Origin of the sequence: Massilia sp. CCM 8734, from assembly GCF_011682155.1 — a bacterium.
In the GTDB taxonomy this organism is placed as follows: Bacteria; Pseudomonadota; Gammaproteobacteria; order Burkholderiales; family Burkholderiaceae_D; genus Telluria_A; species Telluria_A rubra.
Map to the genome: position 1 here is coordinate 1 of NZ_WHJI01000044.1, position 55803 is coordinate 55803.

53 protein-coding genes (1 of these 53 only partly in view) are annotated in these 55803 nt (G+C 64.1%); 23 read left to right on the top strand and 30 right to left on the bottom strand.

Annotated elements, in window-relative coordinates:
* Positions 1–196: 196 nt before the first annotated feature.
* The 3 genes from F2P46_RS29270 (at position 197) to F2P46_RS29280 (ending at position 6687) form a co-directional block, all read left to right on the top strand.
* Positions 197–1705: a dipeptidase gene (locus F2P46_RS29270; RefSeq protein ID WP_166896899.1), complete on the top strand. Its 1509-nt coding sequence runs from the start codon at positions 197–199 to the stop codon at positions 1703–1705.
* A 448-nt stretch (positions 1706–2153) separates the two neighbouring features.
* Positions 2154–3941: a glycoside hydrolase family 2 TIM barrel-domain containing protein gene (locus tag F2P46_RS29275; protein WP_166896901.1), complete on the top strand. Its 1788-nt coding sequence runs from the start codon at positions 2154–2156 to the stop codon at positions 3939–3941.
* Positions 3942–4035: 94 nt separating this feature from the next.
* On the top strand, positions 4036–6687 hold the full coding sequence (locus F2P46_RS29280) for an NAD(P)-binding protein (RefSeq protein ID WP_166896903.1): 2652 nt from the start codon (positions 4036–4038) through the stop codon (positions 6685–6687).
* Positions 6688–6894: 207 nt separating this feature from the next.
* Here the strand turns inward: F2P46_RS29280 and F2P46_RS29285 are convergent, their stop codons facing one another.
* The 9 genes from F2P46_RS29285 to F2P46_RS29325 all read right to left on the bottom strand — a co-directional run bounded on the left by F2P46_RS29285 (position 6895) and on the right by F2P46_RS29325 (position 13232).
* The gene (locus F2P46_RS29285) at positions 6895–7626 is read right to left on the bottom strand and encodes a hypothetical protein (protein ID WP_166896905.1); all 732 of its coding nucleotides are present in this window, start codon (positions 7624–7626) and stop codon (positions 6895–6897) included.
* A 436-nt stretch (positions 7627–8062) separates the two neighbouring features.
* Complete coding sequence (locus tag F2P46_RS29290) at positions 8063–8455, bottom strand: VanZ family protein (protein WP_166896907.1); 393 nt, start codon at positions 8453–8455, stop codon at positions 8063–8065.
* Positions 8456–8550: 95 nt separating this feature from the next.
* Complete coding sequence (locus F2P46_RS29295) at positions 8551–8877, bottom strand: hypothetical protein (RefSeq protein WP_166896909.1); 327 nt, start codon at positions 8875–8877, stop codon at positions 8551–8553.
* Between the two features lie 541 nt (positions 8878–9418).
* Positions 9419–9841, bottom strand: a complete 423-nt coding sequence (locus tag F2P46_RS29300) for an organic hydroperoxide resistance protein (protein WP_166896911.1) — start codon at positions 9839–9841, stop codon at positions 9419–9421.
* 132 nt (positions 9842–9973) lie between these two features.
* The gene (locus F2P46_RS29305; protein WP_166896913.1) at positions 9974–10450 is read right to left on the bottom strand and encodes a MarR family winged helix-turn-helix transcriptional regulator; all 477 of its coding nucleotides are present in this window, start codon (positions 10448–10450) and stop codon (positions 9974–9976) included.
* Entirely contained in the window at positions 10447–11211 is a 765-nt protein-coding gene (locus F2P46_RS29310; protein ID WP_166896915.1) for a 3-oxoacyl-ACP reductase family protein, read from the bottom strand. The genes F2P46_RS29305 and F2P46_RS29310 overlap by 4 nt, the downstream gene beginning before the upstream one ends.
* Positions 11212–11288: 77 nt before the next feature.
* Positions 11289–11816 (bottom strand): TPM domain-containing protein, encoded by a 528-nt coding sequence (locus F2P46_RS29315; RefSeq protein WP_166896917.1) that lies wholly within the window; start codon positions 11814–11816, stop codon positions 11289–11291.
* Complete coding sequence (locus F2P46_RS29320) at positions 11816–12616, bottom strand: TPM domain-containing protein (RefSeq protein WP_166896919.1); 801 nt, start codon at positions 12614–12616, stop codon at positions 11816–11818. Before F2P46_RS29320 ends, F2P46_RS29315 begins: the two co-directional genes overlap by 1 nt.
* A gap of 4 nt (positions 12617–12620) precedes the next feature.
* Positions 12621–13232, bottom strand: a complete 612-nt coding sequence (locus tag F2P46_RS29325) for a LemA family protein (protein WP_166896921.1) — start codon at positions 13230–13232, stop codon at positions 12621–12623.
* A gap of 149 nt (positions 13233–13381) precedes the next feature.
* Here F2P46_RS29325 and pyrF point away from each other — a divergent pair, with 149 nt between their 5' ends.
* Positions 13382–14200, top strand: a complete 819-nt coding sequence (gene pyrF / locus F2P46_RS29330) for an orotidine-5'-phosphate decarboxylase (RefSeq protein ID WP_166896923.1) — start codon at positions 13382–13384, stop codon at positions 14198–14200.
* Positions 14201–14298: 98 nt separating this feature from the next.
* Here the strand turns inward: pyrF and sbcB are convergent, their stop codons facing one another.
* The gene (gene sbcB, locus F2P46_RS29335) at positions 14299–15747 is read right to left on the bottom strand and encodes an exodeoxyribonuclease I (RefSeq protein ID WP_166896925.1); all 1449 of its coding nucleotides are present in this window, start codon (positions 15745–15747) and stop codon (positions 14299–14301) included.
* A 233-nt stretch (positions 15748–15980) separates the two neighbouring features.
* Positions 15981–16946: a GGDEF domain-containing protein gene (locus tag F2P46_RS29340; protein WP_166897022.1), complete on the bottom strand. Its 966-nt coding sequence runs from the start codon at positions 16944–16946 to the stop codon at positions 15981–15983.
* A gap of 96 nt (positions 16947–17042) precedes the next feature.
* Here F2P46_RS29340 and F2P46_RS29345 point away from each other — a divergent pair, with 96 nt between their 5' ends.
* Positions 17043–17849 carry a helical backbone metal receptor gene (locus F2P46_RS29345; protein WP_166896927.1) on the top strand — a complete coding sequence of 269 codons (807 nt, stop codon included), beginning with the start codon at positions 17043–17045 and terminating at the stop codon, positions 17847–17849.
* A 217-nt stretch (positions 17850–18066) separates the two neighbouring features.
* On the opposite strand, the gene F2P46_RS29350 is transcribed toward F2P46_RS29345, so the two are convergent.
* The 3 genes from F2P46_RS29350 to F2P46_RS29360 form a co-directional block, all read right to left on the bottom strand.
* Positions 18067–18432, bottom strand: a complete 366-nt coding sequence (locus tag F2P46_RS29350; RefSeq protein ID WP_166896929.1) for an HPF/RaiA family ribosome-associated protein — start codon at positions 18430–18432, stop codon at positions 18067–18069.
* Positions 18433–18593: 161 nt separating this feature from the next.
* The gene (locus tag F2P46_RS29355) at positions 18594–19085 is read right to left on the bottom strand and encodes a GNAT family N-acetyltransferase (protein ID WP_166896931.1); all 492 of its coding nucleotides are present in this window, start codon (positions 19083–19085) and stop codon (positions 18594–18596) included.
* Positions 19082–20362, bottom strand: coding sequence for an MFS transporter (locus tag F2P46_RS29360; protein WP_166896933.1), 1281 nt, complete (start codon positions 20360–20362; stop codon positions 19082–19084). Before F2P46_RS29360 ends, F2P46_RS29355 begins: the two co-directional genes overlap by 4 nt.
* Before the next feature lie 124 nt (positions 20363–20486).
* Between F2P46_RS29360 and F2P46_RS29365 the strand changes: the two genes are divergently transcribed.
* On the top strand, positions 20487–21098 hold the full coding sequence (locus tag F2P46_RS29365) for a lysophospholipid acyltransferase family protein (protein WP_166896935.1): 612 nt from the start codon (positions 20487–20489) through the stop codon (positions 21096–21098).
* Between the two features lie 127 nt (positions 21099–21225).
* Here F2P46_RS29365 and F2P46_RS29370 read toward each other — a convergent pair whose 3' ends face one another.
* Positions 21226–22248, bottom strand: a complete 1023-nt coding sequence (locus F2P46_RS29370; RefSeq protein ID WP_166896937.1) for a CDP-6-deoxy-delta-3,4-glucoseen reductase — start codon at positions 22246–22248, stop codon at positions 21226–21228.
* Between the two features lie 202 nt (positions 22249–22450).
* Here F2P46_RS29370 and F2P46_RS29375 point away from each other — a divergent pair, with 202 nt between their 5' ends.
* The 4 genes from F2P46_RS29375 (at position 22451) to F2P46_RS29390 (ending at position 24460) form a co-directional block, all read left to right on the top strand.
* Positions 22451–23338 carry an SDR family oxidoreductase gene (locus F2P46_RS29375; RefSeq protein ID WP_166896939.1) on the top strand — a complete coding sequence of 296 codons (888 nt, stop codon included), beginning with the start codon at positions 22451–22453 and terminating at the stop codon, positions 23336–23338.
* Positions 23339–23360: 22 nt separating this feature from the next.
* Positions 23361–23564, top strand: coding sequence for a hypothetical protein (locus tag F2P46_RS29380; protein ID WP_166896941.1), 204 nt, complete (start codon positions 23361–23363; stop codon positions 23562–23564).
* Between the two features lie 218 nt (positions 23565–23782).
* Positions 23783–24007, top strand: a complete 225-nt coding sequence (locus F2P46_RS29385) for a hypothetical protein (protein ID WP_166896943.1) — start codon at positions 23783–23785, stop codon at positions 24005–24007.
* A gap of 186 nt (positions 24008–24193) precedes the next feature.
* Positions 24194–24460, top strand: coding sequence for a hypothetical protein (locus F2P46_RS29390; protein ID WP_166896945.1), 267 nt, complete (start codon positions 24194–24196; stop codon positions 24458–24460).
* Positions 24461–24658: 198 nt separating this feature from the next.
* Here the strand turns inward: F2P46_RS29390 and F2P46_RS29395 are convergent, their stop codons facing one another.
* The 3 genes from F2P46_RS29395 to F2P46_RS29405 form a co-directional block, all read right to left on the bottom strand.
* Positions 24659–25813: a glycine-rich domain-containing protein-like gene (locus tag F2P46_RS29395; RefSeq protein WP_166896947.1), complete on the bottom strand. Its 1155-nt coding sequence runs from the start codon at positions 25811–25813 to the stop codon at positions 24659–24661.
* Between the two features lie 293 nt (positions 25814–26106).
* A complete protein-coding gene (locus F2P46_RS29400; protein WP_368737972.1) occupies positions 26107–27864 on the bottom strand; it encodes a CHASE domain-containing protein in 1758 nt (585 codons plus the stop codon).
* Between the two features lie 286 nt (positions 27865–28150).
* The gene (locus F2P46_RS29405; protein ID WP_166896951.1) at positions 28151–29908 is read right to left on the bottom strand and encodes a glutamine--tRNA ligase/YqeY domain fusion protein; all 1758 of its coding nucleotides are present in this window, start codon (positions 29906–29908) and stop codon (positions 28151–28153) included.
* A 373-nt stretch (positions 29909–30281) separates the two neighbouring features.
* Between F2P46_RS29405 and F2P46_RS29410 the strand changes: the two genes are divergently transcribed.
* The 4 genes from F2P46_RS29410 (at position 30282) to F2P46_RS29425 (ending at position 32849) form a co-directional block, all read left to right on the top strand.
* Positions 30282–30572, top strand: a complete 291-nt coding sequence (locus F2P46_RS29410; protein ID WP_166896953.1) for a J domain-containing protein — start codon at positions 30282–30284, stop codon at positions 30570–30572.
* A gap of 101 nt (positions 30573–30673) precedes the next feature.
* A complete protein-coding gene (locus tag F2P46_RS29415) occupies positions 30674–31177 on the top strand; it encodes a hypothetical protein (protein ID WP_166896955.1) in 504 nt (167 codons plus the stop codon).
* Positions 31178–31179: 2 nt separating this feature from the next.
* Positions 31180–31959 carry a hypothetical protein gene (locus tag F2P46_RS29420; RefSeq protein ID WP_166896957.1) on the top strand — a complete coding sequence of 260 codons (780 nt, stop codon included), beginning with the start codon at positions 31180–31182 and terminating at the stop codon, positions 31957–31959.
* Complete coding sequence (locus F2P46_RS29425; protein ID WP_166896959.1) at positions 31959–32849, top strand: hypothetical protein; 891 nt, start codon at positions 31959–31961, stop codon at positions 32847–32849. The genes F2P46_RS29420 and F2P46_RS29425 overlap by 1 nt, the downstream gene beginning before the upstream one ends.
* A 73-nt stretch (positions 32850–32922) precedes the next feature.
* Here the strand turns inward: F2P46_RS29425 and F2P46_RS29430 are convergent, their stop codons facing one another.
* Positions 32923–33813, bottom strand: coding sequence for a LysR family transcriptional regulator (locus F2P46_RS29430; protein ID WP_166896961.1), 891 nt, complete (start codon positions 33811–33813; stop codon positions 32923–32925).
* A gap of 105 nt (positions 33814–33918) precedes the next feature.
* On the opposite strand from F2P46_RS29430, the gene F2P46_RS29435 reads away from it, so the two are divergent.
* A complete protein-coding gene (locus tag F2P46_RS29435) occupies positions 33919–35133 on the top strand; it encodes an MFS transporter (RefSeq protein WP_166896963.1) in 1215 nt (404 codons plus the stop codon).
* 132 nt (positions 35134–35265) lie between these two features.
* Here the strand turns inward: F2P46_RS29435 and F2P46_RS29440 are convergent, their stop codons facing one another.
* A complete protein-coding gene (locus tag F2P46_RS29440) occupies positions 35266–36510 on the bottom strand; it encodes a CaiB/BaiF CoA-transferase family protein (RefSeq protein WP_229509508.1) in 1245 nt (414 codons plus the stop codon).
* A 249-nt stretch (positions 36511–36759) separates the two neighbouring features.
* On the opposite strand from F2P46_RS29440, the gene garD reads away from it, so the two are divergent.
* From garD to F2P46_RS29455, 3 genes are read left to right on the top strand one after another with little or no spacing between them, the layout of a single operon-like run.
* Complete coding sequence (gene garD, locus F2P46_RS29445) at positions 36760–38310, top strand: galactarate dehydratase (RefSeq protein ID WP_166896965.1); 1551 nt, start codon at positions 36760–36762, stop codon at positions 38308–38310.
* 2 nt (positions 38311–38312) lie between these two features.
* Positions 38313–39119, top strand: a complete 807-nt coding sequence (locus F2P46_RS29450) for an NAD(P)-dependent oxidoreductase (RefSeq protein WP_166896967.1) — start codon at positions 38313–38315, stop codon at positions 39117–39119.
* 13 nt (positions 39120–39132) lie between these two features.
* Complete coding sequence (locus F2P46_RS29455) at positions 39133–39996, top strand: aldose 1-epimerase (RefSeq protein ID WP_368737973.1); 864 nt, start codon at positions 39133–39135, stop codon at positions 39994–39996.
* On the opposite strand, the gene speD is transcribed toward F2P46_RS29455, so the two are convergent.
* The 5 genes from speD to F2P46_RS29480 are packed head-to-tail and all read right to left on the bottom strand — an operon-like array spanning position 39983 to position 43530.
* A complete protein-coding gene (gene speD / locus F2P46_RS29460; RefSeq protein WP_166896971.1) occupies positions 39983–40366 on the bottom strand; it encodes an adenosylmethionine decarboxylase in 384 nt (127 codons plus the stop codon). The genes F2P46_RS29455 and speD overlap by 14 nt on opposite strands.
* Positions 40363–40551 (bottom strand): hypothetical protein, encoded by a 189-nt coding sequence (locus F2P46_RS29465; RefSeq protein WP_166896973.1) that lies wholly within the window; start codon positions 40549–40551, stop codon positions 40363–40365. Before F2P46_RS29465 ends, speD begins: the two co-directional genes overlap by 4 nt.
* The gene (locus F2P46_RS29470; RefSeq protein ID WP_166896975.1) at positions 40548–42047 is read right to left on the bottom strand and encodes a DUF4178 domain-containing protein; all 1500 of its coding nucleotides are present in this window, start codon (positions 42045–42047) and stop codon (positions 40548–40550) included. The genes F2P46_RS29465 and F2P46_RS29470 overlap by 4 nt, the downstream gene beginning before the upstream one ends.
* Complete coding sequence (locus tag F2P46_RS29475) at positions 42048–43094, bottom strand: SPFH domain-containing protein (RefSeq protein WP_166896977.1); 1047 nt, start codon at positions 43092–43094, stop codon at positions 42048–42050.
* A 49-nt stretch (positions 43095–43143) separates the two neighbouring features.
* On the bottom strand, positions 43144–43530 hold the full coding sequence (locus F2P46_RS29480; RefSeq protein WP_166896979.1) for a DUF350 domain-containing protein: 387 nt from the start codon (positions 43528–43530) through the stop codon (positions 43144–43146).
* A 65-nt stretch (positions 43531–43595) separates the two neighbouring features.
* Between F2P46_RS29480 and F2P46_RS29485 the strand changes: the two genes are divergently transcribed.
* Positions 43596–45107 (top strand): polyamine aminopropyltransferase, encoded by a 1512-nt coding sequence (locus F2P46_RS29485; RefSeq protein WP_166896981.1) that lies wholly within the window; start codon positions 43596–43598, stop codon positions 45105–45107.
* Positions 45107–46714: an NAD(P)-binding protein gene (locus tag F2P46_RS29490; protein WP_166896983.1), complete on the top strand. Its 1608-nt coding sequence runs from the start codon at positions 45107–45109 to the stop codon at positions 46712–46714. The genes F2P46_RS29485 and F2P46_RS29490 overlap by 1 nt, the downstream gene beginning before the upstream one ends.
* A gap of 4 nt (positions 46715–46718) precedes the next feature.
* On the opposite strand, the gene F2P46_RS29495 is transcribed toward F2P46_RS29490, so the two are convergent.
* Together F2P46_RS29495 and F2P46_RS29500 are read right to left on the bottom strand one after the other, a co-directional pair.
* A complete protein-coding gene (locus F2P46_RS29495; RefSeq protein WP_166896986.1) occupies positions 46719–47459 on the bottom strand; it encodes an ABC transporter substrate-binding protein in 741 nt (246 codons plus the stop codon).
* The gene (locus tag F2P46_RS29500; protein WP_166896990.1) at positions 47456–49237 is read right to left on the bottom strand and encodes a cation:proton antiporter; all 1782 of its coding nucleotides are present in this window, start codon (positions 49235–49237) and stop codon (positions 47456–47458) included. The genes F2P46_RS29495 and F2P46_RS29500 overlap by 4 nt, the downstream gene beginning before the upstream one ends.
* Before the next feature lie 232 nt (positions 49238–49469).
* Here F2P46_RS29500 and F2P46_RS29505 point away from each other — a divergent pair, with 232 nt between their 5' ends.
* Positions 49470–49952 carry a T6SS effector amidase Tae4 family protein gene (locus F2P46_RS29505; RefSeq protein WP_166896992.1) on the top strand — a complete coding sequence of 161 codons (483 nt, stop codon included), beginning with the start codon at positions 49470–49472 and terminating at the stop codon, positions 49950–49952.
* Positions 49953–50084: 132 nt separating this feature from the next.
* Here the strand turns inward: F2P46_RS29505 and F2P46_RS29510 are convergent, their stop codons facing one another.
* Entirely contained in the window at positions 50085–52385 is a 2301-nt protein-coding gene (locus F2P46_RS29510; protein WP_166896995.1) for a family 1 glycosylhydrolase, read from the bottom strand.
* A 227-nt stretch (positions 52386–52612) separates the two neighbouring features.
* Here F2P46_RS29510 and F2P46_RS29515 point away from each other — a divergent pair, with 227 nt between their 5' ends.
* A complete protein-coding gene (locus F2P46_RS29515; protein WP_166897028.1) occupies positions 52613–53260 on the top strand; it encodes a DUF642 domain-containing protein in 648 nt (215 codons plus the stop codon).
* A 181-nt stretch (positions 53261–53441) separates the two neighbouring features.
* Positions 53442–55148 carry a 30S ribosomal protein S12 methylthiotransferase accessory factor YcaO gene (gene ycaO, locus F2P46_RS29520; protein ID WP_166896998.1) on the top strand — a complete coding sequence of 569 codons (1707 nt, stop codon included), beginning with the start codon at positions 53442–53444 and terminating at the stop codon, positions 55146–55148.
* 91 nt (positions 55149–55239) lie between these two features.
* On the opposite strand, the gene F2P46_RS29525 is transcribed toward ycaO, so the two are convergent.
* Together F2P46_RS29525 and F2P46_RS29530 are read right to left on the bottom strand one after the other, a co-directional pair.
* A complete protein-coding gene (locus F2P46_RS29525; protein ID WP_166897001.1) occupies positions 55240–55641 on the bottom strand; it encodes a DUF3597 domain-containing protein in 402 nt (133 codons plus the stop codon).
* 94 nt (positions 55642–55735) lie between these two features.
* A protein-coding gene (locus tag F2P46_RS29530; RefSeq protein WP_166897004.1) for a hypothetical protein crosses the window boundary here: on the bottom strand, positions 55736–55803 show its end. The gene runs 451 nt beyond the window's last position; 68 of the gene's 519 nt are visible here — the last part of the coding sequence; its start codon lies beyond the right edge, outside the window; its stop codon occupies positions 55736–55738.

A 55803-nucleotide genomic window follows, 5' to 3' on the forward strand; every position in this document is an offset into this window, starting at 1 on the left:
GCTCCATTCGATGTCCCGTTCAATCGGGTAGGGGGGCTATTGCCCGCGACATCGTGATCGTCACTGAGGAGCTCATGTATCGCCGAACCGGCACTGCGGTGGCAGTTTATGAAACATTCAGGCTAGGAGTCTGCGCGGCGCGGCTGGCGGTGATAGACTTTGACGTTCATCAAACACAAGGTCGGGAATTGTCATCATGCGCCATTCGTTCCTCATCGCCAGCCTGCTGTGCTGCCTGGGCGCGGCCGCCGGCGCCGCTCCCCCGCCACCGGGGGACGCGGCCTTGCGCGCGGCCGCCCATGCGGCGGCGACCTATCGCACCGAGCTGATCAAAAGCCTGGGCAAGATGGTCAGCTTCAATACCGTCGCCGACAAGGCGATTCCGTTCGAACGCAATGCGCAGCATCTCGGCTTCAAGCAGTACCTCAAGGACGAGGCCGAGCGGCTCGGGCTCGATTACACCGACCACGGCTATGTGATGGTCATCGGCCTGGGCAGCGGCAGCGAGCGGGTCGGCATCATCACGCACGGCGACATCCAGCCGGTCGATCCCTCCAAGTGGAAAAAGTCGCCGTTCGAGCTGGACAAGACCAGCGAGGCCGGACGCCTGATCGGGCGCGGCGCCGAGGATGACAAGGGACCGATCGCGACCGCCATGTACGCCATGAAGGCGATCAAGGACAGCAAGCTGGCGCTGTCGAAACGGCTGGAACTGTATGTCTACATGGCCGAGGAATCGGACTGGGGACCGCTGACCGAGTTTCTCAAGACGCACCAGGCGCCGCAGGTGAATATCACCCTCGACGCCGAGTATCCGGTGGTGACGGCCGAGAAGGGCTACGGCACCATCAGCGTGACGGTGCCGCCGCAGGCGCCGGCGGCGGCGCCGGGCACCCCATCGCTGTCCGCCTTCGGGGGCGGCTTTTTCGGCAGCCAGATTCCGGAAGACGCCAACGCCACCATCGACAACGCCACGCCGGAGCTGGAAGCGCGCATCCGCCAGCGCGCCACCGCCCAGGGCGGCATGCGCTATACTTTCACCCGCCAGGGGCCGCAGTTGCTGGTCAAGGCGCAGGGGCTCGCGGCGCACTCGTCCAAGCCGGAAGATGGCGTCAATGCGATCAGCATGCTGGCCGATGCGCTCAGCGTACAGGCGTGGCCGAACACCACGGCCGGCGCCATGGTCCATTTTCTCAACGACCTGATCGGGACCGGCATGTATGGCGACAAGTTCGGCGCCATGGCTTACCGCGATAAATTCATGGGCCCGCTGACCGTGGCGCCAACCGTCATCAAGCAGGGCGCGGCCGGCATCTCCCTGCATGTGAACCTGCGCCGCCCGCAAGGCAAGAGCACCGAACAGCTCACGCGCGAGGTGAACGCGGCGCTTGCGCAGTGGCAGGCGCAGCGCGTCGCGCTGGCCGACGTGAAGGTCGAGATCACGGAACCGTGGCTGCAGAAAAGCGCGCCCCAGGTGCCGACCTTGCTGTCCGTGTTTTCCTACTACACCGGAATCAAAAATCCGCGCCCGATCTCGATTGGCGGCGGCACCAATTCGCGCCTGTTCCCGAACGCGGTCAGCTTCGGTCCGGCCATGCCGGGCACGGTGTACTCGGGCCACTCCGAGCACGAATTCATCACCGTCAAGCAGCTGATGCTGAATCTGCAAATGTACACGGCCGTCATGGTCGAACTGGCAAAGTAGACGCGCGCGATGGCGCGCGGGGCGATGCGGCTGCGCACCCGGCCGCACCTCGCCGGCCGCACCTCGTCGGCCCCACACGTCCACGTGTCCGCTTCGATCGCACCCGTAAAAACACCGATCCGTGATGTAGGCACCAGCCTACTTTCTGTAACCAGTTGCGCCGCTCAGGGCAAGCCCGCGCCTTCTCTCCCCCTGGCCAATAACGGCGCCTTCGCACCGGTGAAATACAGCTAGTTACAAGCCATTTTTCCCTAGAAATCTTGCCTCATCCATGCGTGAAAATGCGCAAAATTGGCGTGCTAGCATCCATTCCCTGTCCGCGATCACCGGTTTTTTCGCGGCACGGAAGCTGGCCCACTTGCCGCGCCCACTGGCGGCATGGCGCGCCCGCGCAGCCTGAAAAAGACCAGCGGCCACGGCCGTTTCCGGCCCACCATGAGGAGCATCGATGAGTCAATTCGAATACCCGCGGCCCCAGCTCGTGCGCGAGCAATGGATCAGCCTGAACGGCCTGTGGAAATTCATGTTCGACGACGAGCGGCGCTGCCGCATGCCCGATGGCGCGACCGAATGGACGCACCAGATCGACGTGCCGTTCGCGCCAGAAGCGCGCGCCAGCGGCCTGGGCGACACCGGCTTTCATTCGGTGTGCTGGTACGAGCGCAGCTTCGAGCTGCGGCCGCACGCCGGCCGCACCATCCTGCATTTCGGCGCGGTCGACTACCGCGCCCGGGTCTGGGTCAACCAGCACCTGGTGGCCGAGCACGAGGGCGGGCACACGCCGTTTTCGGCCGACATCAGCGGCGTACTCAGGGAGGAGGGCGCGCAGGTCGTGACCGTGTACGTCGAAGACGACCCGCACGACCTGGCCAAGCCGCGCGGCAAGCAGGACTGGCTGCTCGAAGCGCACTCGATCTGGTATCCGCGCACCACCGGCATCTGGCAGACGGTATGGATCGAACGGGTGGCCTCGACCTACATCCAGAGCCTGCGCTGGACGCCGATTTTCGAGACCTACGAAATCGGCTGCGAAATCGTTGCCACCGGCGATATTTCCGAAGAACTGTTCGTCGAAGTCAAGATCTGGCATGGCGAGAACCTGCTGGCCGACGACCACTACAAGCTGCTCGGGCATGAGGCCAACCGCAAGATTTCCCTGTCCGACCCCGGCATCGACGATTCGCGCAACGAACTGCTGTGGAGCCCCGAGCGTCCCACCCTGCTCAATGCCGAAGTGACGCTGCACCATCGCGGCCAGGTGCTCGACGTGGTGCGTTCGTACACGGCGCTGCGTTCGGTGGCGATCAACCGCGACCGCTTCATGTTGAACGGGCGCGCCTACGCGCTGCGGCTGGTGCTCGACCAGGGTTACTGGCCCGAGTCGCTGATGACGGCGCCGTCCGACGCGGCCCTGAAACGCGACGTCGAGCTGGCCAAGGCGATGGGCTTTAACGGCGTGCGCAAGCACCAGAAGATCGAAGACCCGCGCTATTTGTACTGGGCCGACCGGCTCGGCCTGCTGGTGTGGGAAGAAATGCCCTCGGCCTACCGCTTCAGTCCCAAGGCCATCACGCGCATGGTGCGCGAATGGACCGAGGCGATCGAGCGCGACTACAGCCACCCGTGCATCATCGTCTGGGTCGCCTTCAATGAATCGTGGGGCGTGCCGAACCTGACCCTGACCCAGGCCCACCGCAACGCGGTCGAGGCCCTGTACCACCTGACCCGCACGCTCGACGCCACGCGCCCGGTGATCGGCAACGATGGCTGGGAGGCGTCGGCCACCGACATCCTCGGCATTCACGACTACGACTGCAATCCCGACCGGCTGGCGGCGCGCTACACCACCAGCGAGCCGACCCGCACCCTGTTCGACCAGCGCCGCCCGGGCGGACGCATCCTGACGCTGGACGGCTTTCCGCATCGCGGCCAGCCGATCGTGCTGACCGAGTTCGGCGGCGTCGCCTTCGACAAGCAGGGCGCCGCCGCGCACACCTGGGGCTATTCGCGCGCCCACACCGAAGACAGCTTCCTCGCCCTGTACCGGCGCCTGCTGGCGGTGGTCAACACCACCACCATGTTCAGCGGCTTTTGCTACACCCAGTTCAGCGACACCTTCCAGGAAGCGAACGGCCTGCTGTGCGCCGACCGCACGCCCAAGGTCCCGCTCGAACTGATCCGCGCCGCCACGCGCAACGACCACGAGAAGGAGGATTGCTATCCGGGAATTGCCTGAGCAGCCGCCCACCTCACCGGCGCGGGACCGCGCCGCCGGTCCGCAAGACACAACACCAACCAACATACGCCCGCGACGGGCGAAAGGAGATCACATGTCGACCATCATCGTTTTTTGCCACTTGCGCTGGGACTCTGTCTACCAGCGCCCGCAGCAGTTGTTATCGCGGCTGGCGCACCATTTCCGCATCCTCTTCGTGGAGGAGCCCGTTCACGATGATGGCGACAGCTTCATGGAACAATCGCGCCCTGTCCCGAACGTGACCGTGTTGCGGCCGCACACGCCGGTGCATGCGCCGGGTTTTCACGACGACCAGATCCGCCTGCTGCAACCGATGCTGGCCAGCCTGGCACCGCCCGGCGAGCGGCCCATCGTCTGGTTCTATACGCCGATGGCCCTGCCGCTGCTGCAGGAACTGCACGCCGGCCTGGTGGTGTACGACTGCATGGACGAACTGGCGGCGTTCAAAAACCCGCCGCGCCAGCTCCTGCAGCGCGAAACCGCCTTGCTGAACCTGGCCGACCTGGTGTTTGCCGGCGGGCCGAGCCTGTACCAGGCCAAGCGCGAACGCCATCCGAACGCGCATTGCTTTCCCAGCAGCGTGGACGTGCGCCATTTCGAGCGCGCGCTCGAACGCGACCGCAATCATCCGCTCCAGGCCGGCATCGACGCGCCGCGCCTGGGCTTTTATGGCGTGATTGACGAGCGCTTCGACGCACCCCTGATCGGCGCGCTGGCCGATGCGCATCCCGACTGGCAACTGGTCATGGTGGGGCCGGTCATGAAAATCGACCCGGCCAGCCTGCCGCGGCGCCCCAACATCCACTACCTGGGGCAGCAATCGTACGAGGCGCTGCCCGGGCTGCTGGCCGGCTGGGATGTGTGCCTGCTGCCGTTCTTCCTGAACGAGGCGACCCGTTTCATCAGCCCGACCAAGGTGCTCGAATACATGGCCGCCGAACTGCCGATCGTCAGCACCGCTATCGCCGACGTCGCCCGGCCGTATGGACATGTGGTGGCGATCGCGCACGACCCCGCCGACTTCAGGGCGGCGTGCGAAGCGGCCCTGTCGATGACGCCCGAACGGCGCGCCGCCATGTGCGCCACCATGCGCGATATCGTGGCCGGCACCTCGTGGGACGTCACCGTCGATGCGATGCGCCGCCTGCTGGCCGAGACCGCGCCGGGACGCAGCACGGCGCGCTTTGGCGGCGCCGGCTATGCGGGTGCCGGCAATGCGGGCGCCGGCGCCACCGGCAGCGGCAGCGGCGCCACGGTCAACCCGCTGCGCTCGCAGACTGGCGCGCAGAACGTGCAGACCGTCATCGTCGGCGCCGGCCCGACCGGCTTGTCTGCCGCCTACCATCTGGGCGAGGGAGCGGTGCTGCTCGACAAGAACAGCAGTGTCGGCGGCTGGTGCCGCTCGATCCACGACCAGGGTTTCACGTTCGACCATGCCGGGCACATCATGTTCTCGAACGATCCCTATGTGCTGTCGCTGTACGAGATGCTGCTCGGCCCCAACCTGCACTGGCAGGATCGTGAAGCCTGGGTTTACAGCAAGCAGGTGTACACGCGCTACCCCTTCCAGGGCGCGCTGTATGGCTTGCCGCCCAAAGTGATCACCGAATGCATCATCGGCGCGGTGGAAGCGCGCTTCGGCAGCATCGACGGGGCCGCAGCGGCGCCGGCGCCGTGCGCGGTCAAGCCGGTGGAAGACTGCTGCGCCGATGGGACGGTCGAGCTCGCTCACGGCACGGCCAGCATCGCGCCGCGCAAGCGCGAAAGCCAGAATTTCGAAGAATTCATCTACAAGGTCTGGGGCCGCGGCATCGCCAAGCACTTCGCCATTCCCTACAACAAAAAGCTGTGGACGGTGCCGCTCTCCGAGATGGAAACTTCCTGGCTCGGGGGCAGGGTGCCGTTGCCGGACCTGGAAGACATCATCGAAGGCGCGCTGGAACCGGTCGCCAGGCCGATGGGGCCGAATGCCCGCTTCGGCTATCCGCTCTCGGGCGGCTTCCAGGCGCTGATGTCCGGTTTCCTGCCGCATATCAAGGGCAAGATCGAGATGAACGCCGAAGCGGCCCAGCTGCTGCCGCGCGAACACGTGCTGGTGATGGCCGACGGCAGCCGCTACCGTTACGACCACCTGATCAGCACCATGCCCTTGCCCGAATTGATCAAGCTGACCGGCAGCGAAGCGCCGCCCGAGGTGCGGGCGGCGGCCGAGGGGTTGCGTCACCTGTCGGTCCGCTGCGTCAACCTCGGCGTGGCGCGCGAGAACATCACCGACAAGCACTGGGTCTACTATCCGGAAGACACGATTTTCCACCGCATTTTTGTGCAGGGGAACGCCAGCCCACACTGCAATCCGCCTGGTGGGTTCGGGCTGACCTGCGAGATTTCGTATTCCCCCTGGAAGCCGCTGCCGCTCGACGGCCAGGCGCTGATCGAGCGCTGCATCGAGGACTGCGTCAAGGTCACCATGCTCAGGCCCGATGATCGCATCATCACCGCCAACCTGGTCGACATGCCGTACGCGTATGTCGTGTACGACCACGCGCGTGCGGCCAATGTGGCGCTGGTCAAGGCATGGCTGGCGCGTTACGACATCGTGTTGGCGGGGCGTTACAGCGAATGGGAGTACTACAATTCCGACCATGCCTTCATCGCCGGCAAGAAGGCGGCGGAAGCGGTGCTGCGCCAGCGCGCCGATGCGGCGCAGAACGTCGGGTCGGAGTGAGCAAGCGTTGACATCGCGCGCCGTCGTGCCTGCCATCGGCAGACACGGCGGTTCTGACCGTGGTCGTGGTAGCGAGCTGTCCGTCCCTTTCGCGACAAGCTCCACGTGGGAACGCAAGCCGGTTCCGCCTCACGGCGGCGCGGCGTGCGCCTTGCAAGGCACCCGCTTCTGTTCGCCAGAAACCCACCGTCATTTCTGCATGCTTACTTAGCGCTGGATCGCACCCCCCGACATGCGCACGCGGTCGCCGGTGGCGAACGAGGGCGCCGTTTCCTGTGTGACCACCTGGGTCGCACCGTCGTCCATTTTCAGCGTGATGCGGTAGACGCGTTCGCCGGTCATGGTGCCGCCGCTGGTGCCCGTGCTGCCGGCGCTGCCGGTGGAGCCAACCGACCCTCCGGTTCCTGCCGTTCCGCTGGTTTGACGCGGTACCACTTCGATCTTGCTGACGGTACTGTTGGGCGTGCCTCCCGACGCGCCCGACGGGCTCGTTCCACTGGCCATGCTGCCGCCCGACTGGGCGCTGCCGGTCGCAGTCGAACTACCCGCGCCCGCCATGGAACTATCCATGCCGGTGCCGGTGGCGCTGCCCGAGCTCCCCGAACCCGCCATGCTGCCGCTGCTTCCGGTCGACGTGGAACTGCCGCTGCCCGTGGTGCTTCCGGCCCCGGTCGACGTCGAGCCGCCCGTGCCCGCGCTGCTACCCGTGCCGGTCCCCGCCATGCTCCCGCTGCCTCCGGTGGCGCCGCCGGACTGGCCGCTGCCGCCCGTTCCGGCGCTACCGCTGGCGCCGCTGCCTGTCGCCGAGGTGCTCGCCGAGGTGTCTTCGCTGGTGCCGCTGGTCCCGCTGGCCGTGTCGCTGCCGTTCATGCCGGTGGAACTGCAGGCCGCCAGGGCCAGCAAGCCCGCCAGAAGCACGCTTTGTTCGATACGCTTCATGATCAACTCCTTTGGTTGGTGTCTTCCTTGTGTGCGTGACAATGCCGCGTGCCACACCGGTAAGAGCCAACGATTCGACTAACGTTCCCATGCATTCATCTGCCTTTTGACACAGGTCAAACAATGTGTAGATCGTCTTGATTTTTTCGGAAGGTACAGTGATAGCGCAAAGACAGCACTTCGCGCGCTTGATACAGCGCAAATACCCGCTGCTTTGAACGCGTAATAATTTTCCTACTGAAATTTTTGAGAGCGCGCCATGCCTGCCACTTCACTTTCCAGCCTGATCGTCGAGCTGGTCGCTTCGATGGAGTCGAGCGTCGCCAGCCTGTGCGCGCATCATTACTCCGAACAGGCCGCGTGTCGCCTGGTGCGCGCGGCGCAATCGCACCAGCTTGACGCTGGCGTTGGCGATTCCGCGCCCGGCGCACCAGCGCTAGCGGGAGCGCGTTTGCGGCAGGAATGCCCAGAGCAGGCCGGCGGTGACGAGCGCGGCGTTGCAATCGACCATCCAGTCGCCGATTGCGCCTGTGCGGTACGGTAAAAAACTCTGCACCAGTTCGTCCAGCGCGCCCATGACCATCACGGTCAGCACCGATTTGATGGCGCGTTCGCGCGCACTGCCCAGGCTGCCGGTGAACAAGAGGAAGGTGATGACGCCGTAGGCCAGCGAGTGCAGCACGATGCCGGACGCCACAGTGCCAATCTCGGCGCGCGCACCGGGCAGGGAACCCATGACGAGAATGGCGGCGTAAATAGCCAGCGCGGTACGGTAGCGCAATGTGCGCAGGCGTTCATCAAGAACAAGCAGGGAAAGCAGGGCGGACATGTCGGGGGGGGGGGCGTGAGGGAAAACCACCACCTTACCATGCCGGCCGTCGCGCATGCGCGCCCGGCATGTTGTTTGCCCGGAGGCTCAGATGGTCAAATGCTCAGTGCGGGCGCGCCATTGGGGTAGCGCGCGTCGAAACAGCCGTGGCATTCGGCGCAGAACAGATGGGCGACGCGGACGGCGCGCTGGCGCAGGACCAGCTTGAGGTGGGTATGGTTGCACTTCGGGCAAGTCTCCCGCACCGTGCCGAAGGTGATCAGTTCGACCGGGGCGTTATCGCTGTCGAGGTGGTCGACAACGGTGCTGGGATTGAGTTCGGTAAGGACGAGCGTGTCGTCCGGCGTATGGCGCTGGCGGCGGCTGGCGTTTGCCTGTTGATAAAGTGGCTCGGATAGTGCATCAAGGACATATTCGCTCATTCTTATCGCTCCGCTTGGCTGGCCAATGGTTATGAAAAAAACTCGAGGAACTTCATGATAGATGAATAAGCGCCAGCTTCAAGGCTTTGCGTCATCTTTTCGCCTTTCCTAGTCAAAGGAACAGGGAAAAGTGTTGCGCCAAAAAAAAGCCCGCTTGTGGGAGCGGGCTAAACCCAAGATCGGGCCAAGAGATCGTCAATTCGGAGTGGTGTGCCGCCCTCCGGGTCGACACACCTGGCTGCCAGTCACGCATATCGGTTACGTGTACAGCAGATGAAGCAAGTATAGGCAGGAAATGTTACTCAGTTATGACACTGCGCAACAATGTGGGAAAGCGACGAAAAGAATGTCCGCCGGCATGCGCCCTGGCCGCGCACTGCTGGCACAGGCAAAAAAAAGCCCGCTGATGAAAGCGGGCTTAAACTATTTTCTTGGAGGAAGATAGTGGAGACAGGTGCAATTATGCGGTCCAGGCACTTATATGTCTAATTGCCATTTTGGATACCAGACATGCGTCTGATTTATATCTCTCCGGGTCGCCTCAAACGGTGACGCTCAGGTCGACGTCGATGTTGCCGCGTGTCGCGTTCGAGTACGGGCACACTTCATGCGCCTTGTTCACCGCCGCCTGGGCCGTCGCCAGGTCCATGCCGGGGGTCTTCACGACCAGCTTGATGGTCAGGCCGAAGCCGCCTTTGTCGTTCGGGCCCACGCCGACCGACGCGTCGATACTGGTGTCGGCAGGAATCGGGGTCTTGAGGGCGCCGCTGACCAGTTTCAGGGCCGACAGGAAACACGCCGCGTAGCCTGCCGCAAACAGCTGCTCAGGATTGGTGCCATCGCCACCGGCGCCGCCCAGCGACGTCGGGGTCGACAGTTTGACGTCCAGGACTTTGTCATCGGAAACGGCGCGGCCATCGCGACCACCGGTTGCTGTTGCGTGTGCTGTGTAGAGAACTTGCATGGTGACTCCTTCGTTGGGTTGGGGCGGCAACGCTGTGCCGATGGAAGAACTATAGCGAACAATTCAATTGTGTGCAACCAATTTGATGAACTTCTTTTCCGGCGCTGGCGGGGGCCGCCCCCCGCCGCCAATTCAGTCGTGCTCTTCCATCGCCTTGAACAAGTCGTCGCGCACGCCCGACAGCTCCTTGCGCATGCGTCCCAGCGCGGCCAGTTCCTGCCCGCTGGCGCACAGCACCTGTTCCGGAATCGCTTCGGCCTGCGCGCGCAGCGCCTTGCCTTGCGCGGTCAGCACGATGCGCACCTGGCGCTCGTCATGCGGATCGCGGTTGCGCGAGAGCAGGCCGTTCGCTTCCAGGCGCTTGAGCAGCGGCGTGAGCGTGCCCGAATCGAGAAACAGGCGCGCCCCGATATCCTTGACCAGGATTGCGTCCTGTTCCCACAGCACCAGCATCACCAGGTATTGCGGGTAGGTCAGGCCGAGCCGGTCGAGCATCGGCTTGTAGGTCTTGGTCATCGCGTGCGAGGCCGAATACAGCGCGAAGCAAAACTGGTTTTCCAGCGCCAGCATGTTGATCCCCGCCGGCAGCGGCTGTTTGGTTTGGCTCATTCCTTCACCGGCACGGTGTAGTTGAGGGCAAGCCGGCCACCGTCGACATACATGGTCTGGCCGGTCATATAGGAAGCGTCGTCGCTGGCCAGGAACACCACCACGGAGGCGATTTCCTCCGGCTCGCCGCAGCGTCCGAGCGGGGTGCGCGACAGGATCGTGTTGCGCGCTTCCGGGCTGCCCAGCACGGCTTTCTTGGCCAGTTCGGTCAGGATGGTGCCGGGGCCGATGCCGTTGACGCGGATGCCGTAGCCGGCCAGGTTCAGCGCCATCACCTTGGTCAGCTGGTTGATGCCGCCCTTGGAGACCACGTACGGCACCTGGTTGGCGATCGCCACTTCCGAATTGACGCTCGACATGTTGATGATGCAGCCGTGTTGCTGGCTCACCATGTGGCGCGCCGCCGCCTGGCCGCACAGGAACATCGACTTGAGGTTGATCCGCATGACGCGGTCGAAATCGTCTTCCGTCAGGTCGAGGAAATCGGCGGCGTGCGTTACGCCGGCGTTGTTGACCAGCACATCGATACGTCCGAAGGCGGCCACGGTGGCGGCGATCATGGCGTCGACATCGGCCTTCTGGCTGACGTCGGCGGCGAAGAAGCGGGCGTTCTCGCCGAGCGCTTCGGCTGCGGCGGCGCCGTCGGCTTTGATATCGACCAGCATCACGCGCGCGCCTTCCTTCACCAGGCGCTGGGCGCAGGCCAGGCCAATGCCTTGGGTGGCGCCGGTGACGATCGCTACTTTTTGCTCAAGTCTCATGTATTGCTTTCAATGTGATACGGACATAGCGAATTTTAACCACACAGCGCGCCCGGCGTTGAGTTTTTTGCGCTGCGTCATAACATGATGGGGCGATCGGGCAACTCATTGGCGCGCGCGCCCTCGGCCGGAAAGTGTTCGGCCAGCAAAGCGTTGACTTGTTCCAATGCAGCCAGGGTGGCGGCGTGGAATTGACCCTGCGCAAAACCCTGCGTCATCAAGGCGCACAAGCGTTTCCAGACGATATTGTCGATCTTGCGCCCGACGTTGCGGTCGGTCACGATTTCGACTTTATGCTCGGCCAGGTTCACGTAGATCAGCACGCCGCAATTGTCTTCCGTATCCCAGATGCCATATTCCGCAAACAAGGCAATCGCGCGTTCGCGAATCCCCATGCCGGCCCACAAGGCGTCGAACGGCATGCCGTGCTCGACGATCAGGCGCAGCTCGCTGCGGTGGGTTTGCTCGCCGGCCGTGATGGCCTTGCCGATCGCGTCCAGCGTTTCCGGCGGAAACGCGCGCCGGCCTTTGGCGGCCGTGCTGCGCCAGTGGCGCCAGATCCGCGCCAGTCGCGAACCGCTTGTTGATGTGGCGGACTGACTCATTACCAATCTCCCGAGGCGCCGCCGCCGTCAAAACTGCCGCCGCCGCCGGAAAACCCGCCGCCGGAAAAACTGCCGCCGCCACCGCCGCCGCCACGGCCAAGGCCGCCAAGGGCGCTGCCGATGATGAAGCCGGTCGCGCCGCTGCTCCAGCCGCCGCTGCCCAGACGCGCGCGGCGTGGCCGGAACATCGATGCCAGCGCGAAGGCGCCGAACAGGATCAGCGGCACCAGCATGCCGCCACCGCCCGACTCTTGCGCCTGGCGCTGTTGTTGCGGCGGGGCAGGGAACTGTTCCGCGTTGAGCAGCGTGGCAATCGCGCCCACGCCAGCCACCAGGCCGTCATAAAACTGCTTCTGCTGGAAATGCGGTGCGATCACATCCTGCAAGATGCGCTTCGATTGCGCATCGGTCAGCACGCCTTGCACGCCGCGCCCGGCTTCGATGCGCAAGCGCCGCAAGGCGGCTGGATTGTCGGGCGCCACCACCAGCAGCACCCCGTCGTCGACGCCCTTGCGGCCGAGCTTCCAGGCATCGGTCACGCGGATGCTGTACTGCTCGATCTGTTCCGGCGCCGTGCTCTTGACCAGCAACACCGCGATCTGGCTGCCGGTCTTGCTTTCGTAATCCGTCAGCACGGCTTCCAGCTTGGCACGCTGTTCTTCGCTCAGCATGCCGGCCTGGTCGGTGACATGGGTGCTCAAGGTCGGCACCGGCGCCAATTGCGCGTGCGCAGCCGTGCCAAAGCCGAGGCCGAGGCCGAGGGCCAGGGCCAGCATCCAGAGATAAGGCAGCAGCTTCATTGGCTTACTTGCCAAAGTTCACAGCCGGGGCGGTCGAAATCGCTTTTTCGTTTTCGACGGTGAACGACGGCTTGGTGTCATAGCCGAACATTTTCGCCGTCAGGTTGGTCGGGAACTTACGCACCTGAACGTTGTAATCCTGCACCGTGACGATGTAACGCTGGCGCGCGACCGTGATGCGGTTCTCGGTGCCTTCGAGTTGCGATTGCAGGTCGCGGAAGCTGGCGTCGGCCTTCAGGTCGGGATATTTTTCGGCCACCACCATCAGGCGCGACAAGGCGCCGGTCAACTGGCCCTGCGCCTCCTGGAATTTCTTGAACGCTTCCGGATTGTTCAGCACTTCGGGCGTGACCTGGATGCTGGTGGCGGCGGCGCGCGCGCGCGTGACCGACTCCAGCGTTTCTTTTTCGTGGGTGGCGTAACCCTTGACCGTATTGACCAGATTCGGAATCAGGTCGGCGCGGCGCTGGTACTGGTTGACGACTTCGCCCCAGGCGGCCTTGGTGGCTTCATCCTTGGTCTGGAACTCGTTGTAGCCGCAGCCGGACAGCAGGGTTCCTGTCAGTGCCAGGGTCAGCAGCACCCGTGCGCAGCGTGCGAATGCAGTGTTTGTCATGGTATTTCCGTCCGTAGCAAGTTGTCGAATGGTCAAAAATATACCCTAAATGCCAACAAGATGACTTTTCAAACGTGCGTGCCGGCGGGCGGGGAGGGGCGGGGGACGCGCTACAATGGCGGGTTTGTAATTGACTACGAGGCTGTCCTGTGAACTTTATCAACAAGCTGTCCGCCGCCTGGACCACCAACAACTCTCTGCTGTGCGTCGGTCTCGACCCCGACCTGGCGCGTTTCCCGGCCCAACTGGCCAAGGAGCCTGACGCGATTTTCCTGTTTTGCAAGGAAATCATCGACGCCACGGCGGACCTGGCCTGTTCCTTCAAGCCGCAGATCGCTTACTTTGCCGCGTTGGGCGCGGAGGGGCAATTGGAGCGCATTTGCGCGTATGCGCGCCAGCATTATCCGCATATTCCCCTCATTCTCGACGCCAAGCGCGGCGACATCGGCGCCACCGCGCGCCAGTACGCGCGCGAAGCGTTCGACCGCTACGGGGCCGATGCCGTCACGGTCAATCCGTACATGGGTTTCGATTCGGTCGAGCCGTACATGGAGTGGACCGATCGCGGCGCCATTGTGCTGTGCCGCACGTCCAATCCGGGCGGATCGGACTTGCAGTTTCTGATGGCCGATGGCAAGCCGCTGTACCAGCATGTGGCGCGCATGGTGGCGGAGAAGTGGAACACGAATGGGCAGTGCGCGCTGGTGGTGGGGGCGACTTTTCCGGACGAGTTGGCGCAGGTGCGGGCGATCGTGGGCGAGATGCCGCTGCTGGTGCCGGGTGTGGGTGCGCAGGGTGGCGATGTGGAAGCGACCGTCAGGTCGGGCCGCACGGCCAGCGGCGCCGGCATGATGATCAACTCCTCGCGCGCGATTTTGTACGCGACGGCGCAGGGGAGCGAGGATTTCGCGGCGGCGGCGCGCCGGGTGGCGCTGGAAACAAGGGACGCGATCAATTTGTATCGCTAACTTGTCGTTCCCGCTAGATCCCAAACCGTCGTTCCCGGCAAGGGGGCCGCCGAGGCCGGGAACGACGATTTTAAGGCTAGCGATAAACGCCGACTCGCCTAATACCTGCTCGGCGCAATCGCCTCCGCATAATCGTACAGCGTTCCCAAAATCTCTTCGGCCCGCTCGTCCGCGTCTTCCGACAAGGTATCGATCTCGGCAAACAGCTGCTCGATCGTGCGCGCGCCGCCTTGCCCGTCGAACAGCTTGGCCGCGCGGTGTTCTTCCCACTGCTGCGCTTCCGCCTCACTGAGCAAGTCCGGGAAATTGCGCGCGCGATACCTGAACACCAGTTCCACCAGCCGCTGATCTTCAAACGATGGCTTGGCCTTGGCCAGCTTCTCGGGGGTCTCGGCCCGTAAGGACTCCAGCTTGCGCCGGTCGCCGTTGCCGATAAACCCGCCATACAAATCCTCGTCCACATCCACGGTCTCTTGCGCGCCCGGCCGCTGGTACACCTGCGCCCACAAGGCCCCCATATCCGGCCCCGCCGCCGCCACGGCCGCGAACGCGCGCGCCTGCTCGATATCGATGCCCCACTTCTGCGCCATTTCTGTCGTGAGGGTCTTGAGATTGCCTACCAGCATCGGTGACTTGTTCACATGGATGCTCTTGATCGGCAAGCGCGTCACGCCTTCCGGCAAATCGGCCGAACGCGTGAACATGCGCAGGCGGATCGTGTCCGCGTCGAGCCCGAACAGCTCGGCCGGGTCATGGCTGCAATCCCACACCAGCACTTCATTCTTGTTGGTCGGATGCGTCGCCAGCGGCCATACCAGGCCAATGCAGCCGCGCTCGGTCGGGAACATGCCCGACACGTGCAGGAAGGGCTGGCGCTGGGCCGCCGCCAGGTGCATGCCCATTTCCGAGGCGACCTTGTCTTTCTTGTGCAAGGCCAGGCAAAAATCGAACAGCTTGGGCTGCTTGTCGCGGATCAGGCGCGCCAGGGCGATGGTGGCGCGCACGTCCGACAGCGCATCGTGCGCCGACTCGTGCAGCAAGCCATTGGCCTTGGCCAGGTGCTCGAGCTTGAAACTTGGCTTGCCATCCTCGCGCACCGGCCATTCGATGCCTTCCGGGCGCAACGCATAGGTCATGCGCACCACGTCGAGCAAGTCCCAGCGTCCGCAATTGTGCTGCCACTCGCGCGCGTACGGGTCGATCAGGTTGCGCCAGAACAAAAAGCGCGTGATCTCGTCATCGAAACGGATGGTGTTGTAGCCCACCCCGATGGTGCCGGCCTGGCTGAAGGCCGCTTCGATGGTGGCCGCGAACTGGTGCTCGGGCACGCCCAGCTCCAGGCATTGCTGCGGCGTGATGCCGGTGATCAGGCACGATTGCGGATCGGGCAGGAAATCCGGCGCCGGCTGGCAGTACAGCATGATCGGCTCGCCGATTTCGTTCAGGGCGGCATCGGTGCGGATCGCGGCGAACTGCGCCGGACGATCGCGGCGCGGCTGGGCGCCGAAGGTTTCGTAGTCGTGCCAGAGAAAGGTATGGGTGGTCATGGAACTTTGATCAATAAGTAGCAGCCCTGGGACGTGCGCCTCGGGGCGGACCCTGACACCGATAACTTACGATCCGTCATTCCCGCGCAGGCGGGAATCCAATTTCGTACCGTCACAGACGGATCAACAAACTTGGATTCCCGCCTTCGCGGGAATGACGGCAGGGACGCAGACGTCAGTGGCAGGGGCGGACCCATATGGTACACAGATTGGCGCCGCCCTGGGGCGTGCTTTCAGCGTGCGACCCGGTTGCGTCCACCATCCTTGGCGCGGTACAAGGCGGCGTCGGCCGCTGCGATCAGCGCGCTGTCATCCATGCCCGCTTCCAGCATGGCTACCCCGAACGAGGCCGTGATGTGCGGCAGCGGAACCCGCATATCGCGGAAAATCGCCGCTTCGCGCATGCGTGCGCACAGCCGGTCGGCCACCATCACGGCCAGTGGTTCGGCCGTTTCGGGCAGGATCACCATCAATTCCTCGCCGCCGTAGCGCAGTGCAAAATCGGATGGGCGCAGCGCCGTCGAAATCACATCGGCCGCCGCGCGCAGGGCGTCGTCGCCGGCCAGGTGGCCGTGGGTATCGTTGAACAATTTAAAGTGATCGAGGTCGAGCATCACCAGCGCCAGCGGCGTGCCGGCGCGGTGCGCGGTGGCGATCAGCTTGGGCAGCATGTCGTTCATCCAGGCGCGGTTGTAGAGCCCGGTCAAGCCATCGTTCATCGACAGCTGGCGGTAGAATTCGCCCAGCTTCTGACGCCGGCGCAACAGCGCGTTGGCGGCCCGGATGCGGAATGACAGCAACCGCAACAGGTTGCGCGCCAGGCCGTTCGACTGGTCGATCAGCTTCCACACCAGCTCGCCCTCGATGACGAGCAGTTCCGATTCTTCCAGCGCGCTGATCGAGGCCAGGTTGGCCGCTTCGTCCAGCACCGATTGCTCGCCCACGCTCTCGCCCGGCAAAATCTTGCTGACGGTGCCGTCGGCCATGCCGTTGCGGGTGTCGGCTTCGACCGCCAAGGCGCCGCGCAGCACGATGTACAGGCGCGCGCGGTTGCTGTCTTCGACCTTGGCGCCGGTGTCGAGCCGTACGACGGCGCACCCGGCCAGCGCTTGCGCGATCTGCTCGTCGTCGATGTCGCGGAACAAATGCAAGTCGCGGATGGTGTAGCTCGATGCTGCGAAGGTACCGATCTGTTCCAACATAGTCTCTCCGGTCAAATGTGCGCCGCTATAACCATTGGCGTTTGCATCATATCAGTGTTCCAATAGCGTCATTCGAATTGAACCGTTCATTCCATGCATTTCACCGACGCCCTTGGCACCCCATTTCAGCCCGACCCGGCGGCACGGATCGTGTCGCTGGTGCCCTCGATTACCGAATTGCTGTGCGACCTCGGCCTGGCCGGGCAAGTGGTCGGGCGCACCGGTTTTTGCATCCATCCGGCCGCGCAGGTGGCCTCGATTGCCAAGATCGGCGGCACCAAGGATGTGAACCTGGAAAAAATCCGCAAGCTCGCGCCCACCCATCTGGTGGTCAACATCGACGAAAACGAAAAGCCGACCGTCGACGCGCTGGCCGCATTCGTGCCGCATATCGTTGTTACCCATCCGGTGGCGCCGCGCGACAACCTTGCACTGGCGCGCCTGATGGGCGGGATTTTTTGCGCCAGCGAGAAGGCCGAAGCATGGTGCGCGGACTTCGAAGCGGAGTACGCGGCGCTGCAAGCCTTGCCCAAGGGACGCCCGGCGACCGTGCTGTACTGCATCTGGCAGGATCCATGGATGAGCATTTCGGCCGATACCTACATCGCCCGCATGATGGCCGAGATCGGCTGGAGCGTGCCGCAACTGGGCGACCCGGCGCGCGATGCCACCCGTTACCCGTGTTTTAGCTGGTCCGACGACTTGGTGGCGCGTATTGACGGCGTGCTGCTGTCGACCGAGCCGTATCGTTTTACGGACGTCCACGCGGACGCGCTGGAAAAGCAGATCGGCAAGCCGGTCCATTTGATCGATGGGGAAATGATGTCGTGGTACGGCAGCCGTTCGCTGGCTGGTTTGCGCTACCTGCGCGCGCTGGCACAGTCGGCGTCGATGTTCTGAGCGGGGCAGCGGATGTGCCATGCTGGTGCTGCCTCGCGCCGATGCAGGCCAGCCTGCCGTGAAGCAGGCGCTGGCGGGGACCTCGAAAAACCTACTGCGCCGCGCAATTTTCGCCCTGCGATGCTCACCGAACCTTCGTACGGTTGCGCTTCTCGAACGAAGCTTGCGCCGCTCGCTACGGTTTTTCGAGCTCCCCTGTCGACGCTTGACAGAAAAATTACTCGTTCACTTCGTCCGGCTCGGGCACCAGTTTCGGCGTGGCGTGCAGCTGCTTGTCGTGCAGACGGCCCAGGGCGCTTTCGATGGCGCGCTTGAGTTTGTCGGCGGCGCCGGTGATGGCCTGGTGCAGGTGTACCGAATGGTCGCTCACGGCGATTGGCTGGTAGCCGGTCACGCGCGCTTCGAGCAGGCAGCGGTTGCCGCCGTCGGAGGATTTCTGGCTGTTATCGTCGCTGAGGTGGACTTCAACACGGGTAATGTGTTCGCTAAAACGGGAAACGGCGGCGGAGACCACGGATTGCACATGATCGTCGAGGCCTTGATGACGTTCGATCGTTTTATCTGTATTGATGTTGATTTGCATAAGCTCACTCCCGGCTGTTCATAAAGGTACTGGCACAACCCTTTTCTACCTGCATGTGCGGCTTGCGCGCATTGCTGCGCCACGCCAGGGTTGGCACTTCGTTAAGCACACGACCTATATTACACCTTTCGTTGATATTGCTCAGTGCAAATGAAATCGGGTCATGCCGGCGGCCAGCGCAGGGCGTCCGCAAGGGTGTCGGCGCGCTCGATGCCGAAGCCCATGTTCAGGTATAAACGGCGCGCTTGAGGATTGCTGCGATGCACAGACAAAGTTAGCGGCAGGCGATGTCCGGCCGCCCATTGCTGGAGTGCGCGCAGCACGGCGCTGCCGATGCCGCGGCCGCGCGCATGCGGCAGCAGGGCGATATCGACCAGGCGCACGGCCAGCGGCCCATGGTCGACCACGATGCGCGCCACCGCTTCCTGGCCCTCGTGCAAGATCAGATACAGGGCATCGGGAAAGCGCTCGCGGTAATCGGCCCCTTGCAGGCGCTGCTGCATCGATATCAGCGAAGCGGCCAGGGTCGGATCGGTGCCGCCGCTGCCGAGCAAGTCCTGGCGCGTAGAGGCGTACAGGCGCGCCAGGAACGGCGCATCGCCCGGCGCCGGGGCACGCGCCCCGAACGCGTGCAGATGGGTGGCCAGCGTCACGGCAGGGCCTTGGCGTCGCGCGCGGTGGCCTCTTCTGCTTCCTCTTTGTCGTGATGGGGAAAGCGGTCCATGCGCGAGAGCACCGGGAACTTGAAGATCCAGATCGCGGTGACCGCCAGGGTGGCGGCGCCGCCGAACAAGATGGCGCGGGTCAGGCCGAACCAGCCGGCGGTCAGGCCCGACTCGAATTCGCCGAGCTCGTTGGATGCGCCGATGAACACCGCATTGACCGCGCTCACGCGGCCGCGGATCTCGTCCGGCGTTTCGAACTGCACCAGCAGATGGCGCACGTAGACGCTGACCATATCGCCCGCGCCGAGCAGGAACAGGGCCGCCAGCGCGACCGGAAAACTCGCGCTCCCGCCCAGCACCAGGGTGGCCAGGCCGAACACCGCCACGCCGCCGAACATCCACGCGCCGACGCGGCGGCGGATCGGATAAAACGCCAGCAACACCGAGCACAGCGCGGCGCCGACGCCGGGCGCGGTGCGCAGCAGGCCCAGGCCCGCCGAGTCCACCTGCAGCACATCGTGCGCATACGCCGGCAACAGCGCCGTGGCGCCGCCGAACAGCACCGCGAACAGGTCGAGCGAAATGGCCCCCAGCATGATCGGGCGCGACCACACGAAGCGCAAGCCTTCCAGCACCGTGTGCCAGGTCGCCGGATCCTTGTTGACCGCCTGCGGCGCGCTGGTGGTGAGCGCCATCAGGATCACCGACAGCACCAGCAGCGCGGCGGCGGCCAGGTACACGGTGGACGGCCCGGCGATGTACAGCAAGCCGCCCAGCACGGGTCCGACAATGACGGCGACGTGAAAGGCCGAGGAACTGAGGGCGACGGCCTGGCTGAAGCTATCGTTCGGCACCATGTTGCGCAGCACCGCCTGGGTGGCCGGCATCATGAAGGCGCGTGCGCTGCCGAACAGCACCAGGACCGCAAACACCGGCCACACCACCCCGATCCCGCTTACGGTGAAGGCCAGCAACAGCAAACCGCACAGCAACTGCGTGAGGAGGCAGATGATGATGATCAGGCGCCGGTTGTAGCGGTCGGCCGTGTGGCCGGCCAGCAAGATCAACACCAGGAACGGGGCGAATTGGGCCAGGCCGATCAAGCCCAGGTCGAACAGGCTGCCGGTCATTTGATACACCTGCCAGCCGATGGCCACGCTTTGCATCTGTACCGCCAGGGTGCCCAACACGCGCGCCGCAAGATAAAACGAGAAATTTCGATTGCGCAAAACACTGAAACCGTTGGACGGTGACATCACGGACATAGGAACTTTCGGGACTGGCTACGCGGGTAGGGTAAAATGATTCTTTCCAGAATCATCAACATGGCATTGTGCCCGATGTTTCCTGACCCTGCTGGCTGTGCCCCTTCCTTGTCGTTATCGTTTTATGCAGAACACCATATTTGACACCCCTGTCGTCAACACCCTGATGAGAGGCTTTTCGCTGCTGACCTTGCGCCTGCTGGGATGGCGAACCGAAGGATTGACGCCGGAGCAGATTGCCGGCTATTCCCGGTACGTCCTCATCGCCGCGCCACACACCAGCAACTGGGATTTCCCGATGACGCTGATGGTGTGTTTCGCCTTGCGGCTGCGGGTGTACTGGATGGCCAAGTCGAGTCTGTTCAAATGGCCGATCGGCTGGCTGTCGCGTTGGCTGGGCGGGATTGCGATCGACCGCACGGCATCGAACAACACGGTCCAGAACACGATTGACGCGTTCGTCAAGCGCGAGCGGCTGGCGGTGATTGTCGCGCCGGAAGGCACGCGCGGCAAGGTCACGCATTGGAAGACGGGGTTTTATCACATTGCGCACGGCGCCAACGTACCGATCGCGCTGGCCTACCTGGACTTCAAGCGCAAGACGGGTGGCATCGGGCGCATGTTCCAGACCACGGGCGACATCACCCTCGACATGGCCGAGATCCAGCAGTTCTACAGCGGCGTGACCGGCAAAAACAGCGACCAGTTCGACGCCAGCTCGGTCAAGCGAAAGTAATCCACCAACCGGGGTCACCAACCGGGGTCAGAGCTTTAATTAGCAATAAATTGCTAATTAAAGCTCTGACCCCGGTTAGGAAACGTTTCTAGTTAAAGCTCTGACCCCGGATTGTGGCGCGGCCCAGTTAGGCCAGGTCGGCTTCGCTGGTGAAGGCGTCGGCGTAGAATTCCTCGGCCGGCAAGCCGCATTGCTCGACGTACTCGCGGCGCGCCGCTTCGACCACCACCGGCGCGCCGCAGGCGTACACCTGGTGGCCGGACAGGTCGGGGAAGTCGTGCATCACGGCGGCGTGGACGTAGCCGGTGCGCCCGCTCCAGTGGTCTTCCGGGAAGGCGTGCGATACCACCGGCACGTACTTGAACTGGGGCAGGGTGGCCGCCCATTCTTCGCACAGCGCATTCATGTACAGGTCGCTTGGCCGGCGTCCGCCCCAGTACAGGCTGACCGGACGGGTGGAACCCAGGTGGATCAGGTGCTCGACCAGCGCCTTGACCGGCGCGAAACCAGTGCCGGAGGCCAGCAGCACGATCGGCTTGTCGCTGTCTTCGCGCAGGTAAAAGGTGCCGAACGGCCCTTCGAAGCGCAAAATGTCGCGCTCTTTCATGGTGTTGAACACTTGCTCCGTGAACAGGCCTCCCGCCATGTAGCGAATGTGCAAGGTCAGTGGACCGCCCTGGCTGGGCGCGCTTGCCATGCTGTAGCTGCGCCGCTTGCCGTCGCGTAGCATGAACTCGATATATTGCCCCGGACGGTAGGCCAGCGCTTCATTGGCCGGCAGTTGCAGGGTGACGATGGCCACGTCCGGCGCCGGTTTTTCGATGCTGGCCACGCGCGATGGCATCTTGCGCACCGGATAATCGGTGCTGCCGCCCACTTCGCGCGCTTCGATCACCAGATCGGCCGCCGTGGTGGCGCAGCAGAACAGCGAATAGCCCTGGGCTTTTTCTTCGTCGCTCAGGGCGCGCTGCTGGTGCGCCTTGTGCGTCACCGTGCCGGAGACAATCTTGCCCTTGCAGGAACCGCAGGCGCCATTTTTGCAGCCGTAGGGCAGGCCGATGCCGGCGCGGATCGCCGCCGCCAGCACGGTTTCGTCCGCTTCACAGGCAAACTGGTGGCCGCTCGGCTGGACAGTAATCTGAAACGTCATATCGTCATCATCAATAAGAACTACATGGTCGGGGTCGATCGTGCCGGTGTTACCACTTCTGCCGCGACGACCGACGGTTGCGGGTATTTTACATGCACTCCCGCCGGCGCCGCGTGCAACAGCCCGCCAGCCCGGCCCCGCCACCGGCGCTGTCTTTATCTTGTATATTGTCCGGCTACGCCATCGCTAACCTTCCATTCACATGATGACCTCTTCACCCTTCAAACGGCCGCGTCTCCTGATTCTCGGCTGCGGCGACGTCGGCATGCGCCTGTTGCCGCTGGTGCGCGCGCGCTTTCGCGTCTTCGCCGTCACCAGCAATGCCGAACGCTGCGCCGAGTTGCGCGCGGCCGGCGCGATTCCCATCATTGCCGACCTGGACCATCCGGCCAGCCTGAAACGCCTGGCTGGCCTGGCCGACTGGGTGGTGCACATGGCACCGCCGCCAAGCGAAGGCGCCACCGATTCGCGCACGCGCAACTTGTGCGCGGTGCTGGCGCCTGGCGCGCGCATGGTGTATATCAGTACCACCGGGGTGTACGGCGACTGCGGCGGCGCGCTGATCGATGAAACCCGCACCGTGGCCCCGCGCAATGCGCGCGCCCAGCGCCGGGTCGATGCCGAACGGGTGCTGCGCGCCTGGGCCAGCCGCAGCGGCGCGCGCCTGGCGATCCTGCGCGTGCCCGGCATCTATGCGCGCGAGCGCTTGCCCCTGCGCCGCCTGGAGCAGGGCACGCCCGCACTGCTGGCGTCGGAGGACGTGTTCACCAACCATATCCACGCCGACGACCTGGCGCGGATTGTCGCATTGGCCTTGTACAGGACATTGCCCGGACGCATCTATCATGCCGTCGACGATACCCATATGAAAATGGCGGACTATTTCGATACCGTGGCCGACGCCTTTGGCATGGCGCGTCCGCCTCGCGTTGCGAGATCGCAACTAGTTGCTTCGGTATCTCCCATGTTGCTGTCGTTTATGTCCGAATCGCGGCGCATGAGCAACCAGCGCATCAAGCAGGAACTGGGCGTGCGCCTGCGTTATCCGCAAGTGGCGCCGGCGGTGGCGGCGATGGCGCTGGTAAAATGACGGTCCTCACTAAGGAAGCGCGATGACCTACGAAGAATATCTTGATGAAGTAACCACCCTGATCACCGAAAAGTACAACCTGAGCGACGCTGCCGCGATCAAGCTGGTCGTGAAAGCGCAGGACGCCGAATTTTTCGTCGAGCATGACGAGAAGGAAGACATGCGCACCGTGGACCGCGCGCACCAGGATGCCAAGGCTTTGTACCTGGCAAGCCAGAAGAAATAGGCAGAAACCCGGCTGTCAATGGGTGAATTCCCGCGCTCGTTTGACGGCCATCAAGTTCTGGGCGCGGCTTGGTCGTATTGTGTGCGATGTCGTCTCTCAATTGCTCACTTGTGCTTAACGCCATGCCTACCGCCGTGCCTACCGCCGTGCCTACCGCCGTGCCTACCGCCGTGCCACATCGGATTATCCAGCCGTCCAAAGAACAAGTACGCGCCTACATGGCCCGGCGCGAGGGCGCGCGGCGCCCGCCGCCGCCGCCCGACGAGATCCGCCGCCAGCTCGGCTGGCGCCTTGTCCGCCCCGATAGTGAGCGCTTGCTCATCGAATTCTATCTGATTCCCACCAACTACAGCTGTTTGGCCACGCAGATTGCCCTGTACTGGCTGTTTGCGCCCGCGCGGCGCGCCTCGCGCCGGTCACAATCTCACCAAATATTGCCTTAAACACAAAGTGTATTGAGTTTAAGTTCTGTTGGTTGAGCGAATGTCAACACTTAGGTGTATGATGCAAGCCCATGCCTAAACAGCCGCATATTCAGGCTGTTTTTGCGATCACCGCTTACTAATCGACTGTAAAGACAGTGCCCTGGCGAATATGCCACGGGCGCGAATTTCGAGAGACTTAAATTCATGACCAATCGCAGATTTCCTGAAGAACCGACTTACGATCCGAACAAGGTGCTCGACGCCATCATCGAACGCTTGCAGCTCAAGAACGATGCGGCCCTGTCGCGCGCGCTTGAAGTTGCGCCACCCGTGATCAGTAAAATCCGCCACCGCACCTTGCCGATCGGCGCGACCATCCTGTTGCGCATGCATGAGATCAGCGATTTCAGTATCCGGGAATTGCGCGCCATGATGGGTGTGCCGGCGGTGAGCATCAATCTCAACGCCTGAGGCGAGCCAAAAGAAAAGGGGCACCACGTGCCCCTTGGGATGGCAATGCCGGTCCGCTTTGCAGCGCGTCGGCTTTACCTTTCTGGTGCCCTTGCGCGTTACCGTGGCGCCGCCACCCATGCTTGACCATCACGTTGCGCAGGCTGCGCGTGCGGCCAGGCATTACTCATTGCCGGCGTCCAGCGTGGCCTGACTTGTTCAAGCCGACTGCGCCACGCCCTTGCTGATCGATAGCAGCAGGTCCGATGTGGCGGCGGTCACAACCATGGGCTCGCTCGAGACCCTCGTGCACCAGGCCGATTGCACAGCCGCTGGCATGGCCCTGGTGCACCATGCCGATTTCACTGCCTCTGCGCTGGTGCGCGTGCACCAGGCCGATTTTGCTTCCGGCGTTGCAGTGCGTGTGCACCAGGCGGATTTTGCTTCCGGCGTTGCAGTGCGTGTGCACCAGGCCGATTTTGCTTCCGGCGTCGCAGTGCGCGTGCACCAGGCCGATTTTGCCTCCGGCGTTGCAGTGCGCGTGCACCAGGCCGATTTTGCTTCCGGCGTTGCAGTGCGGGTGCACCAGGCCGATTTTGCTTCCGGCGTTGCAGTGCGGGTGCACCAGGCCGATTTTGCGCTGTCGGTGGCAGCACGCGTGCACCACGCGGCTTTCGCTTGCGGCGTTGCAGTGCGCGTGCACCAGGCGGATTTTGCGCTATCGGTGGTGGTACGGGTGCACCATGCGGCTTTGGTGTCGGCCGATACGGTGCGCGTGCACCAAGCCGAGGTAGCGCTGTCGGTGGTAGTGCGGGTGCACCATGCGGCTTTGGCTGCTTCGGCATTGGTCCGGGTGCACCATGCGGCATTGGCGCCGGCCGATACCGCCGTTTCACCTTCCGCAGTGCGGGTGCACCATGCCGATTGCGCGCCGCCTGCTTCCACCGGCGCCTCTTCGACGGCACGCGTGCACCAGGCGGCGGCGCGGGCGCCATACACTTCACCGAAGGTGCTTTCATACAGGTCGCGCATGCGGTTGCCGCAGTCCTGCAGGTGCTGCGTATCTTCTGCTTCGCCGCTCATGCCCACATACGGATAGTGATGCAGGAAATAGCCGAACGCGTGCTCGCAATCCTTCGCGTACTTCATCGTGTCCAGGATATGGTAGTGCCAGAAGATGTCGACTTCGATCATCGGCGCGGTTTCGTCTTCCGGGAATGCCTTCATCAGATACAGGAAACGGCGATATTCCACTTCCACCGCATCCGCTTTTTCCTGCGACCAGCCTTCGCCGGATTCGGCATGCGTGAGCTTGAATTTGATCGGGTCCAGATCGAGTTCCGAAATTGCTTTGATTGCGTCGTTGGTCATCATGATTAAGCCTCTTTTGTAGAGTTGTGATTGGTTTATGTGACTACATTCCCTGTTTGGACTTGCGGGTGTTACCGGTACTGCAAGCTGCCTGTCTCCTTTCTTTCTTTCTTTCGGTCAATCAATTGCCCGATTACATTGATTTCCGTTACTGTTTGAGGATGTTGCGCCGGCCCGCTTCCGACTTGTTGACTTTGCTCAAGCATTACTCGGGGATATTCCTAGTGCACCGCGGATGCACTGACTGTTCCGCAAGCCATCGAGGAGGAATCTGTTTAGGACAATGCCCGTCGTCATCAGACAAACGCGGCATGCGTTTCATTTTTGCTGGACGCACCGATGGCATGGCCACGGGCGGGCTCATTGTGCAAAGGGACGCTCACGCAGACCGTGGTCCCTTCGCCGCTATCGCTGGTGATGGAAAACGAGCCGCCGAGGATGCTGATGCGTTCCTCGATGCCGACCAGGCCGAACGAGCCGACCTTGGCCCGTTCGCCGGCCTGCAAACCGATGCCGTTGTCGCTGACAGTCATCGACAGGCGGTTGCCGCCCAGCTTGAGTTCGACCCTGACCCGGCTGGCCTGCGCATGGCGCACGATGTTGCTCAGCGATTCTTGCAGGATGCGGAAAAAAGCCGTGGCCGCATGGTCGCTGAGCGCCACTTCCTTCGGTTCGTCGATCAGTTCGCAGGCAATGCCGGTGCGGCGCTTGAATTCGGCGATCTGCCACTCGACCGCCGCCGACAGCCCCAGGTCGAGCACGTTCGGACGCAGGTCGTTGATGATCTGGCGCACGCTCTTGATGGTGGCGTCGATCTGCTGCAAGGTGGAGCGCGCGCGTGCGTGCAGGCGCGGATGGCGCTCGCGTGTGCGCGAACTGAGCATGTCCGCTTCGATGCGCAGCGCCAGCAGGTTCTGGCCAAGGTCGTCGTGGATTTCGCGCGCGATGCGCTTGCGCTCGCCTTCCTTGATCTGGTCGGCGTGGGCCGCCAGGCGGCGCAGGTTCTGGTGCGACAGTTGCAGCTTGGCCTGGCTGTCGCGCAGTTCGCGCGTCATGCCCTTGGCCATCTTGATGGCGCGCCGCCGTGACGAGGTCAGCGCATGGAACAGGGCGTACAACAGCATCGAGCTGACCGAGCCGGCCATCATCGCCAGCCACGGCGCGAATTCCTCGAAGCCAGTGTACAGCTCGGTGGTGGCGACGCTGAAGGTGGCGTCCCACTGGCGGCCGTTGAAGTCGATCGGCAAGGTCGCGTGGAAGCGTTCCGGCGCCAGCACGGCGGGCAGGGGCGTTTCGTCGTTTCCGCCGCTGTCGAACAACACGCGCCCGCGCAGCATGTCCGGGCCGAGGGCGTTATCGACCAGCATCATGCGCACATTCTTGATCGGCACTTCGTCGATCACGCCCTGCACCAGCTTCTGCACGCTGAAGGCGATGCCGACCGTGCCCAGATAAGCGGCGCGCCGCTGCGCCACGGTCGCGGTCGGCGCATGCGGCCGGTAGACCGGCAGTCGCATGCCGAGCCCGGTGCGGTTCGGTCCCGAGATAAACGAAATCGGCAAGCCCGAGGTGAACAGCTTGCCGGTGTCGCGCAGCTCGCCGAGCGTGTCGACGATCAGGGGATTGGTGAACAGGTCGTAGCCGAGCGTGGCGGCCCAGCGTACTTCCGGCTCCACGAAGGTGACCACCGTGTAGGAAGGACGGCGCCCGGGCGGCTTGATGGTGAACTCCTCCGCCTCTTCGGCGCCATCGGCCGCGCGTTCCTTGCGCACGCGCTGCAGGAATGCATCGCGGTCGGCCTCCTGCAGCATCTGGGCGAAATTGATGTTTTCGATGGCCGGGAAATTACGCGCCAGTCCCAGCCCGTTGACGTAGCCGTGGAACTGGCGGCGCGTGAGCGGCTCGCTGATCTGGAATACGCTCACCGTGCCGCGCAACACGTCGGTATACGACTTGATGCGGGCGTTGATGGTGTTGCGGGCATTTTGCGCCAGGCCGGCGAAACGGGCGCGCGAATCGGTTTGAATAGAATTGGCGGTGGCAAGGTAAAGCACCAAACCCACCGCCAGGGAGAAGGGCAAGCCGACCCAAAGGGCGGGACGAGCCGTCGAGAATGTTTTTATAGTTGTCTTCAGAGTAAGCATGGTGCGTTGCATTCCTTTCGGTAGCCCCAAATGGCGATGCATTGTTTGATCCACATTAACCGGAAGTTTGTTGTCATAATACCTATTGATCCTGCTAGGTATGGAGATCGGAAAAGTCTGAATATAGAAAAAACCCCGCTGCGGCAGTGCCGGGGCGGGGTTCGGTGGGGACGAAAGCGTCGCGTTTCGGCAACATTTATTTTGCCCAGCTATCTTTCAAAGTAGTAACTCTGTTAAATGCCGGCTTGCCCGGGGTGGAATCCACACGGTCCGCGACGAAGTAGCCGTGGCGCTCGAACTGGAAGCGCTGGTCGGGTTCGGCCGCGCTCATGCCCGGCTCCAGGTAGGCCGTCACCACTTCCAGCGCGTTCGGATTGAGGAACGGCTTCCATTCGCGCCCGCCGGCATCCGGCTGCGGCTCGGTGAACAGGCGGTCGTACAGGCGCACTTCGGCCTCCAGGGCGGTGGCGGCGCTGACCCAGTGAATGTTACCTTTGACCTTGTAGGTGTTCGAACCTTCGGTACCCGATTTGCTGTCCTCGAAATACTTCACGTGAACGGCGGTAACATTCCCATCGGCATCCTTGTCGAAACCGGTGCATTCGGTCACGTAGCCGTGACGCAAGCGAACCCGGCTGCCAGGGGCGTCGCCGATCGGCGGGAAATACCGAAAGTAACCTTTTTGCGGCACTTCCATGAAGTCATCCTGCTCGATCCAGAGCTCCCTTGTTATAGGGAAAGTGCGCAGCCCGCGCTCCGGAAAGTGCGGGTGCACGGGCGAGTTGCATTCGACCGATTCGCCTTCCGGAAAGTTATCAATAATCAACTTCAGCGGACGCAGCACGGCGGTGGCGCGCGGCGCTTTCGGGTCGAGATCTTCGCGCAGGCAGCCTTCCAGGGTGCTCATGTCGATCCAGCCGTCGGCCTTGGACACGCCGATGCGCTCGCAGAACAGCTGGATCGATTCGGGCGTGTAGCCGCGCCGGCGCAGGCCGACGATGGTCGGCATGCGCGGGTCGTCCCAGCCGGTCACGATGCCGTCTTCGACCAGTTCGCGCAGCTTGCGCTTGCTGGTGATCACGTAGGTCAGGTTCAGGCGCGCGAATTCGTACTGGTGCGGCAGCGGCTTCTGGAAGAAGCCGCCTTCGGCCAGGGTCGCCAGCAGCCAGTCGTAGAACGGGCGGTGGTCCTGGAATTCGAGCGTGCAGACCGAATGGGTGATGTTTTCCAGCGCGTCCGAAATCGGGTGCGTGAAGTCGTACATCGGATAGATGCACCAGGCGTCGCCGGTACGGTGATGGTGCGCATGGCGGATCCGGTAAATGGCCGGGTCGCGGTTGGTCATGTTGGGCGAAGCCATCGAATCGGCGCCCATCTTGATGCGCAGGATGTGTTCGCCGTCCTTGTACTTGCCGGCCTTCATGTCGCGCAACATCGCCAGCGATTCCTCGGGTGTGCGGTCGCGGAAGGGCGAGTTGGTGCCGGGCGTGCCGAAGTTGCCGCGGTTTTTCTTGATGTCATCAAAGCTCTGGCTGTCCACGTAGGCGAAGCCGGCCGTGATCAGGTATTCGGCCATGGCGTACAGGCGGTCGAAATAGTCGCTCGCGTAGTACAGGTGGCTCTCGCCCTGTTGTTCCCAGCTGAAACCGAGCCACTTGACGCTGTCGATGATGGTATCGACGTATTCCTGTTCTTCCTTGGCCGGATTGGTATCGTCGAAGCGCAGGTGGCAGCGGCCCTGGTAGTCGCGCGCCAGGCCGAAGTTGACGCAGATCGACTTGGCGTGGCCGATGTGCAGGTAGCCGTTCGGCTCGGGCGGGAAGCGGGTGATAACTGGCGGCAAGCCCTCACGGACGTGCGCGCCGGCGGCCAGGTCGTTCTCGACGATGGCGCGCAGGAAGTTTGGCGACGGGGCATTCGCAGCCGGCGCCGCAGTGTTTTTTTCGTTGCTCATGGAGGAATGCTTTGCGAATGATAGGGTTGTGTCATTCTAACGCAATGCGTATATATTGCGTTAGTGGGCGGGGTGTCGCTACACTTCCGCCGTTGCCGCTACACATAAAACCGTCTTTCCCGCGAAGGCGGGAATCCAATTTCGTCGCTCATCGCAGGTGCCTTGGATTCCCGCCTTCGCGGGAAAGACGGTTTTGAGGGTAGAGGGGCAAAACGAATTGGTCGAAGCTTGTAGTTTGTGACAAAACGACCAAGCCGACGCCACTACACGTCACTCCAGTCGGGCGGCCTTCACTCCCTGCATCCCATTCCGCCCCGCCGCCGCGGTTCTATAGGATAATCTCGCTTTACAGTTTCGGTAGCAGGAGTTTCCCGTGGACAATTTATACACCACCCTCGGCGTGGCGCCGAATGCGACCGACGACGAGATCAAGAAGGTTTACCGCTCGCTGGCGATGCGTTTCCATCCGGACCGCAACGACGCGCCCGGTGCGGAAGTGCGCTTCAAGAGCATCACCAAGGCTTACGAAATCCTGTCCGACCCGGCCAGGCGCGAGGAATACAACCAGAGCGTCAACCACCGCATCATCATCGATGCGGAAGAAGAGGCGTTCGCCTTGTGGCGTTCGCTGTTCAGTTTGAACGGCGTGACCTTGCCGGTGTAAGCACCGCCCCCAACTTCCGGACATGGCACGCGCTTGCCCAAGGCGCAGTGCGTCCGCGCTTCGCTTCAACAGTAGATACGCATTACCAACAGGATCAGAAAATGACAAAAGTACATCCCGAATTTGCCTACCAGTCGCGTGAACTCGGCGGCCAGATCGACGGCATTTTGGGCGACCCGCCGAACCGCAAGAACTACGACATGATGGTCAATGCCCTGGTGAGCGAATACACCAGCGGCGGCGGCATCGAAGACGTCAACATGATGAGCTTCGCGCTGGTCGATCACATCACCTTCAGCAATCCCAAGGGCTTGCTGGCCGAAGCGGGCGACTACGAAGGCGGCAGCCCCGAAAAAGTCTTCGCCATGGCCGCCTGCGAGGGCGACGCCGAAGCCATGTACGCCGCCATGACCGACAACCATCCGGACCTGGCGCGCCAGGCCATCATCACCGCGTTCCTGTTCAAGCACCCGCGCCTGTGGGACGAGGACGACGAATCGCTCGAACAGCTCTCGCGCGACGATGACGGCGACGACCGCTACGACGACGAAGACGACGGCGTCACCGACGACTTCGCCCAGATGTTCGATAAGGAAGGAGATTGAGCATGAGCGAAAACAGCAATCTGCCCGCGCTGTCGAAACAGATCAGCGAACTGGTACTGGCCGGTTCGCTGTCGCATGCCGAGCAGGCGTTTTCCGAAGCGGTCGAGACGCATGGCGACCTGGCCGTGGTCGAGGTGCTCTCCACTCTCGCGCCGCAGGTCACGGCCCTGCACTTGTCCGGTTTCGACGGCGGCAAGACCTCGCTGGCGACCTTGCTGGTGCCGCCCAAGGCCTGGGCCGACAGCCTGGCGTTTTTCGCCGCCACCTGGTCGGACGACATGATCGAAGACGACCCTGAGCGGGTCGCCGAAACCTTGTTCGCGCACGTGCACGGCATTGTGTTTTCGGCCGATGACCCGGAGCGCCGCGCCGAGCTGCTGATGGAGGCGTCGGCCACCGATCATGGCGCGACCGTGTTCGCGATCCTGTTCTCTATGGCGCCGAAAGAGATGCTGGAACTGGCCGGCGAAGTGCTGGCCAAGGGGCCGTACATCACCAGCCAGACCTCGTCCGACAGCGACGTGGCGCCATTGGCGATCGAACTGGCCAAGGCCAGCGAAGATGGCTGGGACCGCGCCCTGTTCGAACTGTTCCCGGACTTCCGCCACAGCGGCGACATTGCCGACGCCGAATACACCGACGATCCGGACGAAGAACAGCAGTTCCTGATGCGCAGCACCAAGGAACTGCTGTACCGCTTGCGCAAGCAGGTGCCGTCCTCGCGCAGCAATGTGCCCAAGCGCGGCGTGCGCAAGAGCATCGGCACGGGAATCTTCTCGTGATGGAGGCGGCGCCAAACACGCTGCCGGCCATCGTCATCGAGCGCCTGCCACGGCTGGTGCGGGCGATCCGCTGCCTGTCCGCGCGCGAGATCGGCGACGAGTCGGTGATCCTGGCCGACGAACTGGCCGGCATCACCGCCATGGTGGCCGAAAAGTTCACCAACGACCGCACCGCCGAAGGCATCCAGAAGGCCCTGCTGCTGACGGTGGGCTGCGTGTCGCTGGGGCTCGAGCATGAACTGGGCGAAGAAGACGACGATGCCACGCTCGATTTCCTGATCGAGGAAGGCGCCGAGCATGCGTTCCAGGCGGGTTTTCGCATGGTGCGCGACCTGGCCGCCTTGCCGGAGGATTCGCTGGTGGGCGAGTACGACCAAGACCCGGTGTACGCGCAGCGGCGCCTGAAGGATTTGTTCGTCGACATCTGCAGCGCCGATCCGTACCAGAACTGGGCCGGGTTCGACAAGTTCGAGGTTCAGTACAAGCAGCGCAAGGCGGTGCAGGCGATCGTGCGCGCGGCCGGCTGGCTGCGCCGCCATCACTACGCGGGGCCGATCAACGACGCCGACCTCAATGCCGAAGGGGTGATTGCGGTCGCGATCATTTTTGCGATCGAAGGCGGCGGGCGGATCGTGGCGCGCACCGGGCAGGCCGATTTTGAGCGATTGGTGAAATCGGTCCGCAAGAACAAGCCCGATTATGAAGAGGGCTGGGCGGCGCTGATGAAGCAGGTCCCGGCGCAGCACCAGCCGGTGATCGCCGAGCGGATTGAATCGTACCGCACCAACTGCACCGTGATTCAAAAAATCCGCACGCGCACGGCGATGAAGACCTTGTTTGCCGAGTTCGAAAATTATGCGGGTTCGGAGCTCGATGCCGATTACGGTTAGGCGCTTACGTAATTAGTGCCACCAGCCTTGAAATCGTCGTTCCCGCGAAGGCGGGAACGACGGGTTGGGCGAATCAAAGTGCAGCGCTGCTCGCCAACGCCAAAAACGCCTGCACCAGCGGCGCATGCTCGCCCTTCCTCTGCGCCAGCAGCAAGGTGGTGGTCGCTCCCGCATCGAGCAAGGGCCGATAACACACCCCATCCATCCTGATCCGCTCGAACGACCCTGGCAGCACCGACACCCCGCATCCCGCCGCCACCAGCCCGATAATGGTCGACGCTTCCCCCGCCGTCTGCGCCACCCTCGGCACGAACCCCGCATCCCGGCACAACCTGAAAATCTGCGGATAAATCCCCGTCCCCGCGCTGTGCGGATACATCACGAACGGCAGCTCGGCCATCTCGCTGAGCGCGACCGCTTTCTTGCGCGCCAGGGCCAGCCCGGTCGGCAGCACCGCCACCAGCGGATCTTCGCGCAGCGCCGTCAAGCCGATATTGTCCGGCAGCGTATCTTCCGGCGGGCGCACGAATCCCAGGTCGAGTTCGCGCCGCGCCAGCATCTCGATCTGCGGCACGGTGGCCATTTCGTGCAGGGTCAAGGTCACCGCCGGATACTGCTGGCGGTAGCGGTTGATCACGTTCGCAAACAGGGGCGTGAGCGGCGTCGAGAAGGTGAAGCCGATGCGCAGTTCGCCCGCCTCGCCGCGTTCGGCCCGGCGCGCGGTGCTGGCCGCCTGCTCCGACAAGGCCACGATGCGGCGCGCATCGTCCAGGAACAGCTTGCCCGCTTCGGTCAGCCGCACCCAGCGCTTGGTGCGCTCGAACAGCTGCGCGCCGACGTCCGCCTCGAGCATCTGGATCGCGTGGCTCAGTGGCGGCTGGCCAATGTGCAGGCGCTCGGCGGCGCGCGTGAAATGCAGTTCCTCGGCCACGGCGATGAAGTAGCGAAGCTGGCGAAATTCCATGTCTGTAATCGATTCAGTGTATGAGAAACGACTCAAATATATATTGGACAGTATAAAAGCGCAAACCTAAGATAACTCCAGTCTATTCACTTCGGGTTGTCCATCATGCCTTCCAGCGCCGTTACCGCCGCTTCCCCCGCTTTCAAGCGCATCAACCGCGCCATGCTGTGCGGCGGCTTTTCCGCTTTCGCGCTCCTGTATTGCGTGCAGCCGCTCATGCCGCTGCTGGCGCACCAGTTCGCGCTCACGCCGGCCCAAAGCAGTTGGTCGCTGTCGATCGCCACGTTGGCGCTGGCGGTGTCGCTGGTGATCAGCGGCGCGCTGTCGGACCGCATCGGACGCAAAAAACTCATGACCTTCGCGCTGGTCGGCGCCGCCGTCTTCACGCTGCTGACCGCCGTCGCCCAGAACTACGCACAACTGCTGGTGCTGCGCGCCTTGCTCGGGTTTTCGCTGGGCGGCATGCCGGCGGTGGCCATGGCCTACCTGAGCGAAGAAATCGAAGGGCCGTCGCTCGGGCTGTCGATGGGCCTCTATATCAGCGGCACCGCGCTCGGTGGTATGGCGGGCCGGGTGATCGCCTCGTTTGTGAGCGACCATTATTCATGGCGCCTGGCGCTCGGTGCGATGGGCGCCGCCGGCTTGGTCGCGGCATGGGAGTTCGCGCGCAGCTTGCCAGAGTCGCACAATTTCAGGGGCGGCAAGCCGGGAGTGCGCGGCTTGCTGGAAGGCGCCCGCACGCATCTGCGCGACGACGGCATGCCGTGGCTGTTCGCGCTGGGATTCCTGGTGATGGGCGTGTTCGTGAGCCTGTATAACTACATCGGCTACCGCATGCTGGCCGCGCCGTTCAACCTGAGCCAGAGCGCGGTGGGGGCCATGTCGGTGCTGTATCTGATCGGGATGTTCAGTTCCGTGTGGGCGGGCCGGCTGGCCGACCGCATCGGCCGGCGCAATGTGCTGTGGATGGTCACGGTGATCATGCTGGCCGGTCTGCTGCTCACCTTGTCCAGCCATCTGCTGTTGATTCTGGCGGGGATGAGTATGTTTACGTTCGGGTTTTTCGGAACCCACTCGGTGACCAGCAGCTGGGTCGGCCGGCGGGCGAGGGCGCCGCAGGCGCTGGCGTCGGCGATGTACCTGTTCTTTTACTATATCGGGTCGAGCGTGATCGGATCGGTGTCGGGGCTGGTGTGGAGCGCGGCCGGGTGGAATGGGGTGGTGGGGATGCTGGCGCTGGCGCTCGGGTTGGCGCTGGCGATGGCGCTGCGCCTGCGCGGACTGGCGCCGATCGAGGCGGCCGGCTTCAAGGCCGCGTAAGCGTCCCGTTCGCATTCCCCTTACCCGTCGTTCCCGCGTAGGCGGGAACCCAAGTTAGTGCTGATGCCACAAGCGGATCAACGAACTTGGGTTCCCGCCTACGCGGGAACGACGAAGCTGCGGGTAACGATACTAAATGGCGCCTTTCGCCCGCAGCGCCGCAATCTCTTCTTCGCTGCGCCCCAGCAGATCGCGCAGCACTTCATCGGTATGCTGCCCCAGCATCGGCGGCGGCAAGTCGGCCTGCGCGGGCGTGAGCGACATCTTCATCGGGCTGCGCACCAGCTTCACCTTGCCGGCCGCCGGATGATCCATCTCGATGGCCACGCCGCGCGCTTTCACCTGCTCGTTCTCGAACACTTCACCGACATCGTTGATCGGCCCGCACGGCACCCCCACCGCCTCCAACTGCGCAATCCACTCGTCGCGCGTGCGCGTTTTCACCATCTGCGCCAGCAGCGGCACCAGCACATCGCGGTGCTGCACGCGCAGCGGGTTGGTGGCAAAGCGCGCATCAAGCGCAAGATCGTCGCGCCCGCCCGCTTCCACGAACTTGCGGTACTGCCCGTCGTTCCCGGTCGCGACGATGAGATGCCCGTCCGCGCACGCAAACGTCTGGTACGGCACGATGTTCGCATGCGCATTGCCCCAGCGCTTGGGCGCCTTGCCGCTGTTAAGGTAATTGCTGCCCACATTGGCCAGCATCGCCACCTGGGTATCGAGCAGCGCCATGTCGATGTACTGGCCTTGCCCCGTGCGGTCGCGGTGCGTCAGCGCGGCCAGTACCGCCACGGTGGCGTACATGCCGGTCATCAGATCGGTCAGCGCCACGCCGGCTTTTTGCGGCCCGCCGCCGGGCAGGTCGTCACGCTCGCCGGTGACCGACATCAGCCCGCCCATGCCCTGGATCAGGAAGTCGTAGCCGGCCCGGTGCGCATACGGCCCGTCCTGTCCGAAGCCGGTCACCGAGCAGTACACCAGGTCCGGCTTGATCTCTTTGAGGCTGTCGTAATCGAGCCCGTAGCGTTTCAGCTGGCCGACCTTGTAGTTTTCCAGCACCACGTCGGCTTCGCGCGCCAGGTCGCGAATCAGTGCCTGGCCCTCGGGCGTGGCAATATCGACCGTGACGGAACGCTTGCCCCGGTTCGCGGTCAGGAAGTAGGCGGCCTCGCTGGTGTCGTTGCCGTCGGCGTCGCGCGCGTACGGCGGACCCCAGGCGCGCGTGTCGTCGCCCACGCCGGGTCGTTCGATCTTGATCACATCGGCGCCGAGATCGGCCAGGTTCTGGGAGCACCAGGGACCGGCCAGCACGCGCGACAGATCGAGTACGCGGATGTGGCCGAGCGCCTTGGGCATGCCCGAAAATGCTTGAGTCATTGTGTCTGCCTTCTTGTGCATAGTTGCAAATCAGGCAGCAATTATATCGGCTTGCGCGCCGCTGCGGCCAAGCGTGGAACGCGGCCGGACCGCCCTGACCGTTTTGTGATGAAAAGTTAAATTGGTCAGACCAATAACTTGAATTGGACTAGCCGATTTTAGAGTTTGCTGGCATACTTAGCGAAACCGACCGCAATGGCGCCCGCAATTCCCGGGCTCACGCGGGTACAGGCAGACAAGGCTACCAAAATGACGACACCGGAAAAAACACCGCTCCATATCCGCATGCACGCGGCCGACAACGTGGCCATCGTGGTCAACGATGGCGGCTTGCCGGCGGGGACGGTGTTTCCCGACGGGCTGGTGCTGGTCGACGCGGTGCCGCAGGGGCACAAGGTCTCCCTGAGCGATCTCGCCGAGGGCGACCCGGTGACGCGCTACAACGTGACGATCGGCTTTGCCGCCCGCGCGCTGCCGAAAGGCAGCTGGATTTCGGAAGCGGTGCTGCGCATGCCGGCCGCGCGCGAACTCGAAGGCTTGCCGATCGCCACCCGCGCCGCCCCCGTCATGGAGCCCCTCGAAGGCTACACCTTCCAGGGTTTCAAGAACGCCGACGGCTCGGTGGGAACGCGCAATATCCTGGCCATTACCACCACCGTGCAATGCGTCTCCGGCGTGGTCGAACATGCGGTCAAGCGCATCAAGAGCGAACTGCTGCCGCACTACCCGAATGTGGACGACGTGGTCGGACTCGAACACACCTACGGCTGCGGCGTGGCGATCGATGCGCCGGGCGCCGAGATTCCGATCCGCACCTTGCGCAACATCACCCAGAACCCGAACTTCGGCGGCCAGGCGATGGTGGTCAGCCTGGGCTGCGAAAAACTGCAGCCGGCGCGCCTGTTCCCGAAAGGCTCGATCCCGATCCTGAGTGGCGCCGACCCCGCGCACGTGTGCCTGCAGGACGACGGCCACGTGGGCTTTCAGTCGATGATCGATTCGATCATGCGCACCGCCGAAGTGCAGCTCAAGGCGCTTAACGCGCGCCGGCGCGAAACCTGCCCGGCGTCCGACCTGGTGGTGGGCGTGCAGTGCGGCGGCAGCGATGCGTTTTCGGGCGTGACGGCCAATCCGGCGGTGGGCTACGCAACCGATTTGCTGGTGCGCGCCGGCGCCAGCGTGATGTTTTCGGAAGTGACGGAAGTGCGCGACGGGATCGATCAACTGACTTCGCGCGCCGCCAACGCCGACGTGGCCGAGGCCATGATCCGCGAAATGGCATGGTACGATGCCTACCTGACGCGCGGCGGCGTCGACCGCAGCGCCAACACCACGCCGGGTAACAAGAAGGGCGGGCTGTCGAACATCGTCGAAAAGGCGATGGGATCGATCGTCAAGTCGGGATCGTCCGCGATCACCGGCGTGCTCTCGCCCGGCGAAAAACTCAAACAGAAAGGGCTGATCTACGCAGCCACCCCCGCCAGTGACTTCATCTGCGGCACCTTGCAGCTGGCGGCGGGAATGAACATCCATGTGTTTACCACGGGGCGCGGCACGCCGTACGGCCTGGCCGAATGCCCGGTGATCAAAGTGGCCACGCGCAACGACCTGGCGCGCCGCTGGCACGACCTGATGGACGTGAACGCGGGCCGTATCGCCAGCGGCGAAGCGAGCATCGAAGACGTTGGCTGGGAGTTGTTCAAGCTGATGCTCGACGTGGCCAGCGGCAGCAAGACCTGGGCCGAACACTGGAAGCTGCATAATGCCCTGACCCTTTTCAATCCTGCACCGGTGACCTGATTATGAGCAAACCCTTCAAACGTATTTTGCTGACCGGCGCCGCCGGCGGCCTCGGACGCCAGCTGCGCGAGCGCATCAAACCGTGGGCCGACATCGTGCGCCTGTCCGACCTGGTCGATGTCGGCGCGGCCGGCGAAGGCGAAGAAGTCGTGCAGTGCGACCTGGCCGACAAAGCCGCCGTGCTGGCGCTGATGGAAGGCGTGGACGCAGTACTGCACTTCGGCGGCATGTCGACCGAAGCGCCATTCGACGCGATCATGCAGGCCAATATCCTCGGCACGGCCAACCTGTACGAAGCGATCCACAAGTGCGGCGTCAAGCGCGTGGTGTTCGCCAGCTCCAACCACACGATGGGCTACTACAAGACCACCGACCTGGTCGACGCCGACATGCCGCCGCGTCCTGACGGCATGTACGGCGTGAGCAAGGTGTTCGGCGAATCGCTGTCGCGCTACTACTTCGACCGCTTCGGCATCGAAACCGTATGCCTGCGCATCGGTTCCTGCTTCCCGGAGCCGGCCAACCCGCGCATGATGATTACCTACCTGAGCCTGGACGACCTGGTCGAAGCGCTGCGCTGCTCGCTGTTTGCCGCGCGCGTGGGCCACACCATTGCGTTCGGCGTGTCCGACAACAAGGCGAAATGGTGGGACGACCGTCATTCGCGCCACCTCGGCTTCGTCGCCAAGGACAGCTCGACCCAGTTCGAACACAAGTTCCCCTTCGGCGGCAACTACGCGCCGGCCGACGACATCACCATCACCTACCAGGGTGGCGGATTCCTGCTTACCGGGCCGCAGTATAACTAGCCTGGCCCCGCTGGTGCTACGCAGCGCGCAGCTCTCCGCCGACATCCTTCCGGGTTGCGGCGGCGCCTTGTCGCGCCTGGACTGGATCGGCGGCGGTGCGCCGGTGCCGGTGCTGCGCCCGTACGCCGGCGGCGCGGGCGGCGGCGCGCCGCGACCGAACCAGCTGGCCTGCTTTCCGCTGGTGCCATGGTCGAACCGCATGGCGGGTGGTTTTTCGTATGGCGGCGAGCGTTACGACATCGCGCCGAACCGCGAGGGCGATCCGTTTCCGATTCATGGCGAAGGCTGGCAGCGGCCGTGGACGGTGGCGTTCCAGTCGGCCAGCCAGGTGCTGCTGATGCTCGAGCGCCGCGACGGCCTGCCGTTTTCGTACCGCGCCTCGCTCGACTACGCCTTGCGCGGCAACGCGCTGGTGGTGACGCTGGAGGTCACCAACACCGGCGCGCTGGCGCTGCCGTTCGGTTTGGGTTTGCATCCGTGGATGCCGCGCAGTCCCGGCACGACCTTGCAGGCGGGGGCGCGCAGCGTGTGGATGGACGGCGCGGATAAACTGCCGTCGCATGCGCAGGCGATGCCGGATGCGTGGTCGTTCGCGGTTGAGCGCGCGCTCCCGCAAGGCCCGGTCGACAATGTCTTCGAAGGCTGGGATGGCAAGGCGCGCATTCGCTGGCCGGAGAATGGCCTGACGCTGTCGATAGCGGCAGACTGCGGGTATTACATTGTGTACGCACCGGCCGGTGGGGATTTTTTCTGCTTCGAGCCGGTCGACCACCTGATCGACGCGCATAACATGGCGGGCGGGCCTGCCAGGCATGGCTTGACGATCCTGGCGCCGGGGCAGCGGCTGCGCCGCACCTTCAGCTTTACGGTAACTTGATTTCCACTTGCGCCACGCCGCGTTCGATGGTCTGCACCACGCGCGACGCCGGCTTTAACGCCAGCTCGATCACCCGCAAGGCCAGCTGCGGCTGCGCGTCCCCGCACATGAAAATATCGGCCGCCGCAAAGCCGTACTCCGGCCAGGTATGGATCGAGATGTGCGACTCGGCCAGCAGCAGCACGCCGGTCACCCCCATCGTCTCGCCAAAACTATGAAAATGGCTGTGCAAGATGCGCGCCCCGGCCGCTTGCGCGCCGGCGCGCAGCAGCGCGTCGATATCGGCGCTGGTCGTCAACAGCGCCGGATCAACGCCATGGAAATCGGCCAGCAGATGAATGCCGGCCGGGCGATGCGCGGCCATCGTCATTTGTGCCCGCCGCCGGAACCGCCGCCGGAACTGCCGCTGTTCGAACTCCAGCTGCTGCCGCCGCTACTGCGATTGCCGCTGCGACCGGTGTGCTGGTTGGACATGGAATCGAACATCGCGACCCAGATGATGATGGTCGTGAGCACCGTCACCGCGATCGCGTACAGTAAATAGCGTTCGTTCATTGCTCATCCTTGTTGGCGATGCGGGTGAATGCCGCCGGCAGGAAAATGGCCGCCAGCCCCACCAGCAGGAACAGCGCGGACGTGCCGAAGTTGATCAGCAGCGGAATCAGGTTCAATCCGAGCAGCCACAAGAAAAATTTGAACAGGATGTTCGACAGCGGCGCCCCGCGCACGGGTGGCGCGTTCCTGGGCGCGGCGGGGACCCGCGGCGCGCCGGGCGGCCTGGCTTTCTTGACCGGGTCGTCGAACCAGGCCATCACCTGGTCGGTAGCCAGGGGCTTGGAGCGCGACCAGGTCATCTCCTCGTCGGTGACCTCGGCCGCCAGGGTAGTTTTGCCGTATTTGAATTCCATCGTGCGGGTCCGGTCGCCGGCCTGCACGCGCCAATTGAAGGCGCCCGCAGCGGCCACTACCCGCGCCATATAATCGGCCGACTTGTTGTACTCGACCTTGTCGGCCAAAGCGACATCGGCTTGGTCCGCATGCCACGCCGGCCAATGGCTCATGACGTCGGCGCGATGCCAGCCATCGACGCTTTCGACCAGCCAGAAAAAACTCGCGCGCGTGCTGTAGAGCAGATACTGGGTCCAGGTTTCCCCATCGTCCGTATCGCAGATCATGGCGCCGATCACGGTGCACTGGCTGCCGCCGATGTTGGCCTTCGCGCCGATCTCGATCGTGGTGCGCATGCGCGCGACTTTGTCGCCGGCCGCCAGCACCCGCGCTTCGGGTCCGGCGGCGTCGAGCTGGGCCTTGCAGGCCGGGCAAACCAGGTTGGTCGCCACCCCCGGCAGGTAGCTGATGGTGCTGCCGCACGAAGGGCAGTCGAGGGCGTCGACCTTGCCGCGGTATTTGCCGGCGCTGGCGCGGATCTGTTCATCGTCGCGCAGCAGCTGGCAGCGCATCTCGGCCAAGGTGACCGCGACCCCGGTGTACACCACCGGCACGTCGCCATCGGTGTAGTCGAGCGTGAGAAAGCGCGGGCCGCTGCGAAAGTCGGCCACCCTGATACGCCAGCCTTCGCCAACCCGGAACGGCAGCTCGCCCTGGCCGGCGATGCATTCGCCGCTGCGTTTTTCCGACGCCAGCCAGCGCTCCCCGTCGATCTGGCAGGTTTGGGCCACGCCGATGGCGTTGAAACCGGGCAGGGCGAGCGTGACCGCGCGCACGCTGGTGAGGGTGAACAGACCCGAAAAGTCGCCCAGCCAGGCGTTGCTGCCGTCGTCGTACAGCACGTACCACTCGTTCCACAAGCCCCTGTCATAGCGCAGCTGGATGCGCCCGACCACCGTGAAATGGCGCCCGCCGGCGACGCCGCTGGTGCCGACCTGGATCGGCGAATAGTCTTCCAGCACGGACGACATGGTGCCCAGGTTCTTGACGGCGTCGGCATCCTTGAGCAGGGTGGCGCGACAAAACTCGCACACCGCCATGACGGCGGCGTGCGATTTGAACCGGACTTCGGCGCCGCAACTGGGGCAGGAGACAATGTGCATTTAGCCGAGCAGTTGTTTGAGCAGCTCCGTCTTGGTGCCGTTGTAGTCGTCTTGCGAGATCAGCCCCTTGTCGAGCAATCCCTTCAGTTTCGTCAGGCGCTCTTCGATCGGGTCGACCTGCGGCAAGGGCACCTGCAAGGGCGCGGTCGGCGCCGGCGGCACCTGCGGGATCAGCGAGCCGCTCATGCCTTGCGCCATGGCGTGGCCCAGCATCGCGCCGGCGCCCAGGCCCGCGCCGAGACCGGCCAGGCCGCCTTCGTTCTGCGCCGCCAGCGGAATGCTGGTGGCCACCTGGAATTGCGTGAACCCGCTCATCTTCTCGCCCGACAGGCCGCCCTTCATGCCGGCCGAGATGCGTTCGTCGAGCGCGGCCTGCAATTCTTCCGGCAGGCTGACGCTGGCGACGTTGAATTCGTCGAGCACCACGCCGTAGCGCGCGAAGGCGATGTACAGGTCGCCCTTGACCTGCTGCGCCATCAGCGCCTGGTTGGCGGCCATGTCGAGGAAGGCGACTTTGGCGCTGCCGAGCGAACTGGCCATGCTGGCCATCAGGATGCCGCGCAACTGGTCTTCGACCTCGTCGCGCGTGTAGACTTCGCGCGTGCCGCTGATTTCGGTGAAGAACAGGCGCGGGTCGGCCACGCGGTACGAGTACATGCCGAAGGCGCGCACGCGGATCATGTCGAAGTCGGCGTCGCGGATCGTGATCGGCTGCGGCGTGCCCCATTTGCGGCCGGTCTGCACGCGCGTGCTGAAGAAATACACGTCCGACTTGAAGGGCGAATCGAAGAACTTGTCCCAGTTTTTCAGGTTGGTCAGCAGCGGCAGCGTGTTGGTGGTCAGCGTGTGGGTGCCGGGACCGAAGACGTCGGCGATCTTGCCTTCGTTGACGAACAGCGCCATCTGCGACTCGCGCACGTTGAGGATGGCGCCGTTCTGGATTTCGAAGTCCTGCATGGGAAAGCGCCATGCCAGCACGCCATCGTTTTCTTCGTTCCATTGCAGGACGTCGATGAACTGTTTTCTGATGAATGAGCCAAGGGACATGTCGGTCTCCGGTAGGAATGCGTTGTTAAGCGGGGGCGGGGAGGGCGGGTCAGGACACGGCGCCGGCGTTGACCAGGCCCACCGAGATCGCGATGGCGCCGAGCAGGCCGCCGAAGGCGGAATTGTCGGCTTCGATCTGTTCGGAGGCCATTTTCAGCAGGCGCGTGGTGACGTAGTACACCAGCACCTGGACCAGCATGGCGCCGGCCGCCCAGGCCAGGAACTGATAGTAGTCGCGGGTATGCAGCATGGCCGAGCAGATCGTCAGCGAAAAACCGATCAGGGCGCCGCCCAGCGCCAGCGCGGCCGCGTGGTTGCCGCCGCGGATCAGGGCCACTTCGTCGTAAGGCGTCATGCGCGTGTAGATGACAAAAAACGCTATCACCAGCGCAACCGCTGTCGCAAGGTAGAGCAGATAGTTTAGGATGGCGGGCACGAAGTTTCCCCCTGAAAGATGGTCGTATTGTCAGCGCACGACGATCTTAGAGCAAAAAAGACCAGATGACCAAAAGAATTTTGATACTGTCCGTGTTTGTGGTGGCCTCCTGCGGGCTGGCCTACGAACTCATTGCCGGCGCCTTGTCGAGCTATTTGCTGGGCGATTCGATCCTCCAGTTCTCCACCATCATCGGTTGCTACCTGTTCGCGATGGGCGTGGGGGCGCACTTTTCCAAGTACGTGGCCGAAGAGGATGTGCTGTCGCGCTTTATCGACATCGAGCTGGCCGTGGGCCTGATCGGCGGCGTCTCGGCGGCGCTGCTGTTCATGACGTTTTCGTGGATGACGGCGCCCTTTCGCACCCTCTTGTATGTGCTGGTGTTCATGGTCGGCGCCCTGGTCGGGATGGAAGTGCCGCTGGTGATGCGCGCCTTGAACGCGCGCGACACCGCCTTCAATGACCTGGTCAGCCGCGTGCTGACGTTCGACTACCTGGGCGCGCTGGCGGTGTCGCTGCTGTTCCCGCTGGTGCTGGCGCCCTACGTGGGGCTGGTGCGCACCGGCTTTTTGTTCGGCATGCTCAATGTCGGCGTCGCCTTCTGGACCCTGTACGCGTTCCGCGCCGAACTGAGCGACATCGGCGGGCGCGTGCTGCGCGCCTCGTTCGTCATGTTCGCGCTGGTGATCGGCTTTGCCCTGTCGGACCGCATGGTGCAGTGGGGCGAGCATGGCCTGTTCGGCGACCAGATCCTGTACTCCACCAACACCCCGTACCAGCGCCTGGTGATCACGCGCTGGAAGGACGACACGCGCCTGTACATCAACGGCAACCTGCAGTTTTCTTCGCGCGACGAATACCGCTACCACGAAGCGCTGGTCCATCCGGCGCTGCAAGCCTTGCCGTGGGCGCGCAAGGTGCTGGTGCTCGGCGGCGGCGACGGCCTGGCGCTGCGCGAAGTGCTGCGCTACCCGAACGTCAGGCAGGTCACCGTGGTCGACCTGGACCCGGCCATGACCCAAGCCTTCACCACCCGCCCGGAGCTGGTCAAGCTCAATGGCGGCGCGTTCTCCGACCCGCGCGTGAAGGTCATCAACGCCGACGCCGCGATCTGGCTGCAAAACACGGACGAGATGTTCGACGCGGCCATCGTCGACTTCCCCGATCCGTCCAGCTTCGCGCTCGGCAAGCTGTATTCGGTGCCGTTCTACAGCATGCTGCAAAAACACGTGGCGGCCAAGGGGCTGATGGTGGTGCAATCGACTTCGCCCTTCTTTGCGCCGCACGCCTACTGGACCATCGACGCCACCCTGCGCGAGGTCGGCATGCGCACCTGGCCGTACCATGCCTACGTGCCCTCGTTCGGCGAATGGGGCTTCATCATGGCCTCGCCCGAGCATGACTATGTGCCGCCGACCAGCTACCGGCTGCCGATGCGCTACCTGAACGAAGCGACCACGCGCGAGATGTTCGCCTTCCCGCCCGACATGCAGCGCCTGGACATGGCGCCGAACCGGCTCAATACGCAGTCGCTGGTGCACGAATTCGGCCAGGACTGGCGCCGGGTGATCCGCTGATGGACCGGCGCACCTTCCTGGCGCTGGCCGGCGGCGCGGGAGCCGCGGCGGCCAGCGCGGGGCTGTTCCGGCAATGGCTGGAAATGACGCCCGCCGTGCATTATCCGGGCCGCGCCGAAGGCCATTTCTTGCGCGAGGGCGGCGCGCTGCCGGCGCCAAGCGAGGTGATCGAGACCGACATCGTCATTCTCGGCTCGGGCATCGCCGGCCTCGCCGCGGCCTGGAAGCTCGGGCGCGAAGGCCAGCGCAAGGTCCTGATGATCGACGGTCCGCAGCCGTTCGGGAACGCCGCCGGCGGCCATTTTGGCGAAATGGCGTATCCGACCGGCGGCTATTACCTGCCGCTGCCGTCGCCCGAATCGGTGCATGTGCGCGACATCCTGTTCGACCTCGGGATCATTGCGCGCGACCCGTACGGCGAAAAGCCTTACTACGACGAGCGCGTCATCCTGCACGGCCCCGCGGAGCGCGTGTTGTTCAACGGCCGCTGGCAGGAAGGCTTGCTTCCGACCGACGGCGTGAGTGCGCAAGAGCGCGCCGAGCACGCACGCTTTTTCGCCGAGGTCGAGCGCCTGCGCACACTGCGCGGCAGCGACGGACAGCGCGCGTTCGTGTTCCCGAGCGTGTCCTCGTCGCGCGACCCGGCCTTCGACGCGCTCGACCGCATCACGTTCAAGGCGTGGCTGGACCAGCAGGGCTACCGCTCGCCGACCCTGCACTGGTACCTGAACTACTGCTGCCGCGACGACTACGGCATCCGTTACGACAAGGTGTCGGCATGGGCCGGGCTGCATTACTTCGCCAGCCGCGGTGGACAGGCGGCCAACGCCGGTAACGGCGCCTGGCTGACCTGGCCGGGCGGGATGCAGGCCGTCGCCGACAAGCTGGCCGCCGCGTCGGGCGTGCGGCGCCGCCCCGGCACCGCCGTCTCGCTCAAGCGCAGCGGGGCGGGCGTGGAGGCGCTGTGCTTCACGCTCGACGGCGGCGTGGCGCGCAGCTATCTGGTACGGGCGCGCAAGGCGATTTGCGCGATGCCGCTGTACGTGGCCGCGCGCGTGGTCGAGGACATCGGCGCCTATGGCTTCGACGCGAAACGCCACACGCCATCGTACGCGCCGTGGCTGGTGGCGAACTTCCTCATGAAGGATTTCCCGCGCGAGCTGCCGCACGCGCCGCTGGCCTGGGACAACGTGGTGTGCCAGGAGCCGGGCCTGGGCTACGTGGTCTCGACCCACCAGGATATCCGCGTCACGCCGCCCGAGAAGACCGTGTTTTCGGCCTACGTGGCGCTGTCGGACCGCACGCCCGGGGCGGCGCGCAAATGGATGATGAGCGCCAGCGGCGCCGAACTGGTGGCGCTGGCCGGCGCCGACCTGACCAGCGCCTACGGCTGGAAGTTCGCGGCCTGCGTCGAACGGGTCGAGATCACCCTGCGCGGGCATGCGATGGCGGCGCCGCTGCCCGGCTTTCGCAGCAATGCGGGCCTGGCGGCGTTGCGTGAAGCGGATGGGCCGATCGTGTTCGCGCACGCCGACCTGTCGGGCTTCTCGGTGTTCGAGGAGGCCGCGTGGTGGGGCGTGCAAGCGGCGCTGAAAGTATTGAGGTAAGCGCTTACTCGTACGTGGCGACGATGCGCTGCCAGGCCGGATCGTTCTTGAGTTTCTTGAGCACCGGCGCGACTTTGTCGAAAGCGGCGGCCTGGCTGCGCGGCGCCAGCATGCGCCGTTCGGTGGGCGCGCTGGCCAGGGTGACCAGGTGCAGCCTGGCCGTCATGCCGTTCGCGCGCATGAAGTAGCGCGCCATCGATTCTGCCACGACGACGCAGTCGAGCCGGCCAAGCAGCAGCTTTTCGAGGTTTTTCTCGTCGCTCGGCCCTTCGCTGCGCAGCATGCGCGAGCTGTCCAGCCAGGCGTCGATGCCGGGATAGTGGTAGCCGAGCGTGATGCCGACCGAGGCGCCCACCAGGCCGGCCGGCGCGTCCGGGCTGACCGGCTTTGTCGCCAGCGACACCAGCGCGTAACGGTCGGTGGCGAAGGGTACCGACCACAGGTATTTTTTCTGCTCCACGTCGTCGAACCATTCCGGCATCATGCCGATCACCATGCCGTCGATGCTGCCGTCTTCCAGCTTGACCTGCAGGCGCTTGCGCGGCATGTAGCGCAGCCGGAAAGTGAAGGTGCCCAGCTTGCGCTCGTTCAGGTAGTCGATCAGGTCCGGATACATGCCGCGCCCGTCGGCCAGCATCAGCGGCGCGAAACTGGCGCTGGTGTAGACGGTGACCTCCTGGGCCGGCGCGCTGTTTGCCAGCAGCAGCGCGCACAGGACCGCCAGGGCCGCGACCGGGTTTTTCATGATGTCGATACCGTCTGGTCGCGCTTGAGGGCGTGCACTTCGGCGTCGAGCGTGGCCAGGAACAGGTCGCGTTCACCGTCGACGATGCGGTCGACCCGCGCTTCGTCCATGCCGAGTGCTTCGAGCACGAAGGCGGACAGTTGCAGGCTCGCCTCCAGCGTTTCGGGTACGACGATGGTGGCGCCGGCGCGTTTGAGCGCGCGCGCATGCTGTTCGTCGCGCGAGCGCACCAGGAGCGGCACGTCGGGAAATTCGCGCCGGATGCCGCGCACCGCGTGCAGGGCCGACGCCGGATGGTCCATCGTGAGTACGATCGCGGGCGACTCGCCGGCGTTCACGTGGCGCAGCAGCTCGGCACGCGCGGCATTGCCGAAGTAGACCGGCAAGCCCTGGCCGTGCATCTTGGTGGCCAGGCGCGCATCGTTTTCAAACGCGATGTAGCCGATGCCTTCGGCGGTGAGCAGCTTGGCCAGTTGCTGGCCGACGCGCCCGAAACCGGCGATGATGATGTGGCCGCGCGCGGCGCTAAGGGCCGCCTGGTCGGGCGTGGCCGCTTGCTCGTCGCCGCGCGGCTCCCAGCGCGTGCCGATTTCGCGCCCGAGGCGCGCCAGCATGGGCGTGACGAACAGGGACAGGCCCACGGCGAGCATGACGCGCGCGCCCAAGTCGGCGTCGACCAGTTTGCTGGCAGTGGCGTAGCCGATCACGATGAAGGCGAATTCGCCGCCCTGGCCGAGCAGCAGGCCGCCTTCGAGCGCGCGTCCCCAGCTCAAGCCGCCGATGCGGAACAGCGCTGCGATCACCAGCGCCTTGATGGCGATCAGGCCGAACACGGCGGCGGCCAGCCACAGCGGCGCATCGATGACCTGGCGCGCGTCCATGCCCATGCCGACCGTCATGAAAAACAGGCCCATCAGCAAGCCCTTGAAAGGCTCGACCATCAGCTCGACTTCGTGCTTGAATTCGGTTTCGGCCAGCAGCAGGCCGGCGATCAGGGCGCCGAGCGCCATCGACAGGCCGGCCGCCGCGCTCAGGCCGGCGATGCCGAGGGTCGTGAGCAGCACCAGCGCCATGAACACGTCGGGCTGGCGATGGCGCGTGAAGATGCGGAACAAGGGATGGATCAGGCGTCCGCCGACCAGGTAGATCAGGGCAATGGCGGCGGCCGCCTTGACCATGGTGACGGCCACCAGCGAGACGATGCCGTCGGACTCGCCCTTGGCCATGACGCCGATCAGGATCAGCAGCGGCACCACGGCCAGGTCTTGCAGCATGAGGATAGAAAAACCGGCCTGGCCGAGCGGCGTGTCGGTGCTGTGCTGCTCGTTCATCAGTTGCATGACCACGGCGGTCGAAGAGAGCGAGAGCACCATGCCGAGGATGACGGCGCTCTCTGTGCGGTAGCCGAGCAGCCAGATGGCCGTGCCGAGCAGGCCGGCGCTGATGCAGACCTGGGCCGTGCCGGCGCCGAACACCCAGCGCCGCAGCGACCACAGGCGGGCGGCCGACAGTTCCAGGCCGATCATGAACATCAGGAACATGACGCCCAGCTCGGCCAGCGCGACCACGCCTTCGGCGCGCGGGAAGGTGAGGTAGGCCAGCCAGGGATGGGTGTCGGCGAACAGGCCGAGGCCGAACGGGCCGAGCAGGGCGCCCACGGCCAGGAATCCGAGCACCTGGTTGATGCGCAGGCGTTGCAGGGTGGGAATCAGGATGCCCGCCAACGAGAGGAACAGGAGGATTTCCCGCAGGAAGGGGAAGGCGTGTTGCTCTTGCACGGGGTGGGGCCTGTCGTGTGGTTGGTCGCGCTTGCCATTTTATAACAGGGGGTGCGGCGTGGCGGGCGTTTATGCCTGTCGCCGGCCGAAAGGTGGGCCGCCGCGCACAGTCGCCCTGGCGCGGCTGCGCCGGATGCCGGTCAGCGGCTTGGCCTTGCCTTGCGACCGCGCAAGAGCTTGGTTGTATCCGCGAGGCAAGATGATGGACCTGCCGCCTGATCGGAGTGTCTGTATGAAGCCTTCGTTTTTTGCCGTCCGCACCAATTACCCCAGCCGCGCGTCCAGCGACCGCAGCGCGCTGTACAAGGCGATCGGCTGGGATGCCCTGATCGGCGTGACGGCGTACCAGAATACCTGCGCCACCCGGATCAGCCTGGCGCTGGTGCGCGCGGGCATGCGCCTGCCGGGTCGCCTGGCCATCCTCAGGGGCGAGTACAAGGGCAGCCTGGTCGAACCCGGCCATGCGCGCCTGTCGATCCTGCTGCAACGGCGTAACCTGCTCGGCCTGCCGGAAATTTATCGCGGCGGCCAGGCGCGCCAGGCCATCGGCAAGCGCAGCGGGATCGTGTCGTTCTGGCGCATCCAGGACGGCGACGGGCCGGACGAAGGCCATATCGATATCGTTTATCCAGACCCGAACGCGGACGGCAGCCCGGCCTGCGGCACCGAATGCTACTGGCAAGCCCAGGAAATCTGGTTCTGGCCGCTCGATTAGCCGGCCTGGCCCGGCCCGGACAGGCCCGGCCCGGACAGGCCCGGCCCGGACAGGCCCGGCCCGGACAGGCCCGGCCAGGACAGGCCCGGCCAGGACAGGTCCGGCCAGGCCAAGCCCAGCCTTGCGCTTTGTTCAGCTCGCTTGCTGGCGCCTCCCGGTCTCGGCTTGCCGGCGCGTATCGGTGCAGTGAATCGGCTGCGCCAGTTCGATGTTGTCGCCGCGCGCCTGTTCGCCACGCAGCTGCAAAAAGCGGGTGAGCGCGTCATCCAGGCCCGGCATGAGCATGCCGCGCTCGGTGTGCAGCGCGCTGTAGGCCGGGCGCGGCGCCAGGTAGCGGCAGGCGGCCCCGGGCTGCGCTTCGAGCCGGCTGGCGTCGACCCCGGCCTGGCGCGCCGCCTTGCCGGCCAGCTCGGCCCAGGTGAGCGGGTCGCCGTTGGTCAGGTGCCAGAGCCCGCTTTCCTTGTCGATGGCCAGGTCGAGGCAGGCGTTGACCAGGTCGGGCACATAGGTCGGCGTGACCGTGATGTCGCTGGCGGCCGCGAACGGGGCGCCGCTTTCCAGGCTGGCTAGCGCCTGGGTCACGAAATTGTGGCTGTCCCAGGGGCCGAAGAAGGAGCTGGTGCGCACCACCAGCGCCCCCGGTTGCCGCTCGAGGACGGCGCGCTCGGCGGCGGCCTTGCTTTTGCCATAGATATTGATCGGCGTGACGTTGTCGCTTTCCACGTACGGGCATTGCTGGCGGCCGTCGAACACCAGGTCGCTGGAAAAGGTGGTCAGGTGCACCCGGTGGCGCGCGCAGGCGGCGGCCAGCACCGCCGGGCCGGCCACGTTGTCGCGAAAGCAGCGTTCGACATCGTTCTCGGCCTCGTCCACCCGCACGTAGCCGCTGGCGTTGATGACGGCCCAGGGCTGGTAGCGCTGCATGGCGCGCTCCACCGAGACGGGGTCGGCGATGTCCATCTGCTGGCGGCTGAGCAGCCGGTAGGCCAGGTTGCGGCGCGCGCAGATGCGGGCGAAGGCGCGCCCCAGGGTGCCGGTGGCGCCGGCGATCAGGATCGGGGCGGACGCCGTGCCGACCAGGCTGTGCCCATCGGCCGTGATCGAGGTCGGCGCTTCGGGCGTGGCCACGGGCGGGCACAGGCAGCGCCCGGCGCGCCGCCACCAGCCCTGGCCGCGCAGCACCGGATGGGTGGGCGCGCGCCCGGCGGCCAGTTCGCGCATCATGGCCGCCAGCGCGGTGGGACGCGGCAGCGGCGCGCGCACGTCGAACGGCCCCGGTTCGTAATAGCCGCGGCAGGCGGTCACCAGGCAGTTCCAGTCGAACGAGCCGAGCAAGGCCCAAACGGTGACGGCGCGCAGGTCGACTCCGTTGCGCCGCGCTTGTTGCCCGGCTTCCCATACTTCCAGCAGCCAGCGCAGCTGGTCTTCGCGGTTGGCGTCGATGTGCGCTTCGGTCACCGCCAGCGCAATGCCGTAGCGGTCCCAGATTTCTTGCAGGAGCGGGCCGATGCCGGGCGTGGGCGTGGCCAGGGCGCGCGCGGTTTCGATGTCGGCGCAGGGCACGCCATTGGCGTCGCCACGAAAATGCGCCGGGTAGCGCTCGACCCGATGGTCGAGCCAGCGCTCGCTGGTGACGTAGTAATTGACGCCGATGATGTCGGGTGGACAGGGATTGTCGCGGAACCAGAGCAGCTCGGCTGGATCGGCCCTGTGGCCGGTCAGGTAGCCCCACAAGGCGTGTCCGGGGTCGACTTTGCCGCACAGCAGGTCCCAGGCCAGCCAGCGCCGCTCGTTGTAGAAGGTGGCGCAGCGGGCCATGGCGGGGGTGCTGTAGGTTTTGCCGAGGTCGTCGGTCTGGATCAGGCGGGCCTGCGGGTTGACCCGCCGGATCGCGCGCATCGCCAGCACGGTGGCGCGGCACTGGATCAGCAGCGCGCGCAGGAAACTGCGCTCGTCGCGGCCGTGCGGGTACCACAGCCCGTACAGGCCGGAAAAACGCGCCGTGGTCAGCGGTTCGTTGACCGGGGTGTAGTCGGTGATCCACGGGTAGCGCGTGGCCACGGCGCCGGCGTATTCCGCCAGCCCGGTGGCGAAGGCCGGGTCGGTCAGGCAAGTATGGCGCGGGCCGCTGCCGTGGTGTACCAGCCCGGCGATGGGGGGGACTCCGGCCTCGCGCAGGGCTTGCAGGCGTTGGTCGCACCAGCGCCAGTCGGCGCTGGCCAGGCCGTCGGGCGCCACCCGCTCCCACAGCAGCGGGTAGCGGATCTGGCTGATCCCCAGTGAGGCAAAGCGGGCCACGTCGTCGGCGCGGCCGTGATGTCCATTCCTTTCCAACTGGCTGAAGTAGTTTTCGCGCACGCGGTTGAGCGTGCATTCGAGCCCGCCCCAGAGGGCGAGCGGCTGGCATGCTGCATCGCTGTCAGTTGTTTGCATAGGGTCACTCATAACATTTAAGCAATCTGGAAAATTAGATATCCGGCGCCGTGGAAAAGTTCAGTTTGTTGATGCGCGAGCGTGCCGCGATGGCAAAAAACAACGCGAAATTGCTGGCAGATAGGAAATTTTTGTTAACGGTGTACAAAGATGATATGGATCAATGATATGATTCGCTATCAATTGCGTAACAACAGTTACTCTTAATTCAACAATTCAGGATATTCATGAAATTCACAGCACTTCTGAGCGGCTTGTTCGCCGCCGCCATGCTCGTCAGCGGCGCAGCCCGCGCTGAACTCGTTACCAATGGCAGCTTCGAAATCAACAAGTCGTCCGGTTCGTGGCAGCAATTCAACGCCGTCAACGGCTGGACCTCGAGCAACGGCGTTTTCGAAATCCAAAAAGGCGCCAAGCAGGGCGGCGTCGCCGGTTTCAATCCGTACGCAGCCAATGGCCGCCAGTACCTGGAACTGAACAGCACCGGCCTGAGCTCGGTGTGGCAAATGATCGACACCTCGACAGCCGGCCTGTACTCGGTCTCGTTCGCCTACTCGGGTCGTCCGGACACCGCCGGCGGCGCCAACAGCGCGATGAATGTGTACTGGGGCGACACCAAGTTGAACGATTCGCTGCTGATGGGCGGCACCAATGGCCAGTGGAACTTCTTCAACATCACCGACCTGGTCGCCACCAGCGCGCTGACCAAGCTGCGTTTTGAATCGGTTGGCCCGAGCTCGTCGCCGACCTACGGTTCCTACCTCGATGCCGTGTCGGTCGAAGTGACCCCGGTACCTGAGCCGGAAACCTACGCCCTGTTCCTGTTGGGCCTGGCAGTAGTCGGTTTCACCACCCGCCGCAACAAAAAAGCGTAACTGACGCCTCCAAGGTTTCCGGCGCTCAACAGCGCCAAACCGGGGTCAGAGCTTTAATTAGAAACATTTCTAATTAAAGCTCTGACCCCGGTTGTCGTTCGCTTGTCGTTTTTGTTGCTGTATGATGCGTACCGACTTCCTCCGCCTTTTTCGCAGTGCCCCCACCTAACAGAGAATTCGCATGAAAACCTTCATTCCAGGCAAAGACGCCGCCCTCGAATCCACCATCGATACCATGCAGGCCAAGCTGGCCGCGCGCGGTTTTAATCTGAACGAGTCGTCGTTGCTGCATGAGGTCGACGGCATCTGGTCGACCCATATGAAGGATAACGATTGTCCGATGCTGTTTTCGAACGGTAAGGGCGCGACCGAGCTGGCCGCGCGCGCCAGTGCCTACGGCGAATTCTTCGAACGCCTCGGCACCCACTATTTCTGGACCCACTTTCACCTCGGCGAAACACGTGCCAATCGTCCTTTCGTGCATTATCCGCAGGAACGCTGGTTCAAGCCGGGGCCGGACGGCGCCTGGCCGGCCGAGATGCTTAATCCGGAACTGCACGCCTTTTATAATCCCGACAGCGAAATCGATGCCGAGGTGCTGGTCGACCTGAACTCGGGTAACGTCGAACGCGGTATCTGCGCGCTGCCGTACAAGCGCCTGCGTGACGATAGCGAAACTTTTATCCCGGTTAATATCATCGGCAACCTGTATGTCAGCAACGGCATGGCCGCTGGCAATACGATGATGGAAGCGCGCAGCCAGGCATTGTCCGAAATTTTCGAGCGCCAGATCAAGTACCGCATCATCAGCGAAGGCTTGTGCCTGCCGGAAGTGCCGGACGAGGTGTTGGCGCGCTTTCCGAACATCAAGGCCGGTATCGATGGCTTGCGCCGCGCCGGTTTCGGCATCCTGGTCAAGGATGCTTCGCTCGGCGGCAAGTATCCGGTGATGAATGTGACCTTGGTGCATCCGAAAGACCAGGGCGTGTTCTCCAGCTACGGCGCGCACCCGCGCTTCGAGATCGCGCTGGAACGCGCCATGACCGAATTGCTGCAGGGCCGCGCGCTCGATTCGCTGGAAGGCTTCCCGGAACCCGGTTTCGACATGAGCGAGATCAACGCCGTGGCCAACCTGGAAATCCATTTCGTCGATTCGAGCGGTGTGATCAGCTGGAATTTCATGGGCGACACGCCGGATTACCCGTTTGTCGACTGGAACTTCAGCACCACCACGGAAGAAGATTACAACTGGCTGGTCGATTGCATCCATGGCGAAGGCAAGGATATCTACGTCGCCGATTTCAGCGAGCAGGGCGCGTACAGCTGCCGCATCCTGGTGCCGGGCTTCTCCGAAATTTATCCGGTGGAAGACCTGGAGTGGGAAAACAACAGCATCGGCAACCTGATCCGTCCAAAGCTGGTGCGGCTCGATACCCTGAGCGAGGAAGAATGCACAGCCTTGCTGGAAGACTTGCAGACCATGAACGTGAACGACGAGCGTCCGCTGTGGGAAATCCTGGGCCTGGCCATTCCGCTCGGCACGCCGTGGAAGCAGTTGCGCATCGGTGAACTGAAAACGCTGCTGGCGCTGGCGGTGGGCGATCAGGACGGCATCCTCGAAGGTTGCGACTGGATCCACCACTTCAAGGACCTGGCCCCGGCGCGCCGCCTCGTGTACCGCTGCATCGAGAGCATGCTCAACGTGGAAGACGTGGACAACTACCGCCGTTCGATGGTCTTGCTGTACGGCGAAGACACCGTGCGCCAGGCCGCGGCCTTGCTCGACCGTAGCGAGCGCTTCTTCGGGCTGGACACGCTCGGCGCGGACATGCAGGGCAGCGCCATGCACCAGACCTTGCTGGCCGCCTACGACAAGCTGTTCGTGTAAATCGTCAGCGCCAATAAAAACGCCGCCGGGTTGATCGCCCGGCGGCGTTTTTTCGTTCTGGGATGAGCGGGACCGCAGTCCCGTCTGATCATCAGTCCTTCAGGTCGGCCGGCACCTTGCCGCCGTTAGCCGCCAGCTTGTTCATGACCTGGCGGTGCAGCCAGATATTCATCGACGCCGAATCGCTGGTGTCGCCGGTGAAGTGGAGCTCGGCCGCCAGTTCCTTGCGCGACTGCAGGCTGCTGTCCAGGTTCAACAGTTTCAGCAGGTCGACGATGGAGGTGCGCCAGTTCAGGCTCTGGCTCTGTGGCATGCCGTTGAGAATGGCTTCCACATCGACCTGGTCCAATGCCGCTGCCGGGGCGGCAGCTGGCGCCGCTGCGGGTGCGGCCGGGGCCGCGCCTGCGGCTGGCGCCGCCGGGGTGGCGCCAGGTTGCACGGCCGGGTGCGACGAAGGGAAGATTTTGTGGAAAATATTGCTGAGAATGCCCATGTATTACCTCTTTTTTGTTGGTGAATGAATCGAAACGGATTAGAGCCTACGCGCATGTCGCCATCAGCCTCCCCCGATCTGCTGAGATAGGCTCTTAGTGCTTCATGCCTTCGGCCATGCGGCCGAGCACGATCGCCAGCGCCGCGCCGCCGATGGTCTTGA

Bases quoted from the DNA above. Each gene is read 5' to 3' on its own strand.
- F2P46_RS29270 (WP_166896899.1), top strand. From the start codon at position 197: ATGCGCCATTCGTTCCTCATCGCCAGCCTGCTGTGCTGCCTGGGCGCG.
- F2P46_RS29275 (WP_166896901.1), top strand. From the start codon at position 2,154: ATGAGTCAATTCGAATACCCGCGGCCCCAGCTCGTGCGCGAGCAATGG.
- F2P46_RS29280 (WP_166896903.1), top strand. From the start codon at position 4,036: ATGTCGACCATCATCGTTTTTTGCCACTTGCGCTGGGACTCTGTCTAC.
- F2P46_RS29285 (WP_166896905.1), bottom strand. From the start codon at position 7,626: ATGAAGCGTATCGAACAAAGCGTGCTTCTGGCGGGCTTGCTGGCCCTG.
- F2P46_RS29290 (WP_166896907.1), bottom strand. From the start codon at position 8,455: ATGTCCGCCCTGCTTTCCCTGCTTGTTCTTGATGAACGCCTGCGCACA.
- F2P46_RS29295 (WP_166896909.1), bottom strand. From the start codon at position 8,877: ATGAGCGAATATGTCCTTGATGCACTATCCGAGCCACTTTATCAACAG.
- F2P46_RS29300 (WP_166896911.1), bottom strand. From the start codon at position 9,841: ATGCAAGTTCTCTACACAGCACACGCAACAGCAACCGGTGGTCGCGAT.
- F2P46_RS29305 (WP_166896913.1), bottom strand. From the start codon at position 10,450: ATGAGCCAAACCAAACAGCCGCTGCCGGCGGGGATCAACATGCTGGCG.
- F2P46_RS29310 (WP_166896915.1), bottom strand. From the start codon at position 11,211: ATGAGACTTGAGCAAAAAGTAGCGATCGTCACCGGCGCCACCCAAGGC.
- F2P46_RS29315 (WP_166896917.1), bottom strand. From the start codon at position 11,816: ATGAGTCAGTCCGCCACATCAACAAGCGGTTCGCGACTGGCGCGGATC.
- F2P46_RS29320 (WP_166896919.1), bottom strand. From the start codon at position 12,616: ATGAAGCTGCTGCCTTATCTCTGGATGCTGGCCCTGGCCCTCGGCCTC.
- F2P46_RS29325 (WP_166896921.1), bottom strand. From the start codon at position 13,232: ATGACAAACACTGCATTCGCACGCTGCGCACGGGTGCTGCTGACCCTG.
- sbcB (WP_166896925.1), bottom strand. From the start codon at position 15,747: ATGACCACCCATACCTTTCTCTGGCACGACTACGAAACCTTCGGCGCC.
- F2P46_RS29345 (WP_166896927.1), top strand. From the start codon at position 17,043: ATGCATTTCACCGACGCCCTTGGCACCCCATTTCAGCCCGACCCGGCG.
- F2P46_RS29350 (WP_166896929.1), bottom strand. From the start codon at position 18,432: ATGCAAATCAACATCAATACAGATAAAACGATCGAACGTCATCAAGGC.
- F2P46_RS29360 (WP_166896933.1), bottom strand. From the start codon at position 20,362: ATGTCCGTGATGTCACCGTCCAACGGTTTCAGTGTTTTGCGCAATCGA.
- F2P46_RS29365 (WP_166896935.1), top strand. From the start codon at position 20,487: ATGCAGAACACCATATTTGACACCCCTGTCGTCAACACCCTGATGAGA.
- F2P46_RS29370 (WP_166896937.1), bottom strand. From the start codon at position 22,248: ATGACGTTTCAGATTACTGTCCAGCCGAGCGGCCACCAGTTTGCCTGT.
- F2P46_RS29375 (WP_166896939.1), top strand. From the start codon at position 22,451: ATGATGACCTCTTCACCCTTCAAACGGCCGCGTCTCCTGATTCTCGGC.
- F2P46_RS29380 (WP_166896941.1), top strand. From the start codon at position 23,361: ATGACCTACGAAGAATATCTTGATGAAGTAACCACCCTGATCACCGAA.
- F2P46_RS29385 (WP_166896943.1), top strand. From the start codon at position 23,783: ATGGCCCGGCGCGAGGGCGCGCGGCGCCCGCCGCCGCCGCCCGACGAG.
- F2P46_RS29390 (WP_166896945.1), top strand. From the start codon at position 24,194: ATGACCAATCGCAGATTTCCTGAAGAACCGACTTACGATCCGAACAAG.
- F2P46_RS29395 (WP_166896947.1), bottom strand. From the start codon at position 25,813: ATGATGACCAACGACGCAATCAAAGCAATTTCGGAACTCGATCTGGAC.
- F2P46_RS29405 (WP_166896951.1), bottom strand. From the start codon at position 29,908: ATGAGCAACGAAAAAAACACTGCGGCGCCGGCTGCGAATGCCCCGTCG.
- F2P46_RS29415 (WP_166896955.1), top strand. From the start codon at position 30,674: ATGACAAAAGTACATCCCGAATTTGCCTACCAGTCGCGTGAACTCGGC.
- F2P46_RS29420 (WP_166896957.1), top strand. From the start codon at position 31,180: ATGAGCGAAAACAGCAATCTGCCCGCGCTGTCGAAACAGATCAGCGAA.
- F2P46_RS29425 (WP_166896959.1), top strand. From the start codon at position 31,959: ATGGAGGCGGCGCCAAACACGCTGCCGGCCATCGTCATCGAGCGCCTG.
- F2P46_RS29430 (WP_166896961.1), bottom strand. From the start codon at position 33,813: ATGGAATTTCGCCAGCTTCGCTACTTCATCGCCGTGGCCGAGGAACTG.
- F2P46_RS29435 (WP_166896963.1), top strand. From the start codon at position 33,919: ATGCCTTCCAGCGCCGTTACCGCCGCTTCCCCCGCTTTCAAGCGCATC.
- F2P46_RS29440 (WP_229509508.1), bottom strand. From the start codon at position 36,510: ATGACTCAAGCATTTTCGGGCATGCCCAAGGCGCTCGGCCACATCCGC.
- garD (WP_166896965.1), top strand. From the start codon at position 36,760: ATGACGACACCGGAAAAAACACCGCTCCATATCCGCATGCACGCGGCC.
- F2P46_RS29450 (WP_166896967.1), top strand. From the start codon at position 38,313: ATGAGCAAACCCTTCAAACGTATTTTGCTGACCGGCGCCGCCGGCGGC.
- speD (WP_166896971.1), bottom strand. From the start codon at position 40,366: ATGACGATGGCCGCGCATCGCCCGGCCGGCATTCATCTGCTGGCCGAT.
- F2P46_RS29465 (WP_166896973.1), bottom strand. From the start codon at position 40,551: ATGAACGAACGCTATTTACTGTACGCGATCGCGGTGACGGTGCTCACG.
- F2P46_RS29470 (WP_166896975.1), bottom strand. From the start codon at position 42,047: ATGCACATTGTCTCCTGCCCCAGTTGCGGCGCCGAAGTCCGGTTCAAA.
- F2P46_RS29475 (WP_166896977.1), bottom strand. From the start codon at position 43,094: ATGTCCCTTGGCTCATTCATCAGAAAACAGTTCATCGACGTCCTGCAA.
- F2P46_RS29485 (WP_166896981.1), top strand. From the start codon at position 43,596: ATGACCAAAAGAATTTTGATACTGTCCGTGTTTGTGGTGGCCTCCTGC.
- F2P46_RS29490 (WP_166896983.1), top strand. From the start codon at position 45,107: ATGGACCGGCGCACCTTCCTGGCGCTGGCCGGCGGCGCGGGAGCCGCG.
- F2P46_RS29495 (WP_166896986.1), bottom strand. From the start codon at position 47,459: ATGAAAAACCCGGTCGCGGCCCTGGCGGTCCTGTGCGCGCTGCTGCTG.
- F2P46_RS29505 (WP_166896992.1), top strand. From the start codon at position 49,470: ATGAAGCCTTCGTTTTTTGCCGTCCGCACCAATTACCCCAGCCGCGCG.
- F2P46_RS29510 (WP_166896995.1), bottom strand. From the start codon at position 52,385: ATGCAAACAACTGACAGCGATGCAGCATGCCAGCCGCTCGCCCTCTGG.
- F2P46_RS29515 (WP_166897028.1), top strand. From the start codon at position 52,613: ATGAAATTCACAGCACTTCTGAGCGGCTTGTTCGCCGCCGCCATGCTC.
- ycaO (WP_166896998.1), top strand. From the start codon at position 53,442: ATGAAAACCTTCATTCCAGGCAAAGACGCCGCCCTCGAATCCACCATC.
- F2P46_RS29525 (WP_166897001.1), bottom strand. From the start codon at position 55,641: ATGGGCATTCTCAGCAATATTTTCCACAAAATCTTCCCTTCGTCGCAC.